Here is a 56,224-nt window from a genome sequence, read left to right on the forward strand (position 1 = left end):
TCTCGACCCTTCGCGGTCAGGCGCGCATTCTTGTGCATGGTTGTTCCCCTCGCGGATGGGAGCTGGGTGTTTGGCGACATCAGCTTCGCCCTCCGGTCAGAGGGGAACAACCTCTTGAAACATCACAGCTAGCCAGCGGCGGAATCCGTCGCATCGCAGCGTGTCTCTTCGACGATTCTCGATTCCCCATTCCCGATTCCCGGCGACTCAGTTCGCCTTGTGGATCGCGCGCTTGTCCACCGCCATCGCGGCGTCGTGGATCGCTTCCGACATGGTCGGATGGGCGTGGCAGATGCGGGCGAGGTCGTCGGCGGCGCCCTTGAACTCCATCGTGATCACGCCTTCGTGCACCAGCTCGGAGACGTTGGCGCCGCACAGGTGCAGGCCGAGCACGCGGTCGGTCTCGGCATGCGCGATCACCTTCACCAGGCCGGCCGGCTCGTTCATCGCCACCGCGCGGCCGACCGCCGCGAACGGGAACGTGCCCACCTTGTACGGGATGCCCTCGGCCTTGCACTGCTGCTCGGTCTTGCCGACCCAGGCGATCTCCGGCTCGGTGTAGATCACCCACGGGATGGTCTCGAAGTTGACGTGGCCCGGCAGGCCGGCGATCAGCTCGGCCACCGCGATGCCTTCCTCGAAGCCCTTGTGCGCCAGCATCGGGCCGCGCACGCAGTCGCCGACCGCCCACACGCCGTCCACGCCGGTGTGGCAGTGGTCGTCGACCACGATGCGGCCGCGCTCGTCGAGCTGCACGCCGGTGCCTTCGGCCAGCAGGCCCTTCGTCGCCGCCTTGCGGCCGACGGCGACCAGCAGCTTGTCGACCACCAGCGTGTCCTCCTTGCCGGCGGCGTCGGCATAGGTGATGTGCACCTCGCCCTTCTTCACCTCGGTCTTCGACACCTTGGCGCCGAGGCGGATGTCGAGGCCCTGCTTCTTGAACTCCTTCAGCGCGGCCTTGGCGATGTCGGCATCGGCGGCGGCGAGGAACTCCGGCATCGCCTCGAGGATGACCACCTCCGCGCCCAGGCGCTTCCACACGCTGCCGAGTTCCAGGCCGATCACGCCGGCGCCGATCACGCCCAGGCGCTTGGGCACCTCGGTGAAATCGAGCGCGCCGACGTTGTCGACGATGTGCGTGCCGTCGAACTTCGCGAACGGCAGCTCGATCGAATCCGAGCCGGCGGCGATGATCACGTTGGTGCCGCGCAGCTCGACCTCGCTGCCGTCGTGCTGCTTCACCTTGACCACGCGGTCCGGGTGCAGGGTCGCGAAGCCGTAGTACGCGCTCACCTTGTTCGCCTTGAACAACTGGGCGATGCCGCCGGTGAACTGCTTCACGATCTTGTCCTTGCGCCCGACCATCGCCGCGACGTCGATCTTCGGCTTCTCGACCGAAATGCCGTGGTCGGCGAAGTGGTGGGTCAGGTTGTAGAACTGGCGCGAGCTGTCCAGCAGCGCCTTGGACGGGATGCAGCCCACGCGCAGGCAGGTGCCGCCGAGGGCGGGCTTGCCGTCCTTGCCGAGCGCGGCGTCGATGCACGCGGTCTTCAGGCCCAGCTGGGCGGCGCGGATCGCGGCGTGATAGCCGGCGGGACCTGCACCGATGACGACGACGTCGAACTGTTCGCTCATTTCATTCGCTCACGGGAATGGGGAATGGGGAATAGGGAATCGCAGAAGCGGGGGAAGCGAGCGTCGGGAATGCTGATTCCATTCCCGATTCTCGATTCCCGATTCCCGCGCCTTACATGCCCAGCAGCATCCGATGCGGATTCTCGAGCTGGTTCTTGATGTCGACCAGGAACAGCACCGCGTCCTTGCCGTCGATGATGCGATGGTCGTAGGAGAGCGCGATGTACATCATCGGCGCGATCACCACCTGGCCGTTCTCGGCGACCGGGCGCTCCTTGATGGCGTGCATGCCGAGGATCGCGCTCTGCGGCGGGTTGACGATCGGCGTGGACATCAGCGAACCGAACGTGCCGCCGTTGGTGATGGTGAAGGTGCCGCCCTGCAGGTCCTCCAGCGTCAGCTTGCCGTCGCGCGCCTTCCTGGCGTAGTCGGCGATGCCGCGCTCGATGTCGGCGAAGCCCATGCGCTCGACGTTGCGCAGCACCGGTGTGACCAGGCCCTTGTCGGTCGCCACCGCGATCGAGATGTCGGCATAGCCGTGGTAGATGATGTCGTTGCCGTCCACCGAGGCGTTGATGATCGGATGGCGCAGCAGCGCGTTCGCCGCGGCCTTGGCGAAGAAGCTCATGAAGCCGAGCTTGATGCCGTGGCTCTTCTCGAACTGCTCGGCGAGCTCCTTGCGCATCGCCACGACCTTCGACAGGTTGACCTCGTTGAACGAGGTCAGCATCGCGATCGAGTTCTTCGACTGCATCAGGCGCTCGGCGATGCGCGCGCGCATGCGCGTCATCGGCACGCGCTCCTCGGGGCGCGCGCTGCCGGCCACGCCGCCGGCGCGGGCGAAGTTGACGATGTCCTCCTTGGTCACCGCGCCGCGGCGGCCGGTGCCTTCGACCTGGGCCGGATCGATGCCTTCCTTCGCGGCGGCGAAGCGCGCGCCCGGCGGCAGATCCTCGGCCGCGGCGGCGGCCTTCGGCGCCTGCGCCTTGGGCTGCACCGGCTGCGCCTCGATCGTGGTGGCGACCTCGTTCTTGTTGTCCATCGCCTTCGCTGCCGGCGTCTCCGCCTTCGGCGCCGCTGCGGCGGCCGCGCCTTCGACGACGATGCCGATCACCTGCTGGCTGGTGACGGTGGCGCCGACTTCGAACTTGATCTCCTTCAGCACGCCGTCGACCGGCGAGGGGACCTCGAGCACCACCTTGTCGGTCTCCAGGTCCACCAGGTTCTCGTCGCGCTTGACCGCATCGCCCGGCTTCTTGTGCCACGCGGCGATGGTCGCGTCGGAAACCGACTCGGGCAGGACGGGGACTTTGATCTCGGTGCTCATGCGAAGGGCATCCTGGCTGGCGTAGAGGGGGAGGCGGGGGACGTCACTCGGCGTCCCGCTCGCCGTTGAGCGGATTGACCAGCGCGTCGGCGACGAGCTGGGTCTGTTCGGCGACGTGGTCGGACAGATGCCCGACCGCCGGCGCCGGCGAACTGGCGCGGCCGGCGTAGTGCAGGGTCTGCTTCGGTGCCAGGCACGCCCTGAGGTGGTGGCGGATCTGGTACCAGGCGCCCTGGTTCATGGGCTCCTCCTGGCACCACACCACGTCGCGCACGTGCCCGAAGCGGGCGAGTTCGGCGCTCAGCTCGGGGCGCGGGAACGGGTAGAGCTGCTCGACGCGAACCAGCGCCACGTCCTCGGCGCCGCGCTTCTGCAGGTCTTCCAGCAGGTCGTAGTACACCTTGCCGGCGCAGACCACGACGCGCTTCACCTTCTTCGGGTTGGCGTGCGCGTCCGGGATCAGGGTCTGGAACGACCCGCCGGCGAGCTCGTCCAGCGTGGACACCGCGAGCTTGTGGCGTAGCAGCGACTTCGGCGTCATCACCACCAGCGGCTTGCGCGTGCTCATGTGCATCTGGCGGCGGATCATGTGGTAGGCCTGCGCCGGCGTGGTCGGCACGCAGACCAGCATGTTCTGCAGCGCGCAGAGCTGCAGGAAGCGCTCCAGGCGCGCCGAGCTGTGTTCGGGACCCTGGCCCTCGTAGCCGTGCGGAAGGAACAGCGCCAGACCGCACAGGCGGCCCCACTTGGCCTCGCCGGACGACAGGAACTGGTCGATCACCACCTGCGCACCGTTGGCGAAATCGCCGAACTGCGCCTCCCAGATGTCGAGCGTCATCGGGTCGGCGGTGGCGTAGCCGTACTCGAACGCCATCACCGCCTCCTCGCTGAGCAGCGAGTCGATGATGGTGACGTCGTGCGGGTTCTTCACCAGTTGGCGCAGCGGCAGCAGGTACTCGTCGGTGCCCTGTTCGTGGAGGATGGCGTGGCGGTGGAAGAAGGTGCCGCGGCCGCTGTCCTGGCCCACCAGGCGCAGCTTGTAGCCTTCGGTCAGCAGCGTGGCGTAGGCGAGGTTCTCGGCGAAGCCCCAGTCGCCCGGCAGCTCGCCGGCCGCCATCTTGCGGCGGTCCTCGTAGATCTTGGCCACGCGCGGGTGCAGCCTGAAGCCGTCGGGGATCGTGTTGATCAGGGCCGCCAGTTCGTCCAGCCGGCGGCGGTCGAAGCGGGTGTCGACCGGGTCGGCCAGGCGCCCCTGCAGGAACTTCGACCAGTTGGAGGTGAACTCGTCCGGCGAGACCGCGACCACCTCGGCGGTGACTTCGTTGGCGTCGAGCTTGTCGCGGTAGGCGTCGACCAGCGCCCGAGCCTCGTCGGCACCGAGCACGCCCTCGCCGGCGAGCTTCTCGGCGTACAGCTCGCGCGGGGTCTTGTGCTTGCGGATGACCTGGTACATCACCGGCTGCGTCGCGGCCGGCTCGTCGGCCTCGTTGTGGCCGTGGCGGCGGTAGCACACCAGATCGATCACCACGTCCTTGCCGAAGGTGTTGCGGAAGTCGAGCGCGAGCTCGGCGCAGAACGCCACCGCTTCCGGATCGTCGCCGTTCACGTGCAGCACCGGCGCGCCGACCATCTTGGCGACGTCGGTGCAGTACAGCGTGGAGCGGGCGTCCTGGCGCTCGCTGGTGGTGAAGCCGACCTGGTTGTTGATGACGATGTGCACCGTGCCGCCGACCGCGAAACCGCGCGCCTGCGACATCTGGAACAGCTCCATCACCACGCCCTGGCCGGCGAACGCGGCGTCGCCGTGCATCAGCACCGGCAGCACCTGCGCGCGGCCGTTCTCGCCGCGGCGGATCTGGCGCGAACGCACGCTGCCGGCTACCACCGGATCGACGATCTCCAGATGCGACGGGTTGAACGCCAGCGCCAGGTGCACCGGGCCGCCCGGAGTGGCCACGTCGGCCGAGAAGCCCATGTGGTACTTCACGTCGCCGGTGTGCGCGCGGTCGTGCGGGTGCTCGAACTTGCCTTCGAACTCGTCGAACAGCTTGCGCGGCGGCTTGCCGAGCGTGTTGACCAGCACGTTGAGGCGACCACGGTGGGCCATGCCCATCACGACTTCCTTCACGCCCTGCTCGCCGGCGCGGCGGATCAGCACGTCGAGCATCGGGATCAGCGCGTCGCCGCCTTCCAGCGAGAAGCGCTTCTGGCCGACGTACTTGGTGCCGAGGTAGCGCTCCAGGCCCTCGGCCGCGGTCAGACGCTCGAGGATGCGCTTCTTCTGTTCGGGCGTGCGGCCGAAGCGGCCGCCCGCGGCCTCCAGCCGGGTGTACATCCAGCGACGCTGTTCGGCATCGGCGATGTGCATGAACTCGGCGCCGATCGGCCCGGTGTAGGTGGCCTTCAGCAGCGCGAGCAGATCGCCGAGCTTCATGCGGTCGCGGCCGGCCACGCCGCCGGTCGAGAATTCGGCGGACAGGTCGCGCTCGGACAGGCCGTGGAAACCGAGCTCGAGGTCGGGCGCGGCCGGCTTCTCGGTCAGGCCGAGCGGGTCGATGTCGGCCGCCAGGTGGCCGCGCGAGCGGTAGGCGATGATCAGCTTGCCGACCGCGCGCTCGCGCTCGTCGGACACGCCGGTGGCCAGCAGTCCGCGCTGGGCGGCCTGGCCGGCGACCGCGATCGCGTGCTGTACGGCGGAGTGCGGCACGTCGCCGCCGTCGCGGCCCTTGATGCCGTCGAAGTACGCCTTCCATTTCGGCCCGACGCTGTCGGGGGACACCAGGTACTGCTCGTAAAGCTCCTCGATGTAGGCCGCATTGGCACCGAGTTGCGAGGACTGGGCGAACTGCTTGAGAAGACTGTCCACGATGGCGTCGAAGGAGGGAGGCGAGGGATTGCGGCGCGTTTCGCGGGATTTGCCCGCAGATGCGGCGACAAGACTCGGAATTATAGACCCAGCGGCGCGGCCGATGGCGCCCGCGTGAAGGGCCGGTTCACAGGCCGAGGGCGCGGAACTCGGTGCAGGGGCGCGCCCGCTCCCAGACCGGCTCGAACGCCAGGCGGAGCTGGCGCGCCCGGACCTCGTCGTCCAGCCGCAGTTCGCCCTCGTGGCGATGGCCCAGCGGGCGGAAGAACCAGCCGCCGCGGTCGCTGGCGACGTAGGCCGAGGGGTAGCCGCGGTCGGTCGGGTCCTCGACCGCGCGGAACTCGAACGCGCTGGGGCGTCGCTGCGCCAGTCCGATCAGCGGCGCCAGCGCGTTCTGGGCGGCGGCCGGATCCTGCAGGAGGATGCGGGCATGGCCGCCGCGCATGGCGAACCGGCGCAGCGCGGTCAGGACCGGCGGCTGGTCGAGCTGGCCGGGGTCGAGATCGCGGCTGTAGACCGCCAGTTCGCGGCGCGCGCTCGCGAGCACCGCCAGCCACGCGGCGAGGGCGCCGTCGCGGGTCTCGACCGACATCGCCGTGTCCAGCGTGAGGCGCATCGTCCGATGCTCGATGCCCGCCTCCATGAAGCGCGGGCCCTCGGGCAGGAAGCCGTGGCGGGCGTAGAAGTCGATCACCGGCGCCTGCGCATGCAGCATCAGACGGCGCCAGCCCCGCGCACGGGCTTCGCCGACCAGCGCGCGCAGCAGCGCATCGCCGACGCCGCGCCCGCGCCACGGCCGCAGCACCGCCATGCGGCCGATCCGCGCCTCCGCGCGATCCGGATCGGCGAGGAACGGCGGCACCAGCCGGCCGGTGCCGACCGGGTGTCCGTCGGGGTCGAGCGCGAGCGCATGGCGGCAGAGCGGATCGAGCGCGTCGCGTTCGAGCTCGCCGGGCACGCCCTGTTCGCGCAGGAAGACCGCATCGCGCACGGCGTGCAGCGACGCCGCCGCGTCGGCGTAGTCGACGATGGCGACGTGCAGGTCGCAGGTCACGGCGTCTCGTCCTCGGCCAGACGCCAATGGCCGCCCGCCAGCAGCGCGTGCACGCAGGCGCGACCGGCGTCGGACAGGCGGGCGAACGCGGCGCCGTCCAGCCGTTCGGCATTGGCGAGCAGGCGGGCGTCGGCCACCGGCAGCGAGAACGCCTCGCCGGCGGCGTACAGCCGGGCGCCGCGCGCGGCCCGTCGCCAGGCGGTGCGCGACCACGGATGGCGGTGCAGTTCGCCGCCGCGGCCGAGCGCTTCGCGCAGCGTCGCGGCGGAGGGCGTTGGGCCCGCCGGCGCGGGCGAGGCCGCGCTGCGGTAGGTGGTGATGAAGCTGCCGAACCAGTCGCCGAGGCGGTCGGGATCGTTCATCCGCAGCGCGTTCAGCGCGGCGACCACGCGCGCCATCGCGGCGGCGTCGATCTCGGCCGGATCGCGCGCCGGTGCGAGGTCGGGGTCGGCGTAGCGGATGGCGTCGTCGGCGTCGGCGGTGAGCGCATCGACGAAGTCGGTCAGCAGTTCCGCCGCCGAGGGCGCGCGCATGCCGACGGAGAAGGTCAGGCAGGCGTCCTCGGCGATGCCGTGATGCGGCACGCCGGGCGGCAGGTAGAGCATGTCGCCGGGCGCGAGCACCCATTCGTGGGTCGGATGGAATTCGCGAAGGAGCTTGAGCTCGGCGTCGTCGCGGACATCGGTGGGCGGATTCGGGGAGGCGTCGATCAGCCAGCGCCGGTGGCCCTTGGCCTGCAGCAGGAACACGTCGTACTGGTCGACATGCGCGCCGACCGAGCCGCCGGGGGCGGCGAACGACACCATGATGTCGTCGATGCGCCAGCGCGGCAGGAAAGCGAACGCCGGCAGCAGCGCGGCGACGTCGGCGTCCCACTTGTCGACGTCCTGCACCAGCAGCGTCCAGTCGCGCTTCGGCAGGCGGGGGAAGAACGCCTCGTCGAACGGGCCGTGCTGCAGCGTCCAGCGGTCGCGCCTGCGGTCGTGGCGCACCACGCGCGAGAGGGCGAACTCCTCGCACGCAAGGCCCGCGAGGTCCTCCGGCTCCAATGGCGAGACGAACCCCGGGAACGCATTGCGGATCAGCAGCGGCCGCTTCTGCCAGTAGTCGCGCAGGAAGACCGCGGCCGCCATGCCGAGCGGCGGGTGCGGCGCGGCATCGATTTCGATGGGGTGTGCGCGGCGGGCGGGGCGACGTGGCGTCATGCGGTCGGGCGTCCTGGCGGGGCTTCGTGCGCCAGGACGCGCGCGCAGCCGGGCGCGGCAGTTTACCGGCTGGGCGCGCGCCGCCGCGTCTTCGCCGTCTTCTTCAACTTGGCGCCCACCTCGACCAGCGCGCGGATCGCCGGCAGCAGCTCGTGGCCCAGCGGCGTCAGCGCGTACTCCACCGACGGCGGCGACGTCGCCAGCACCTGGCGGTCGATCACGCCCCTGGCCTCGAGTTCGCGCAGGCGGGCGCTCAGCACCCGCGCCGAAATCGCCGGGATGTCGTGGCGCAGCTCACCGAACCGGCGCGGTCCGGCACCGAGGTACCAGATCACGTTGGGCGCCCACGCGCCCTTGAGCAGCGACATGCACTCGGTCAGCGGGCAGGTCGGCGGCGGGGAAGCGACTTTGTTCTTGCGCAGGGGAAGGCCCATGGCGGCACCGCTGTGTTGCAGGAATTCCGGTTACCGGCTGGATACCACATTTTGATGCTAACGGGCGGTTATCTGGTATCCAGTGGTTACCAGGGTGGCTAGGATGTTCCCACGCAACGGACGAGGCCCCTTCGATGTCAGCAACGACGCGCAACGCCGCCACCCGCCTGCTCGGGATCGAGCATCCGATCGTGCAGGGGCCGTTCGGCGGCGGCCTGTCGAGCGTGGAGCTGGCCGGCACCGTTTCCGACCTCGGCGGGCTCGGTTCGTTCGGCGCGCACATGCTGCCGCCGGAGAGGATCGGGCCGCTGGTCGAGGCGCTGCGCGCCCGCACCCGCCGCCCGTTCGCGGTCAACCTGTGGGTGTCCGACCACGACGCGGGCGGGCTGGATCTGGACGAGGCCACGTTCGAACGCCACTGGCCGCTGTTCGAGCCGTACTTCCGCGAGCTGGGCGTGCCGAAGCCGGAGCGCATGGAACGCGGGCATCCGCCGTTCGCGGCGCAGGTCGAAGCGCTCCTGGAGGCGCGGCCGCCGGTGTTCAGTTTCGTTTTCGGCATTCCCGAGGCCGGCGTGCTGCGCGAGTGCCGGCGGCGCGGCATCGTGACCGTCGGTGCGGCCACGACGGTGGCGGAGGCGCAGGCGCTCGACGAGGCCGGCGTCGATGCCATCGTCGCCACCGGCGCCGAGGCGGGCGGGCACCGGCCCTCGTTCCTCGCGCCCGCCGAGGAGTCGCTGACCGGTACGTTCGCGCTGGTGCCGCTGGTGGTCGAGCGCGTGCGCGTGCCGGTGATCGCCGCCGGCGGCATTGCCGACGGCCGCGGCGTGCGCGCGGCATTGGCGCTGGGCGCGCAGGCGGTCCAGATCGGCACCGCATTCCTGGCCTGCCGTCAGTCCGGCACCAGCGATCTTCATCGTGAAGTGCTGTTCTCGCCGCAGGCATGCGAGACCACGCTGACGCGCGCGTTCACCGGGCGGCTGGCGCGCGGTGTGCGCAACCGGTGGACCGAGCAGATGGCCGCATGCCGCGATCGGCTGCCGCCGTTTCCGATCACCGGCTGGTTCGTCTCGCGGCTGAAGCCCGCCGCGCTCGCTGCGGGCCGCAGCGATCTGCTCTCGCTCTGGAGCGGGCAGATCGCCCCGAATCTGCGTCATCGCGATGCGGTCGCGCTGATGCAGTCGCTCCTGGCCGAGCTCTACGGCCATTCCCCCACCCACGAGGAGAAACTTGCATGAAGCTCTACTACCTGCCCGGCGCCTGTTCGCTCTCGCCGCATATCGTCGCCCGCGAAGCGGGGTTGCCGCTGTCGCTCGAGAAGGTCGACGCCAAGTCCAAGCGCACCGAGAGCGGGCGCGATTTCCTGACGATCAATCCGAAGGGCTACGTGCCCGCGCTGGAGCTGGACGACGGCGAAGTGCTGACCGAAGGCCCGGCGATCGTGCAGTACCTCGCCGACCTCGCGCCCGCGAGCGGACTCGCACCGGCCGCGGGGACGCTGGCGCGCGTTCGGCTGCAGGAGTGGCTCTCCTACATCACCTCCGAGCTGCACAAGAGCTACAGCCCGCTGTTCGCGCCGCACACGCCGGCGGAGGTGCGCGAGGAGCGGCAGGCCTACCTCGAGCGCCGCTATGGCCTGATCGAGGACGTGCTGGCGCGGCAGCCGTTCCTGCTCGGCGAACGGTTCACCGTCGCCGACGCCTATCTGTTCGTGGTGACCAACTGGTCGAAGGCGGTGGGACTGGATCTGTCGGCGTTTCCGGCGCTGCTCGATTTCCAGAAACGCGTCGCCGCGCGACCGGCCGTACGCGAGGCGATGGCCGCGGAAGGGCTGCTCAAGGCCGCGGCGGCCTGAGCGTTTGCGTGCCGGGTGCGGGTGAGCCGTGTCGCCCCACGCCATGCACCGTTACCCCGGCCCCTCGTCCCGCCCGTCGCTGCGCGGCGGGAGAGGGGCCAGGGACGTCCATGGATTCCCGCTTGCGCGGGAATGACGAGACGGTGTGCGGACTGCGCGGCAACGACGAAGACGCGGCAAAGTGTCGACGGCATGGTGCCCGGCCCGCGGATCGCGCCCTCCCCTCAAGGGAGGGTGGGGTGGGGAGGGGATGGCGTCGGGGCTCGCGAAACCTCGGATTCCGCTCGCCTCCTCCGGCCTCCCCCTGCTCACTGCGTGAACGAAGGCGATCAGACGACGCGCCCCGATGCCCGATCAGACCTCGCGCGCGAGCCGCTCGGCGAGGCCGGTGTAGTCGCCCGGCGCCATCGCCAGCAGGCGGCGCTTCGCGTCCTCGGGCAGGTCGAGGCCGGCGATGAACGCGCGCAGCGAATCGGCGGTGATGCCCTGGCCGCGGGTGAGGGCCTTGAGCTGCTCGTACGGCTCCGGCAGGCCGTAGCGGCGCATCACCGTCTGCACCGCTTCGGCCAGCACTTCCCAGGAGGCGTCGAGATCGGCCGCCAGCCGCTCGGGATTGGCGCTCAGCTTGCCGAGGCCGCGCAGCAGCGCGTCGAACGCCACCAGCGCGTGACCGAACGCGGTGCCGAGCGCGCGCAGCACGGTGGAGTCGGTGAGGTCGCGCTGCCAGCGGCTGATCGGCAGTTTGGCGGCGAAGTGCTCGAACAGCGCGTTGGCGATGCCGAAGTTGCCCTCGGCGTTCTCGAAGTCGATCGGGTTGACCTTGTGCGGCATGGTCGAACTGCCGACTTCGCCGGCCTTCAGCGCCTGCTTGAAATAGCCGAGCGAGATGTAGCCCCAGATGTCGCGGCACAGGTCGATGGCGATGGTGCCGATGCGCTTGCCGGCGTCGCACAGCTCGGCGATGCCGTCGTGCGGCTCGATCTGGGTGGTGTAGGGCTGCCACTGCAGGCCGAGCGATTCGACGAAGCGGCGCGAGAACGCCGGCCAGTCGATCTCCGGGTAGGCGGCCACGTGCGCGTTGTAGTTGCCGACCGCGCCGTTGATCTTGCCCGGCATCGGCAGCGCGACCAGCACGTCGCGCTGGCGCGCCAGGCGCGCGACCACGTTGGCGATCTCCTTGCCGACGGTGGTCGGCGAGGCCGACTGACCGTGCGTGCGCGAGAGCATCGGCAGCGCGGCGTGTTCGTGCGCCATCGCGCGCAGCTTCGCCAGCGCTTCGTCGAGACGCGCCAGCAGCACGTCGCGGCCGGCCCGCAGCATCAGCGCGTAGCTGAGGTTGTTGATGTCCTCGCTGGTGCAGGCGAAATGCACGAACTCCAGCGCCGGCGCCAGTTCGGCATCGCCCTTGAGGCGCTCCTTGATGAAGTACTCGACCGCCTTGACGTCGTGGTTGGTGGTGCGCTCGATCTGCTTGACCCGCGCCGCGTCATCGACCGAGAAGCCCTCGGCCAGCGCGCGCAGGCGCGCGGCCGCGGCGTCGGAGAACGGCGCCAGTTCGACGATCGCAGGTTCCACGGCGAGCGCCAGCAGCCATTCGATCTCGACCTTCACCCGCGCCTTGATCAGCCCGTACTCGGAGAAGATCGGGCGCAGCGCATCGGCCTTGGCGGCGTAGCGGCCGTCGAGCGGCGAGAGGGCGAGCAGCGCGGATTCGGCGGACATGGGCGGGCGCAGGGGCGGGAAGGGAGCCGCACATTGTACCGGCCCGTCCGCCCCCGCTCGCGTGCGCCTGCCGGCACGCCTTTGCCGCCCCGACGCGGCGCCCGACGTATGCTCGGCGCATCCGCACGCATGGAGCCGCCATGGCGACCCGACGCAGATCCTCCCCGCGATTCCGCATCGAGCACGACAGCATGGGCGAGCTGCAGGTGCCTGCCGACGCCTTGTGGGGCGCGCAGACGCAGCGCGCGGTGCAGAACTTCCCCATCTCGGGCCAGCGTATGCCGCGCGAGTTCATCCGCGCGCTCGGGCTGGTGAAGGCGGCGGCGGCGGAGGTCAACGGCGGCTTCGGCCTGCTGCCGCGCAAGCTGGCGCAGGCGATCCGCGCGGCCGCGCTGGAAGTGGCCGAGGGCCTGCACGACGCGCACTTCCCGGTCGACGTCTACCAGACCGGGTCGGGCACCTCGAGCAACATGAACGCCAACGAGGTGATCGCCGCGCTGGCGGGCGCGCGTGCGCAGCGTGCGGTGCACCCGAACGACCACGTCAACCTCGGGCAGAGCTCGAACGACGTCGTCCCCTCCGCTCTGCGCGTCGCCGCGGTGCTGAGCGCGAGCGAGACCCTGCTGCCGGCGCTGCGCCATCTGCGCAAGACCATCGAGCGCCGCGCCCGCGAGCTGCGGCGCGTCGCCAAGACCGGCCGCACGCACCTGATGGATGCGATGCCGCTGACGTTCGGCCAGGAGTTCGGCGCCTGGGCCTCGCAACTGCTGTCGGCGCAGGCGCGCATCGAGGACAGCCTGCGGCGCGTGCGCCGGCTGCCGCTCGGCGGCACGGCGGTCGGCACCGGCATCAATGCCGATCCGCGCTTCGGGCACGCCGCCGCCAAGGCGCTGACCGCGATGACCGGCGTCCGCTTCGAGTCGGCCAGCGACAAGTTCGAGGGCCTGGCGGCGCAGGACGATGCGGTGGAGCTCTCCGGCCAACTCAACGCGCTGGCGGTGGCGCTGATGAAGATCGCCAACGACCTGCGCTGGATGAACTCGGGACCGCTGGCGGGCCTGGGCGAGATCGAACTGCCGGCGCTGCAGCCCGGCAGTTCGATCATGCCGGGCAAGGTCAATCCGGTGATTCCGGAGGCGGTGGCGATGGTGTGCGCGCAGGTGATGGGCCACCACACCGCGATCACCGTGGCCGGCCAGAGCGGCAACTTCCAGCTCAACGTGATGCTGCCGCTGATCGCCTGCGACCTGCTGGAATCGCAACGCCTGCTGGCGGCGGCGATGCGGGCGCTGGCCGATTCGGCGATCGCGGAGCTGCGCGTGCGCGAGGACCGGGTGCGCGCGGCGCTCGATCGCAACCCGATCCTCGTCACCGCGCTCAACCCGATCGTCGGCTACGAGAAGGCCGCCGCGATCGCCAAGCAGGCCTACCGCGAAGGGCGGCCCATCCTCGAGGTCGCGCGTGAGGCGAGCGGGCTGCCGGAAGCGGAACTGCGCCGACTGCTGGACCCGATGTCGCTCACGCGCGGCGGCATCCACGGCGCGTCCGGCGGCGGCTGACCGCCGCCGGATCAGCCTTCGCGCGCGGTGTCGCGGCGACAGTCGTCGATGTCGTCCTGCGACATCGTCGCGTAGGGGCGGAACGCGGGGATCGCCGCGGCCGCCTTCTGCTGCGCCGCCATCATCGCCGGCAACCGGTCGCACAGGCGTGCGGCGGACCGTTTGATCTTCGCCGCCTCGGCCTCGACCGTGCGCTCGATCTCCTCGCCCGACTTGCCGGCGAACACGCCCTTCAACGCTTCGCCCACCGCGGTGGCGGCCACGTCGGCGCCCTGCGTGCCGATCTCCATGCCCATCTCGGCGACCGCGGCGATGTGGCCGCGATACTCCAGCAGCAGGGCGCGCTGTTCCGGCGTCAGCGCCACCGCGCGCCCGTCGATCAGCAGATCGCCCTTGGACGTGATCTCGGCCTTCGGATGGCCGTCGTGCGAGATGGTGATGTTTTCCCGTGCGATCCCGCGGCGGGCCTCGCGGACCGCTTCGCGGATGCCGTCCTGGATGGGCCCGTGGACGTCCTCGCGCACCTGCGGACCGGGATCGCGGTCGGGAGCGCAGGCGCCGAGCAGAGGCAGGGCGACGACCAGCAGGAGGGAGGGAAGGGCGGCTCGCGGGAACATGGTCGTACTCCGGAAGGGCTGCATGAGGCGTTCGATGACGGACGCATCCGTGCCGGGTGCCGCCGCCCGGGCGTCCTGCCCGGGCGTGGGGCGATGCCGGTCAGCCTTCGTCGCGCCAGCGGCGCAGGCGGATCGCGGCGTAGATCAGGGCCGCGCCGACGATCGCGCCGATCCAGAGGTCGAGCGTCGCGAAGGCCTGCCAGCCGGAGCTGAGGTTCAGCGCTTCCATCAACTGGCCGGGATGCTCGATCGATTCGATCTCGTGGCCCACCGACGGGTGGAAGAACCAGGTGCCGGGCACGATGCTCAGCAGACCGCGGAAGACCAGCGTGTACCACACCTTGTCGTGCGGGATCTCGATGCCGGGCAGGGTGTCCAGCCAACTGATCAGCACCGCGCCCAGCACCGGGACCAGCACCGACCACAGGAAGGGCACGCGGCGCGCCCAGGCCGAGCAGAACATCAGCCAGCCCACGGTCGGCAGCGCCCACAGCGCGTACACCGGCAGCAGCGAGACGGTTTCGGCGACCACACGGAACGGATGCGACTCGGTCAGCAGCGCCTGGATGCCCGGCAGGCCGGTGAGCGCCAGCGACAGGATCGACAGCAGCCACATGCCCAGGCCGATCAGCAGGCCGATGCCGACCGCGAGCGCCGGCGCCAGCAGCAGCGCCCACAGCGCCTTCGACAGCACCGTCTGCGCATCCGACACCGGCAGCGACTTCCAGAACAGCACGCTGCGGTCGCGGCGCTCGTCGTACAGCGAGCCGAGCGAGTAGAAGAACACCACGAACACCAGCACCGCGCAGGCGATCCCGACGCCGGTGAGCAGGGTGATGTCGCCGGCCGCGCCGAACACGTGCTGGTGGCCGTCGATCTCGACCTTCACGTCCTCGATCGGCAGGTGGCCCTGCGACTTGGCGCGGTGGAACAGGATCGTGCTGGTGATGGTGCCGAGCAGGCCGATCAGCAGCACGATCAGCCCGGTCACCACCGGCGCCCACAGGAAGCCGCCGCGGTTCTCCCAGAACTCGCGCCGCAACAGCATGCGGAAGGTGTGGGTGGGGTGGATCGCGGCCGCCGCGCGCGGGACGGCCATCGCTTCGGTGTCGAGGGCGTTCATGCGTAGGTCCCCTTCATGGTGGCGACGAACAGGTCGGCGAGGCCAGGCGTGCGGGTTTCGCCGAACGCGGCCAGCCGCGCGGGATCGGCGCCGTCGAACAGCATCACGGTCTTGCCGAACGGCAGGGCGCGTTCGTCGAGCGGTTTGAGCGCGCGCGCCGCCTCGGTGCGGTCGGCGTTGACGAGCACTTCGGTGAAACGCTCGCCGAGCGTGTCCATCGCCTGCTCCAGCACGATCTTGCCGTCGCGGATGAACATCACGTCGGTGAGGATGTGCTCGATCTCCTCGACCTGGTGGGTGGTGACGATGATCGTCTTCTGCTCGTCGAAGTAGTCCTCCAGCAGGCGCTGGTAGAACTGCTTGCGGTAGAGGATGTCGAGCCCGAGCGTCGGCTCGTCGAGCACCAGCAGGCGCGCGTCGATCGCCATCACCAGCGCCAGGTGCAACTGCACGATCATGCCCTTGGACATCTCGCGCACCCGCATGTCCGGCTTGAGCTGGGTGTTGGCCAGGAAGCGCTCGCACTTGGCGCGGTCGAACCGGGGGTGGACGCCGGCGACGAACTCGACCGCCTCGCGCACCCGGATCCAGCGCGGCAGCACGGCGACGTCGGCGATGAAGCAGACCTCGCGCATGAGCTCGTCGCGTTGCGTGCGCGGGTCGTAACCCAGCACCTTCAGCTCGCCCTCGAACGGGATCAGGCCGAGGATCGCCTTCAGCGCGGTGGTCTTGCCGGCGCCGTTGGGACCGATCAGGCCGACGATCCGGCCGGCCTCGATGCGGAAATCGGTGCCGTCGAGCGCCAGCTTGTTCTTGTAGGCCTTGCGCAGGCCGCGCGCGGTGACGATGGGAGCGGCGTTCATTGCTGGGTCTCCTTGCGGCGGTCGCGCAGCAGTTCCTCCAGACTCAGCCCCAGGCGCTGGATGCGCTCCAGCACCTGCGGCCATTCCTCGCGCAGGAAGCGCTCGCGCTCGCGCATCAAGAGTTTTTCGGTAGCGCCTTCGGTCACGTACATGCCGAGTCCCCTGCGTTTTTCGACCAGTGCCTCGTCCGCGAGCTCCTGATAGGCGCGCGAGACGGTGATGGGATTGAGCCGGTACTCGGCAGCCACCTGCCTCACGGAAGGCAGCGCGTCGCCCGGCTTGAGGACGCCGTCCAGAAGCATCGCGACGACGCGCTCCTTGAGCTGGCGATAGATCGGAGCGGCATCGCTCCATTCGATTGCGGTCATGGGTTCAGCCCCGCGGTGCGAGTGAGAAGTACGGCATGACCAGGGTCTGCCGGTGGGCGCGCGCGCGGCGCTTGGCCGGGCGCGCGGGGGACTCGTCCTTGGAGAGCGCCGCCCCCCGGTCCGCCGCGGGGGCGACCGGCAGGGCGGAGGCGAACGCACCGGCGGAGGCGAGGCGGGCGTGCGCCGCCGGTTCCAGGTCGCCCGCCGAGGCGTTCCGTACACCGGTCACCAGCGGTGCACCGGATGCGGCAGAAACCTGCGCGCCCGGATGCGCCACCACCAGGCCCAGGACCAGCAGCGAGGCCGAGGTGGCCAGGCCGGCGAGGGAATTGCGGAGCTTGCGGTTCATGGCGAACGTCCTGCTCATTGGTAGACCGGTGTTGTATGCAACTATAACACCAAAACAGCCCCCGTCAACGACCCGCCACCCAACTGAAGTCATACTCGCCGGGCGGGCGGGCCCGAGCCGGGAACCGGACCCCGCCATCCCGGTCCATGCTTGCGGCCGGCAGGATCCGGGCGCCTCGCCCCCGGCGCCGGCTCTCCGCCCCCGTCATCCCCGTCCAGGAGTACCGCCATGGCCATCCGCCGTTTCCTGCTCGCCCTCGCGCTGCTCTGCGCGGCCGGCATCGCCCCGGCCGGCGGGGGCCTGCTCGACCGCAGCTACCGCCCGCTGGCCGGCAGGACGCCGGTCCATCTGCAGAAGACCTACGGCGGCCAGGTGCTGCTGGTGGTCAACACCGCCAGCAAGTGCGGTTTCACGCCGCAGTTCGAGGCGCTCGAAGCGCTGCATGCCCGCTACCGCGGCCAAGGGTTCGCCGTGCTCGGATTTCCGTCCGGCGATTTCCGCGAGCAGGAATTCGAGGACGAGAAGCAGATCCGCGAGTTCTGCACGCTCACCTACGGCGTGAAGTTCCCCATGTTCGAGAAGGTGCACGTGGTGGGCGCCCGGGCCACGCCGCTCTACCGCGATCTGGCCGCCGCCGCGGGCGAGGCACCGAAGTGGAACTTCCACAAGTACCTGATCGGGCGGGACGGCAAGGTGCTGGCGAGCTTCGGCAGCCGGACCCGGCCCGACGATCCCGACGTGGTGGCCGCGATCGAACGCGCGCTGAAGGCGCCGCGCCCGGCTGCCGCACGCTGAGCGCGGTGGCGTTGCCGCCACCGTGCGCGGCCGCGACAATGGCCGGCCGCCGCCTACGCGCGCGGCCCATTTCCCGTTTCCTGGAGCGATACCCCCGATGAAGGTCTATCTGCGCGGCGCCGCCGTGCTTCTCCTCAGCGCCGTGGCGTGCGCCGGCGTCGTCCTCGCGCAGCAGAGCGCGGCACCGGCGAAGACCACGCTGGCCAGCGAGCGCGACCGCGTCAGCTACGCCATCGGCCTGGACGTGAGCAACTCGCTCAAGGCGATCGCTCCCGACCTCGACTACGCCGCGTTCGAACGCGGTTTGCGCAACGGCCTGGAAGGCAAGGATGCGCTGCTGAGCGCCTCGGAGATCCAGCAGGTCGGCCGCGATCTGGTGACGCGCATCCGCGCGCGCGCCGGTCAGCCGCCGCAGGACGGCAAGATGCCCGAGGTGGCCAAGGACAAGGTGGGCCTGATGGTCGGTGGCGACGTCGGCCGTTCGCTGGCGCAGTTGAAGGACGAGATCGACGTGCCGACCTTCATGCAGGCGCTGCGTACCGGCCTGGGCGGCGGCACGCCGCTGCTCGCCGAGGCGGAGATGCGCTCCGTGCTGGAAGGGTTCGCCTCGCGCGTGCGCGGTCGGCTCGAGGCCGAGCGCAAGGCGCAGGGCGAGAAGCACCGGGCGGAGGGCGAGGCGTTCCTGGCCCGCAACAAAGGCGTCAAGGGCGTGGTCACCACCGCGTCGGGCCTGCAGTACATGGTGTTGCGCCAGGGCAACGGCCCGCGCCCGAAGACCACCGACCGCGTGCGCGTCAACTACCGCGGCACGCTGCTCGACGGCAAGGTGTTCGACAGCAGCTACGACCGCGGCCAGCCGGCCGAATTTCCGCTCGACCGCGTGATCGCCGGCTGGACCGAAGGCGTGGCGCTGATGCCGGTGGGCAGCAAGTACCGGTTCTGGATCCCGGCCCGCCTGGCCTACGGCGAGGCCGGCACCCCGGACGGCTCGGTTCCGCCGAACGCCGTGCTCGTCTTCGACGTCGAGCTCATGTCCATTCTCTGATCCTGTAGCTCATCCGTGGGGCGACCGCCCCGCGGGCCACAACGGAGTGTTCCCGATGAAATCGCTGCGTTTGCTGCCGGTCGCGTCCGCGGTCGGCCTGATCCTCGCTCTGGCCGCGTGCCAGCCCAACGACGGCGGCAAGGATGCGGGTTCCAAGGCCGCGACCGCCAAGGGCGCCGCCTCGGGCGACGCCATCCCCGGCCTTCCGACCGAGAAGGACCAGGCCAGCTACATGGTCGGCATGGACATCGGCAAGTCGTTGCAGCCGATCAAGGACGAGATCGACGTGGAGGTGATGGTGCGTGCGCTGAAGGCCTCGCTCGCCGGCCAGAAGCTGCAGATGACCGACGAACAGGCGCAGAAGGTGCGCGAGGCGTTCGCGCAGCGCCTGCAGGCCAAGCAGATCGCCGACATGATGGCGAAGGCGAAGAAGAACGCGGAGGAAGGCGAACGTTTCCTCGCGCAGAACGCCAACAAGCCCAACGTGAAGGCGACCGCGTCCGGCCTGCAGTACGAAGTGCTGCGCCAGGGCAACGGTCCGACGCCGAAGGCGACCGACCTGGTCGTCGCCCACTACAGCGGCAAGCTGCTCGACGGCACCGAGTTCGACAGCAGCTACAAGCGCGGCGAACCGGCGACGTTCCGCCTCGACCAGGTGGTGCCCGGCTGGTCCGAAGGCGTGCAGATGATGCCGGTCGGCAGCAAGTACCGGTTCTGGATCCCGGCCAAGCTCGGCTACGGCGAACAGGGCACGCCGGGTGGCCCGATCCCGCCGAACGCCACCCTGGTGTTCGAGGTCGAGCTGCTCGAGATCAAGAAGTAATCCGCCAGGCCGCCGCAGAGCGGCCGGCGCTCCGCTTTTCGCGATTCCCACCCGCCCGTGATCAGGGCGTCGGCCCGCTGCGGCCGGCGCCTGCCATGACAGAAGGATTCCCCCATGCGCGTCACGATTTTCGGAACCGGCTATGTCGGTCTCGTCACCGGCACCTGTCTGGCCGAGGTGGGCCACGACGTGGTGTGCGTCGATATCGACCAGCAGAAGGTCGACGGCCTGAACCGCGGCGTCATCCCGATCTACGAGCCGGGACTGGAGCCGATGGTGAAGGCCAACCACGCCGCCGGACGCCTCAAGTTCACCACCGACGCCGCCTCGGCGATCGGCCACGGCGAGATCATCTTCATCGCGGTCGGCACGCCGCCCGACGAGGACGGCAGCGCCGACCTCAAGTACGTGCTGGCGGTCGCCCGCACCGTCGGCGAGCACATCGAACGGCCCGCCATCGTCGTCAACAAGTCGACCGTGCCGGTCGGCACCGCCGACAAGGTGCGCGCGGCCATCGCCGAGGCGCTTGCCCGCCGCGGCGCGCAGGTGCCGTTCGAGGTGGTCTCCAATCCGGAGTTCCTCAAGGAGGGCGACGCGGTCAACGACTGCATGCGTCCGGACCGCATCGTCATCGGCTCCGGCAGTCCGGAGGCGATCGAGAAGCTCAAGCGCCTGTACGCGCCGTTCAACCGCAACCACGAGCGCATCGTCGTGATGGACGTGCGTTCGGCGGAGCTGACCAAGTACGCCGCGAACGCGATGCTGGCGACCAAGATCTCCTTCATGAACGAGATCGCCAACATCGCCGAGTGCGTCGGCGCCGACATCGAGATGGTGCGGCAGGGCATCGGTTCCGACCCGCGCATCGGCTGGCACTTCATCTATCCCGGCGCCGGCTACGGCGGCTCGTGCTTCCCGAAGGACGTCCAGGCGCTCGCGCGCACCGCGCAGCAGTGCGGCTACAAGCCCGAGCTGCTGGAGGCGGTGGAGTCGGTCAACTATCGCCAGAAGGGTCACCTGTTCGAGTTGATCCAGCGCCACTACGGCGGCTCGGTCGCGGGCAAGACCTTCGCGGTGTGGGGCCTGGCGTTCAAGCCGAACACCGACGACATGCGCGAGGCGTCCAGCCGCCGACTGCTGGCGCAGTTGTGGGAGGCCGGCGCCAGGGTGCGCGCCTACGACCCGGAGGCCATGCACGAGGCGCGGCGGGTCTTCGGCGAGCGCGACGACCTGGTGCTGTGCGACTCCGCGCACGCGGCGATCGCCGATGCCGACGCGCTGTGCGTGGTCACCGAGTGGAAGCAGTTCCGCAGCCCGGACTTCCCGCGCCTGCGTTCGAGCCTGCGCGATGCGGTGATCTTCGACGGTCGCAACCTGTACCATCCCGACCAGGTCGAGGGCGCCGGCATCGCCTACTACGCGATCGGCCGCGGCCGCTCGGTCAACAAGCCGTAAACGGCGAGGGGCGCGGCCCGGCGTCGCGCCCCTCGTGGATCCCGCCATGCATGACCTGGAACAACGCCTGATCGATCTGGAAACGCGCGTCGCGTTCCAGGAGCATGCGATCGCCGAACTCAGCGACGCGCTCGCCGAGGCGCGCGAGGAGAACGCCCGCACGCTGCTGGCGCTGCGCCGCGTGCTCGAGGAACTGAAGCAGGTCCGCAGCACGCTGGCCGGCGACCTGTTCGGCAGCGACCCGGCCAGCGAGCCGCCACCGCCGCATTACTGATCCGATGAGCAACAGCCTCCGCGACCAGTTGATGGGCCTGGGCTTCAAGCCCCTGCCCAAGTCCGAGCGCAAGCCCGAGCAGAAGGGAGGCGGCGGCCGGCCGCAAGCCAGGTCGCGGCCGGGAGCGTCGCCGGCGCAGAAGCCGTCCGGGCCGCACCCGCCCAAACCGCCGCGCGAGCCGGGCGAGATCGATCTCGCCAAGGCCTACGCCCTGCGCGCGCAGCGCGAGCAGGAAGAGCGCCTGGCGGCGCAGAAGGCCAAGGAAGAGGAGGCGCGCCGTCGCCGCGAGGCCCGGGCGAAGCTCGCCGAGCTGCTGAAGGGCAGGACGTTGAACGACCCGGACGCCGAGATCGCCCGTCACTTCGAATACGGCGGGAAGATCAAGCGCATCTACGTCAATGCCGAACAACTGCGCGCGCTCAACGCCGGCGAGCTGGGCGTGGTGCAGCTCGACGGCCGCTACCTGCTGGTGACGGCGGCGACGCTCGCCGAGGCCGAGGCGGTGTTCCCGCCGTGCGTGGCGCTGAAGGTCGATCCGAACGCGCCCGCCGAGGACGATCCCTACGCCGACCCGAAGTACCAGGTGCCGGACGATCTGGTCTGGTGAAAGGCGGCATTGCAGGAGCGCATAGCCCGGGCAAGGGGGAGGTCCGCACCCGGGGTTCCCGGCGCGTGCGTCGACTTGATTCCATAGGTTGGGCTGAGCCGAAGGCGAAGCCCAACACCACCATCACCGCCACGCGCCGGCTCGCCGACCCGGCCGTTGGGCTTCGCTTAGCCCAACCTACGCGAGCAGCGCGTAGTCCGGGTTCGGGCGAGGTCCGCCCCCGGGAACAGCGCCGGCTCACGCCCCGGGCGCGCTCCGCTTGCCCGGGCTACATCTGATGGGTTCCGGGACCGAGGCAAGGAACGGGCGGCTCAATCGGGGTCGTAATCGAGGTTCGCCGCCAGCCAGCGCTCGGCCTGCGCCACGCTCACGCCCTTGCGGCGCGCATAGTCCTCGACCTGTTCCTTCGACACGCGGCCGACCACGAAGTACTGGCTCTTCGGGTGACTGAAGTAGTAGCCGCTCACCGACGCCGCCGGATACATCGCGAAGCTTTCGGTCAGCCGCACGCCCGCATTGCGTTCGGCATCCAGCAGGCGGAACAGCGTGGTCTTCTCGCTGTGGTCGGGGCAGGCGGGATAACCGGGGGCAGGGCGGATGCCGCGGTAGCGCTCGGCGATCAGCGCCTCGTTGTCGAGCGCCTCGTCGGGCGTATAGCCCCAGAACTCGGTGCGCACGCGCTGGTGCAGGCGTTCGGCGAACGCTTCCGCCAGGCGGTCGGCCAGCGCCTTCAGCAGGATCGCGTTGTAGTCGTCGTGGTCGGCCTCGAAGCGGGCGACGTGCTCCTCGATGCCGAGCCCGGCGGTGACCACGAACGCGCCGATCCAGTCCCGCTTGCCGCTGTCCTTCGGCGCGATGAAGTCGGCCAGGCAGAAGTCGGGACGGTCGGCGGGCTTGTCGACCTGCTGGCGCAGGAAGTGCAGGCGCACGTGCTTCAAGCCCTCCCCTTCAAGGGGAGGGTTTGGGAGGGGATGGTGTTGGGCTCGGGCGGGAAGACCATCCCCACCCCGGCCCTCCCCTTGAAGGGGAGGGAGGAAGACTTCGACGTCATCACCGACGCTGTTCGCCGGCCACAACCCGAACGCCGCCTTCGCGGTCAGCCATTTTTCGCGGACGACGCGGTCGAGCATCGCGCGCGCGTCGCGGTACAGCTCGCGCGCCTGCGGGCCGATCACCGGGTCGTCGAGCAGGGCGGGGAAGCGGCCGCCCAGCTCCCAGGTCGAGAAGAACGGCGTCCAGTCGATGCACTCGACCAGCTCGGCCAGCGGATAGTCGTCGAAGACGTGCAGGCCGGGCTGCTCCGGTGCGGGCGGATCGTAGGCGTCCCAGCCGCCGTCGAAGCGTTGTGCGCGCGCCTTGGCCAGCGGCACCAGCCGCTTGCCGTCGCCGCGGTGCCTGTGGCGCTCGCGGATCTCGGCGTAATCGGCGTCGTTGGCGGCGACGAAGCGTTCGCGCAGCTCCGGGCTGATCAGCGACTGCGCCACCCCGACCGCGCGCGAGGCGTCCTTCACCCACACGGTCGGCGCCTGGTAATGCGGATCGATCTTGAGTGCGGTGTGGGCGCGGGACGTGGTCGCCCCACCGATCAGCAGCGGGGTGCGGAAACCCTGCCGCTGCAGTTCGCGTGCGACGTGGCTCATCTCTTCCAGCGACGGCGTGATCAGGCCCGACAGACCGATCAGGTCGGCGTTCTCGGCGCGCGCGCGGTCGAGGATGGTCTGCGCCGGCACCATCACGCCCAGATCGATGACGTCGAAGTTGTTGCACGCCAGCACCACGCCGACGATGTTCTTGCCGATGTCGTGCACGTCGCCCTTGACCGTCGCTAGCACGATCCTGCCGTTGGAACGGCCGGCATCGCCGCTGCGGCGCTTCTCCTCTTCGATGTAGGGGATCAGGTAGGCGACCGCCTTCTTCATCACCCGCGCGGACTTGACCACCTGCGGCAGGAACATCTTGCCGGCGCCGAACAGGTCGCCGACCACGTTCATGCCGGCCATCAGCGGCCCTTCGATCACGTCGAGCGGGCGCGCGCTGCGCTGGCGCGCCTCTTCGGTGTCGGCCTCGATGTAGGCGTCGATGCCGTGCACCAGGGCGTGGGTCAGGCGCTGGTCGACCGGCAGCTCGCGCCAGGCGAGGTCCTCCTCCTTCTTCGCGCCCTTCCTGCCCTTGTAGCGCTCGGCGATCTCCAGCAGCCGCTCGGTGGCGTCGGCGCGCCGGTTGAGCACCACGTCCTCGACGCGTTCGCGCAGTTCGGGGTCGAGGTCGTCGTAGAGCGGCAGCGCGCCGGCGTTGACGATGCCCACGTCGAGCCCGGCGCGCACGGCGTGATACAGGAACACCGAGTGGATCGCCTGCCGCACCGCCTCGTTGCCGCGGAAGGAGAACGAGACGTTGGAGATACCGCCGGAGACGTGGCTGTGCGGGAAACGGCGCTTGAGCTCGCGCACGGCCTCGATGAACGCGACCGCGTAGTCGTCGTGCTCGGCGATGCCGGTGGCGATCGCGAACACGTTGGGATCGAAGACGATGTCCTCGGGCGGAAAGCCGACCTGTTCGGTCAGCAGCCGGTACGCGCGCGAGCAGATCTCCACCTTGCGCTCGACGGTTTCGGCCTGGCCGTTCTCGTCGAACGCCATCACCACCACCGCCGCGCCGTAGCGGCGCACCAGCCGCGCCTGCCGCAGGAATTCGGCCTCGCCTTCCTTGAGCGAGATCGAGTTGACGATGCCCTTGCCCTGCAGGCACTTCAGCCCGGCCTCGATCACCGACCACTTCGAACTGTCGATCATGATCGGCACCCGCGCGATGTCCGGCTCGGCGGCGATCAGGTTGAGGAAGGCGACCATGGCCTGCTCCGAATCGAGCAGCCCCTCGTCCATGTTGATATCGAGGATCTGCGCGCCGTTCTCGACCTGCTGGCGTGCGATCGCGACCGCCTCGTCGAAGCGGCCTTCCACGATCAGCTTGCGGAACTGCGCGCTGCCGGTGACGTTGGTGCGCTCGCCGATGTTGACGAAGTTCGTCTGCGGCGTGATCACCAGCGGCTCGAGGCCGGCGAGGCGGGTGTGGCGGGGGAGGACGGTCATGCGTTTTGCTCCTCCCCCTGCGCATGCAGGGAGAGGTTGGGAGGGGGCGGAGCGGGGTCGAGCGCGCGGTCGGGTTCGACTTCGCCCCTTCCCGACCCTCCGCTCCCTCCGGAGGGGAGGGGGGCGAGCGCAGGCACGACTCGCGGCCGCACGCCGCGCATGGCCTCGGCGATCGCGGCGATGTGCGCGGGGGTGGTGCCGCAGCAGCCGCCGACCAGATTGAGCAGGCCGGCGCGGCCGAATTCGCCCAGCACGCGGGCCATGTCCTCCGGCGTCTCGTCGTAGCCGCCGAACGCGTTCGGCAGGCCGGCGTTGGGGTGGCAGCTCACGTGGGTGTCGGCCACCTGCGCGAGGGCGTCCACGTGCACGCGCAGCTCGCGCGCGCCGAGCGCGCAGTTGAGCCCGATCGCGACCGGGCGCGCGTGCGCGACCGAGTACCAGAACGCTTCCGCGGTCTGCCCCGACAGCGTGCGTCCCGACGCATCGGTGATCGTGCCGGACACCATCACGGGCACACGCGCCCCGCGCGCGTCGAACGCTTCTTCGATCGCGAACAGCGCCGCCTTCGCGTTGAGCGTGTCGAACACGGTCTCGACCATCAGCACATCCGCGCCGCCGTCGAGCAGGCCCTCGGCGGCATCGCGGTAGGCGTCGCGCAGTTCGTCGAACGTCACCGCGCGGTGCCCCGGCCGGTTGACGTCCGGGCTGATCGAGGCGGTGCGGTTGGTCGGGCCCAGCACGCCGACCGCGAACCGCGGACGCGCCGGATCCTGCGCCTCGACCGCGTCGCAGACGCCGCGCGCCAGCCGCGCGCCCGCTTGGTTCAGCTCGCGGGCGAGGTGCGACAGGCCGTAATCGGCCAGCGCGATCGCGGTCGAGTTGAAGGTATTGGTCTCGACGAGATCGGCGCCGGCTTCGAGATAGGCGCGGTGGATGGCGGCGATGACGTCGGGGCGGGTCAGCGTCAGCAGGTCGTTGTTGCCCTTCTGGTCGTGACCGCAGCCGCAGCCCGGCCCGTGCGCGTGGCCGTGCGTCGCGTACAGAGCGTCGTAGCCGTGGGCGAATCGCTCGCCGCGGTAGTCGTCCTCCTGCAGGCCGTGCTGCTGGATCATCGTGCCCATCGCGCCATCGAGCACGAGGATGCGCTCGCGCAGCGCGTCCAGCAGCGCCCCGGCGCGCGCGGGATTCAGCCAGGGCAGCATCATCCCGGCTTCCTCACCGGCTTGTGCGCGATCAGCGCGATCACCTCGAAATGCGGCGGCCGCCGCTCGCGGGTGACGATGCCGGCGCTGGCGACTTCCACGCCCGCCTTCTGCGCGAAGCGCAGCAGCTCCTTTTCCGTGAACCCGAGATTCACGTGGCCGTAGGCGGCCACCACGTTGCGGTGCTCGTGCCGCGCCAGCACCGTGACCAGCAGCCGCCCGCCCGGACGCAGCACGCGGGCCGCTTCGGCGACCGCCTGCGCGGGATGTTCGGAGTAGGTCAGCGCGTGCATCAGCACCACCAGATCGAAGGTGTTGGCGGCGAACGGCAGCGCGTGCATGTCGCCTTCGCGCACCTCGACGTTGCGCAGGCGGCTGAGCCGTTCGGATGCGGCCATCACCACCTTGCTGCTGGCGTCCAGGCACACATAGCGGTGCGAATGCGGCGCCATCAGTTCGGCGAGCACGCCGTCGCCGGAGGCGATGTCGAGCACGTCGCCCGGCGCCAGCAGCGGCAAGGCCGAGCGCGCCAGCGCTTCCCAGGTGCGGCCGGGCGAGTAGTGGCGCTCCATGTCGCCGGCGACCGAGTCGGCCCAGTTCTGTTCGGCGGCGCGTGCGGCGAGCACGTCGGCGATGCGTTCGGCGTCCTGACGCAACAGGGGGTCGTCGCTGCCTTCGCGCAGCGTCCGCCACAGCGCGCGCTGCGCGGGGTCGAGCGCGTCCTCGTCGAAGCGGTAGTACGCCGACACCCCGGCGCGACGGTCGCGGACCAGGCCGGCTTCCTTGAGCTTCGCCAGGTGGGTGGACACGCGCGGCTGCGCCAGCCGCGTGATCGCCGACAGTTCGGCCACCGTCATCTCTTCCTGCTCCAGCAGCGCGAGCAGACGCACGCGGGTGGCGTCGGCGAACACCTTCAGACGGGTCGACCAGCCTTCCAGGTCCATTCGAAATATCGGCCTATCGCGATAGAGCGATAAGTGTCGGGCGCGGGCGCGGGCGCGTCAAGCGGAAGAGGGGCTTTGGCGCGCCGGCGCGGCTACAATTCGCCGCTCACGACCCATGCCGTCGAGGTGCAGCAGTGGATTTCAGCTTTACCGAAGAGCAGTTGATGATCCAGGACGTGGCGCGCCGCATCGCGCAGGAGAAGATCGCGCCCACCGCCGAGCACTTCGACCGCAGCGGGGAGTTTCCCAGCGAGAACATCCGCCTGATGGGCGAGAACGGCCTGATGGGGATCGAGGTGCCGGCCGAGTACGGCGGCGCCGGGCTCGACGCGGTGGGCTACGTGCTGGCGATGATCGAGATCGCCGCGGCCGACTGCGCCCACTCGACCATCATGTCGGTCAACAACACGCTCTACTGCAACGGCCTGCTCAAGCACGGCAGCGAGGAGCAGAAGCACCGGTACGTCACGCCGATCGCCAGCGGCCAGGCGATCGGCGCCTACGCGCTGACCGAGCCGCAGTCCGGCTCCGACGCCTCGGCGATGCGCTGCCGCGCGGTGCTGTCGGCGGACGGCACGCACTACGTCGTCAACGGCAAGAAGAGCTGGATCACCTCCGGCCCGGTGGCGAAGTACATCATGCTGTTCGCGATGACCGACCCGTCGAAGGGCGCCAAGGGCATCTCGGCGTTCATCGTCGACACCGAGCGCGAGGGCTTCTTCCGCGGCAAGACCGAGCCGAAGCTCGGCATCCGCGCCTCGGCCACCTGCGAGATCGAGTTCGTCGACTACAAGATCCCGGTCGAGGACCGCATCGGCCCGGAGGGCGAGGGCTTCAAGATCGCCATGAGCGTGCTGGACGCCGGCCGCATCGGCATCGCCGCGCAGGCGGTGGGCCTGGCGCGCGCGGCGTACGAGGCCTCGGTGGCTTACGCCAAGGAGCGCAAGAGCTTCGGCCAGCCGATCGGCACCTTCCAGATGATCCAGGCCAAGATCGCCGACATGAAGTGCCGCCTGGACGCCGCCACGCTGCTGACGCTGCGCGCCGCGTGGGCCAAGGACCAGTCGGCGAAGACCGGCGCGCGTTTCTCGACCGAGGCCTCGGTGGCCAAGCTGTTCGCGTCGGAAACCGCGATGTTCGTGACCCACCAGGCGGTGCAGATCCACGGCGGCATGGGCTACTCGAAGGAGATGCCGCTGGAGCGCTACTTCCGCGACGCCAAGATCACCGAGATCTACGAAGGCACCAGCGAGATCCAGCGCCTGGTGATCGCCCGCAACGAAACCGGCCTGCGCTGACCGAACCCACCGTGGCCCGCGCACCGGCGCGGGCTTTCTTCCGGATACGTCCCACATGACCACCGCCACTCCGAAAGCCGGCAGGAAATCGGCCGGCAAAGCCGCTGCCGCATCCGCCAAACCCAAACCGGCCGCCGCCGCGATCGACGGCGTCTCGCTCGAGCCGATCGTCGCCGCGATCCTCAAGCGCGTGCCCAAGGCCCGTCACGGCGAGGCCGAGGCGTTCGTGCGCGCGTTCTACCGCCGTATGAGCGGCGACGAGCTGCCGCAGCACAGCGTCGACGGCTGGGCCGCGCTGGCCGCCGACTTCCTCGAGTTCGCCCGCGCCCGCAAGCCGCGCACCGCGCTCGTGCGGCTGTTCAATCCGTCGATGAAGACGCACGGATGGGAATCGGCGCACACGGTCGTGCAGATCGTCAACGACGACATGCCGTTTCTGGTCGACTCGGTGACGATGGCGTTGGCCGAGATCGGCATCGGCGTGCACGTGCTCGGCCATCCGGTCGTGCGCTTCACGCGCGATCGCGCAGGCAAGCTGCTCGCGGTGGGCGAGGGCGCGCCCGAGTCTCTGATGCATCTGGAGATCGACCGCCAGGCGATCGATGCGATGCCGGCGATCGAGGAGCGTCTGCACGGCGTGCTCGCCGACGTGCGCGCCATCGTCGCCGACTGGCAGCCGATGCGGCAGAAGATGCTCGAGGTGGCCGAAGACCTCGGCCGCCGCGCGCTGCCGATCGGCGAGGCCGAGCGCGTCGAGGCGCAGGAGTTCCTGCGCTGGGCGGCGGACAACCACTTCACCTTCCTCGGCTACCGCGAGTACGAGGTGGCCCGCGAGGGCGGCAAGGAAGTGCTGCGCGCCAAGCCCGATTCGGGCCTCGGCCTGCTGCGCGGCAAGGAGGTCGGCAAGCCGCGCCTGCTCTCCACGCTGGCGGCGCAGCGGGTGAAGAGCTCCGGCATCGAGGAAGCGCTGATCCTCACCAAGACCAATTCGCGCTCGACCGTGCACCGGCCGGGCTACATGGATTACATCGGCGTGCTCGCCTTCGACAAGCACGGCAAGCCGATCGCCGAACAGCGCTTCATCGGCCTGTACACCTCCAGCGCCTACAACCGCCGGCCGTGGGACATCCCGGTGGTGCGCCAGCGCCACAACCACGTGATGGAGCAGTCGGGGCTGGCCCCCGACAGCCACAGCGGCAAGGCGCTGCGCCACATCCTGGAGACGCTGCCGCGCGACGAGCTGTTCCAGGCCAACGAACAGGAGCTGCTGGCCACGGCGATGGGCATCCTCGGCCTGCAGGAGCGCGTGCGCAGCCGGCTGTTCCTGCGGCGGGACCGCTACGGCCGGTTCTTCTCGGTGCTGGTCTACATCCCGCGCGAGCGCTTCAACACCGACATCCGGCTGCGCATCGAATCGATGCTCAAGCGCGTGCTCGACGGCGAGCACGTCGATTCCAACGTGGTGATGGGCGAGTCGCCGCTGGCGCAAGTGCATCTGCTGGTGCGGCCCCACGGCGGCGAGGCGGTGGAGGTCGATCCGGCGCTGATCGAGGCCGAGCTCGCCGAGATCGTCCGCAACCGCCAGGACGACCTGCGCGAGGAGCTGGTCCGCCGCCACGGCGAGGAGCAGGGCCTGCGCCTGGCGCGCGGCTACGGACGCGCGCTGTCGAACGAGTACCTGCGCGACATCGCCGCGGCCGACGCGGCCGACGACGTCGAGCATCTCGCCGCGCTGCGCGAGGCAGACGATCTCGGCCTGCGCCTGTACCGCAGCGACCGCAGCGAAGGCGGCCTGCGCTTCAAGCTCTACCGCCTGAACGACGACATCCCGCTGTCGGACGTGCTGCCGCTGATGGAGAACCTCGGTCTGCGGGTGATCGCCGAGCACCCGCACCGCATCGAGCAGGGCGGCCAGGTGGCCTACATCCAGGACTTCGAGGTGCAGCCGCTGAACGGCACGCTCGACGTCGAGGGGCTGGACGCCGCGTTCGAGGACGCCTTCGCGCACGTGTTCCGCGGACAGGCGGAGAACGACGGCTTCAACCGGCTGGTACTCGATGCCGGCCTGTCGTGGCGCCAGGTGGCGATGCTGCGCGGCTACTGCAAGTACCTGCTGCAGGTGGGCGTGCCGTTCTCGCAGGCGTACGTCGAGCAGACCTTCGCCCGCTATCCGCTGCTGGCGCGCCTGATGGTCGAGCTGTTCGAGGCCCGCTTCCACCCCAGCACCGGCAGCGAGAGCAAGGCCGAGATCAAGGCCGGGCAGGAGCGTTTCCGCGCGCAGATCACCGCGCTCGCCGGCGACGATGGCGCGGCGTTGGCCGCGATCGAACCGGTGATCGCCGCGCGCGCCGGCAAGCGCGCCGAGCAGGAAGCCGCCGCGCGCGAGGCGCTCACCGGTCTGCTCGACCGCGTCGCCAGCCTCGACGAGGACCGCATCCTGCGCAGCTTCATGGGCGTGATCGAGGCCACGCTGCGTACCAACTACTTCCAGCGCGGCGCCGACGGCCGGCCCAAGGGCTACATCAGCTTCAAGTTCGATTCGGCGCGCGTGCCGGATCTGCCCAAGCCCAAGCCGTACCGCGAGATCTTCGTCTACAGCCCGCGCGTGGAGGGCATCCATCTGCGCTTCGGCCCGGTCGCGCGCGGCGGCCTGCGCTGGTCGGACCGCCGCGAGGACTTCCGCACCGAGGTGCTGGGCCTGGTCAAGGCGCAGATGGTGAAGAACACCGTGATCGTGCCGGTCGGCTCGAAGGGCGGTTTCTTCGTCAAGCGTCCGCCGGCCGGCGACCGCGACGCGCTGCAGGCCGAGGGCATCGCCTGCTACCAGACCTTCATCCGCGGTCTGCTGGACGTCACCGACAACATCGTCGGCGGCCGCATCGTGCCGCCGGTGGACGTCGTGCGCCACGACGACGACGACCCGTATCTGGTGGTCGCCGCCGACAAGGGCACGGCGACGTTCTCCGACATCGCCAACGCGATCTCGCGCGAGTACGGCTTCTGGATGGACGACGCGTTCGCCTCGGGCGGCTCGGCCGGTTACGACCACAAGGGCATGGGCATCACCGCGCGCGGCGCGTGGGAGTCGGTCAAGCGCCACTTCCGCGCGATGGGGCGCGACTGCCAGAAGGAAGACTTCACCGTGGTCGGCATCGGCGACATGTCCGGCGACGTGTTCGGCAACGGCATGCTGCTGTCCAAGCACATCCGCCTGGTCGCCGCGTTCGACCATCGCCACATCTTCATCGACCCGAACCCCGATGCGGCGAGGAGCTACCGCGAGCGCGAGCGGATGTTCAAGCTGCCGCGCTCGTCGTGGGACGACTACGACAAGTCGCTCATCAGCAAGGGCGGCGGCGTGTGGCCGCGCAGCGCCAAGTCGATCCCGCTCTCGCCCGAAGCCAAGGCGGCGCTGGGCATCGATCCGGCGGTGCCGGCGATGAGCCCGAGCGAACTGCTGAGCGCGATCCTGCGCGCGCCGGTGGACCTGCTGTGGAACGGCGGCATCGGCACCTACGTCAAGGCCAGCAGCGAGAGCCACGCCGACGTCGGCGACCGCGCCAACAACGCCATCCGCATCAACGGCCGCGACCTGCGCTGCAAGGTGGTGGGCGAGGGCGGCAATCTCGGTCTGACCCAACTGGGCCGCATCGAGGCGGCGTTGCACGGCGTGCTGCTCAACACCGACTTCATCGACAACTCGGCCGGGGTGGACACCTCCGACCACGAGGTCAACATCAAGATCCTGCTCAACGCCGAGGTGCAGGCCAAGCGGCTCACGCTGCCGGCGCGCAACAAGCTGCTGGCGGCGATGACCGACGAAGTCGCGGAACTGGTGCTCAACGACAACTACCGCCAGAACCAGGCGATCAGCCTGATGGAGCGGATGAGCCACACCCGGCTCGGCTCCAAGCAGCACTTCATCCGCACGCTGGAACAGCAGGGCCTGCTCGACCGCCAGATCGAGTTCCTGCCGTCGGACGCCGAGATCGCCGAGCGCAAGGCGCGCGGCGTCGGCCTGACCCGGCCGGAGCTCGCCGTGCTGCTGTCCTACGCCAAGCTGGTGATCTACCCGCAACTGCTGGCATCCGACGTGCCGGAAGATCCGTACCTGTCCAAGGAGCTGGTGCGCTACTTCCCGCAGCCGCTGCAGGAGAAGTACGCCAAGGCGATGCAGGGCCACCGCCTGAAGCGCGAGATCATCGCCACCGCGGTGACCAACTCGCTGGTCAACCGCATGGGCGCCACCTTCACCATGCGCATGCAGGAGGACACCGGCCGCAGCGCGGCGGAGGTCGCGCGCGCCTACACCATCGTGCGCGAGGCGCTGGAGGCGCGCGATCTGTGGGCGCAGATCGACGCGCTCGACGGCAAGGTGCCGGAAGCCGCGCAGATCGACGCGCTGCAGACCATCTGGCATCTGATGCGCACGATGTCGCGCTGGCTGCTGTCGCGTCCGGGCAAGCTGCCGGAGATCACCCGGGCGATGGCGCAGCTCGGCGAGGGCCTGCGCGAAGTGCGCTCGGCGTTCCCGGACGTGCTGTCGGACGTGCGCCGCGACGCCTACATGGCCCGGCTGCAGGACTGGAAGGCGAAGGGCTTCCCCTCCGCGCTCGCGCAGCAGCTCGCGGCCTTGCCGCTGCTCGAATTCGGTTGCGACATCGTCGAGATCGCGCAGGCCCGCCGGCTGTCCGCGGTGGAAGTCGCGCGCGCCTACTTCGCGCTGGGCGCGGCGCTGCATCTGCCGTGGCTGTACGACCAGATCGATGCGCTGCCGGTGGACGGCCGCTGGCAGGCGCTGGCGCGCAATGCCCTGCGCGAGGAGCTGGCGACGCAGCAGCGCGCGATCGTGACCCAGCTTCTGTCCGACCGCGGCCGCAAGCCGATGGAGGCGCGCGTGCGGGCGTGGCTGGATCGCGACGATCCGACCCTGCGCTTCACCCAGGCGATGCTCGCGGACCTGCTCAACCAGAAGTCGCTGGACTATCCGACCCTGTCGGTGGCCGTGCGGCGCCTGGCGCAGGCGGCTTCGGCCGGCGCGGGCTGAAGCGGGAGAACGCGCGACGGAAACGCCCGGGTCCGCCCGGGCGTTTTCGTGTCGGGGTCGTGCGGCGGCGGCCGCGCCGGTCGACGAAGTGCGGCAAGGCCGCGCGTCAGGCCATCAGCAGGGCGAGCTTGTCGCGGTAGCTGCGCGAGAGTTTCAGCTCCTGGCCGCAGTCCAGCCGCAGGAAACTCTCGCCGTTGGTGTGCGGCCGCATCTCCACCACGCGCCGCAGGTTGACGATGGTGGAACGGTGGATGCGGGCGAAACGGCGCGGGTCGAGCTGGCGTTCGAGCTCGCTCATCGTCGCCCGCAGCACCAGCGTCTCGCCGTCGATGTGCAGGCACATGTAGTCGCCGGCGGCGTCGATCCAGCGCAGGGAATCGAGGTCCACGCGCACGATGCGGCCGCCCTCGCGCACCACCAGGCGGTTGTCGCGCCTGAGCTGCGCGGCATAGGCCGGGTCGAGCGCCTGCTCGAGCGTGAGCGGGCCGCGGCCGTCCAGTTCGCCCAGCAGCCGCAGGAGCTGCGCGCAATGGGTGCCGGAGGCGCGCTGCGCCAGCTCGTGCCGGACGCGGTCGAGGGCCTGGGACAGGCGCTCGTCGTCCACCGGCTTGAGCAGGTAGTCGATCGCCGCGGCCTCGAACGCGCGCAGCGCGAAGTGGTCGTAGGCGGTGACGAACACCACCAGCGGCATCGCCGAGGCCGGGATCGCGCGCAGGGTGTCGAAGCCGTCCGCGCCGGGCATCTGCACGTCGAGGAACATCACGTCCGGCTGCAGACGGTGCACGGCGGCGATCGCCGAAGCGCCGTCGCCGCACTGGCCGACGATCTCCACCCCCTCGGCCTGCGCCAGCCGAAGTTCCAGCCCGCGCCGCGCGAGCGGTTCGTCGTCCACGATCAGGGCGCGGATGCGCGCCTCGCCGGCATGCGCGGTCGGAGCGGGAACGGAAGGGTGCGCAGCCATGGTCGTCGCCTCACGGAATCGCGGAAGTGCCGGTCTCGAACGGCAGCCGCAGCGTCACCGTCAGTCCCGGCGAGCGGTTGCGCACGTCGAAGCCGGCCTGCTCGCCGTAGAGCACCTGCAGCCGCTCGCGCGTGTTGCGCAGGCCGACGCCGGTGCCGGGCGGCAGTTCGCCGCCCTCCAGCGCCCAGCAGCCCGGGCCGTCGTCGCTGACCTCAAGTTCGAGCCGCTCGCCCGCGCGGCGCGCTTCGATCCGCAGCAGGCCGCCCGCGACCTGGCGCGCCACCGCGTACTTGATCGCGTTCTCCACCAGCGGCTGCAGCAGCAGGCTCGGCACGTGCGCGTGCCAGCAGCCCGGTTGCACGTCGATCTCCACGCGCAGGCGGTCGCCGAAGCGCACCTTCTCGATGTCGAGGTAGAGGTTCAGCGCGTCGATCTCCTGGCGGAGGTTGACGCGCTGCATCGGATCGCTGTCGAGCGAGTGCCGCAGGAACGCCGACAACCCCAGCACCATGCGGTTGGCGGTGCCGTTCTCGCGGTCCAGGATCAGCGTCGAGATCGCATTGAGGGTGTTGAACAGGAAATGCGGGTTGAGCTGGTAACGCAGCATCTTCAACTGCGCCTGGTGCGCCATCGTGCGCGCCGACAGCGCGCGCCGCATCTCGGCCTGCAACTGGCCGTAGTACTTGATGCCGAGGTACAGCCCGACCCACGCCAGCACCACGTAGATGTTGCTCAACGCATAGGCGACGTAGGCCGCGCGCGAGGCCGGCGCGCAGCTCGCGCAGAAGTCCACCAGCACCCGCCGCAGGGCGAAGTCCATGCCCGCCGAGCACAGCAGCACCGGCACCACCATCAGCGCCAGCAGCCGGGCAGGGGGCAGGGCGCTGGCGGCGCGCAGCAGGTACCGCAAGCCGAGCGTCAGCAGCGCGCCAGTGACCGCGCCGGTGAACGGCACGACCCAGTAGCCGGACGGTTTGCCGTGCGCGACGCCGGACAGCGTGCCCAGCGCGAAGTACGCGGACCAGCCGCTCAGGTGCAGCAGCCAGAACGCGCGCTCGCGGCTCAGCGCGAAGCGGGGGACGGAGGCGGCGACGGCCATGGCGGTTCCGGCGGGTGGACGTGCGCCGATCCTATCCCGCTTCGGCGCGGGCGCCGCACGGTTCGTCGCGCGCATGGCACGGATCGTCGCGGGCGGCGGTTCAGGCCCGCCGCGGCCGGCGCGGCCGGCGCTGCGCCCCCGGGCGCTAGAATTGACGCTTCCTCCACGCCAGCTCCCCGCCCGCCGTGACCGTCATCAAGCAGGACGACTTCATCCAGTCGATCGCCGACGCGCTGCAGTACATCAGCTACTACCACCCGGTCGACTACATCAGGAATCTCGCCGCCGCCTACGAGCGCGAGCAGTCGCCGGCCGCGAAGGACGCGATGGCGCAGATCCTGATCAACTCGCGCATGTGCGCCGAGGGCCATCGCCCGATCTGTCAGGACACCGGCATCGTCACCGTGTTCCTGCGGATCGGCATGAACGTGCGCTGGGACGCCACGATGTCGGTGGAGGACATGGTCAACGAGGGCGTGCGCCGCGCCTACAACCACCCGGACAACAAGCTGCGCGCCTCGGTGCTGGCCGATCCGGCAGGACGGCGGCTCAACACCCGCGACAACACGCCGGCGGTGATCAACATGACGGTGGTGCCGGGCGACACGGTCGACGTGATCGTGGCGGCCAAGGGCGGCGGCTCGGAGGCCAAGAGCAAGTTCGTCATGCTCAACCCGTCGGATTCGATCGTCGACTGGGTGCTGAAGACCGTGCCGACCATGGGCGCCGGCTGGTGTCCGCCGGGCATGCTCGGCATCGGCATCGGCGGCACCGCCGAGAAGGCGATGCTGCTGGCCAAGGAGGCGCTGATGGAGCCGATCGACATCCAGGAGCTGATCGCGCGCGGCCCGTCCAACCGGATCGAAGAGCTGCGCCTGGAGCTGTACGAGAAGGTCAACGCGCTCGGCATCGGCGCGCAGGGCCTCGGCGGCCTCACCACCGTGCTCGACGTCAAGATCAAGGATTACCCGACCCACGCCGCGAACCTGCCGGTGGCGATGATCCCGAACTGCGCCGCCACCCGCCACGCGCATTTCGTGCTCGACGGCAGCGGCCCGGTGGCGCTCGAGCCGCCGTCGCTCGAGGACTGGCCGCAGCTCACCTACGATGCCTCCAAGGGCCGGCGCGTGGACCTCGACACAGTGACGCGCGAGGAGGTGGCGAGCTGGAAGCCGGGCGAGGTGCTGCTGCTCAACGGCAGGCTGCTGACCGGTCGCGACGCCGCGCACAAGCGCATGGTCGACATGCTCGACCGCGGCGAGCCGCTGCCGGTCGATTTCAACGGCCGCTTCATCTACTACGTCGGCCCGGTCGATCCGGTGCGCGACGAGGTGGTGGGCCCGGCCGGCCCGACCACCGCCACGCGCATGGACAAGTTCACCGAGCAGGTGCTGGCGCAGACCGGCCTGCTCGGCATGGTCGGCAAGGCCGAGCGCGGCCCGGCGGCGATCGAGGCCATCCGCAGGCACCGCTCGGTGTACCTGATGGCGGTCGGCGGCGCGGCCTACCTGGTCTCCAAGGCGATCCGCGCCGCGCGCGTGGTCGCGTTCGAGGACCTCGGCATGGAGGCGATCTACGAATTCGAGGTGCGCGACATGCCGGTGACGGTCGCCGTCGATTCCAGCGGCGAATCGGTGCACACCACCGGCCCGCGCGAATGGCAGGCGCGGATCGGCAAGATTCCGGTGGTGGTGGCGTAAGCGGCCTGCACGCCGGAGCCACCGCGCCCCGGCTATACCGGCTCCGCGCCCACGTGCACGGAGGATCCGGTGCCCCGCAGGCCCGTCGCTGCCGCATTGCTCATCGTCGCCCTGGGCTGTGATGCCCGCACCGACGACGTCGCCCCTTCACCGCCCGCCGCGCCGCCGTCCGCGCTGGCATCGCGCATCGCCGCGATCGCGCTGGCCGAACACGCGCTCTGGCACCGGCCGTTCATCGACGAGAACGGCCGGCTGGCCAGCATGACGGTCGCGGAGGCGGAGGGCGCCCGGCTTGCCGACGGGCGCACCGAGGCCTGGCGGCGTGTCGCCGCCTACTGGCGCGAGAGCGGCCTGCTGTGGCGGATGCGCGCCATGCCGGGGGCCGCCGAATGCGCCTATTCGCCCGACGACGCGGCCGCGATCGCGCTCTGTCGCACCTTCCTGATCGACCACCCGTGGTCGGCCGCGTTCGTGTCGTGGGTGATGACGAAGGCGGGGGTTCCCGGCTTCGTCGCCTCGCCCAGCCACGTCGAGTTCGTGGCGCACGCCTACCGGGCGCCGGGCGGTCGGCCGTACCGGCTGACCGATCCGGCGCTGGAAGCGCCGGCGGCAGGCGATCTGCTGTGTTTCGTGCGCAGCGCGGGCGAGCCGCTCGGACACGCCGGGCTGCGCGCGTTCCTCGACTCGCACGGCGATGCGGCGTTGCCGATGCACTGCGAGATCGTCGCGGCCGTGGGGCAGGGGCGCGCGCACCTGGTCGGCGGCAACGTGCTGCAGGGCGTGACCTTGCGCGTGCTGCACGTGAACCGGCTCGGGCGTCTGTGGGGACTGCCGCAGCGCACCGGCCTGGACCCCGGTTGCGCGCCCGAGCGGCCGCAGGCGTGCAGCTTCAACCGGCAGGACTGGGCCGCGCTGCTGAAGCTCGATCCGTCGCTGCAGGCCGCGGCGCCGCCACCGCTTCCGTCGCCGCCGGCGCGCTGAGTCCGGCGGGCGCGTGGCCGCCTCCGCGCGTTGGGCGATAATGCGCGGCCCGCTCCGCAGCCGACCGCCCATGCCCGCCCGCATCCTCGACGGCAAACGCATCGCCGACGATCTGCTCGATTCGCTCAAGGCGCAGGTCGACGCGCGCGTGGCCGCCGGCAAGTCGCGGCCGGGGCTCGCGGTGGTGCTGGTCGGCAACGATCCGGCGTCCGCCGTCTACGTGCGCAACAAGCGGCGCGCCGCGGAGAAAGTCGGGATCCGCGCGATCGACTTCGACCTGCCGGCCTCGACCACCGACGCCGAACTGCTGGCGCTGGTGGACCGGCTCAACGCCGATCCGGCCGTGCACGGCATCCTCGTCCAGTTGCCGCTGCCCGACCGGCGCGACGCCACCGCGCTGATCCACCGCATCGATCCGCGCAAGGACGTGGACGGCTTCCATCCGCAGAACGTCGGCCATCTCGCCCTGCGCCAGTTCGGCCTGCGTCCGTGCACGCCGCGCGGCATCACCACCTTGCTGGCCTATACCGACCGCCCGGTGCGCGGGGCGAGCGCAACCGTGGTGGGCGTGTCCAACCACGTCGGCCGGCCGATGGCGCTGGAGCTGCTGATCGCTGGCTGCACCGTCACCAGTTGCCACAAGTTCACGCCGCCGGACGTGCTGGAAGCGGCGGTGCGCGGCGCCGACATCCTGGTGGTCGCGGTCGGCCGGCCGCGCCTGATTCCGGGCGAATGGGTCAAGCCGGGCGCGGTGGTGATCGACGTCGGCATCAACCGCCTCGACGACGGCCGCCTGGTCGGCGATGTCGGTTTCGAGGCCGCCGCCGAACGCGCGAGCTGGATCACGCCGGTGCCCGGCGGCGTCGGGCCGATGACCGTCGCCACGCTGATGCAGAACACCCTCGAAGCCGCGCAGGCGCTGGATCCCTAGCACGACGTCGGCCGCCGATCGACGCGGATGCACGCGATCGAAAGAGCGATCCGGCTGGTCGGGCGGGCGCGAAAGACGCGCCGCCGCCGCTGGACCCGCATCCGGCTTCGCCCCGATCCGCGTTCATCCGCGTAAATCCGTGGCGGAAAAGGGAAACCCGGCAGCCCGCCCCGGCGACAGGCTATAATGGCGCGCTTCATCCTTCCGGGCCCGCCCATGCTCCGCATCCAGGTTGAAGCGCTCACCTACGACGACGTTTCCCTCGTCCCCGCGCACTCCACCGTCCTGCCCAAGGACGTCTCGCTGGCGACGCGCCTGACCCGCGACCTGCGCCTCAACCTGCCGATCGTGTCGGCGGCGATGGATACCGTGACCGAGGCGCGCCTCGCGATCGCCATGGCCCAGCTCGGCGGCATCGGCATCGTGCACAAGAACCTGTCGCTGGAGCAGCAGGCCGCCGAGGTCGCGCAGGTCAAGAAGTTCGAGGCCGGCGTGATCAAGGAGCCGTTCACCGTCGGGCCGGATACCACCATCGCCGAGGTGCTGCGGCTGACGCGCGCGCGCAACATCTCCGGCGTGCCGGTGGTCGACGAGCGCGGGCAACTGGTCGGCATCGTCACCAGCCGCGACATGCGCTTCGAAAAGAAGCTCGACGATCCGGTCCGCAACATCATGACCAAGAAGGACCGGCTGGTGACGGTCCGCGAAGGCGCCTCCGACGACGAAGTGCTGCAGCTCCTGCACAAGCACCGGATCGAGAAGGTGCTGGTGGTCAACGACGATTTCCAGTTGCGCGGTCTGATCACCGTCAAGGACATCCAGAAGAAGCAGGACAACCCCAACGCCGCCTACGACAGCAGCGAACGCCTGCTGGTGGGTGCCGCGGTCGGCGTCGGCGGCGACACCGAGCAGCGCGTCGAGGCGCTGGTCGCGGCGGGCGTGGACGTCATCGTGGTCGATACCGCGCACGGTCACGCGCAGGGCGTGCTGGACCGCGTGCGCTGGGTGAAGAAGCATTTCCCGCAGGTGCAGGTGATCGGCGGCAACATCGTCACGGGCGATGCGGCGCTCGCGCTCGAGGATGCGGGCGCCGATGCGGTCAAGGTCGGCGTCGGCCCCGGTTCGATCTGCACCACGCGCATCGTCGCCGGCGTCGGTGTGCCGCAGGTGACCGCGGTGTCGATGGTCGCCGAGGCGCTGCAGGACCGCATCCCGCTGATCGCCGACGGTGGCATCCGCTACTCCGGCGACATCGGCAAGGCGATCGCCGCCGGCGCGTCCACGGTGATGATCGGCGGCCTGTTCGCCGGCACCGAGGAAGCGCCGGGCGAGGTCGAACTGTTCCAGGGCCGCAGCTACAAGAGCTACCGCGGCATGGGCAGCCTGGGCGCGATGGAGAAGGGCAGCAAGGACCGCTACTTCCAGGACGCCAGCGATGCCGACAAGCTGGTGCCGGAAGGCATCGAAGGCCGCGTGCCGTACCGCGGCCCGCTGCGCAACGTGGTGCATCAGCTCGCCGGCGGCCTGCGCGCGACGATGGGCTACGTCGGCTGCGCCACCATCGAGGAGATGCGCAAGAAGCCGATGTTCGTGCGCGTCACCAACGCGGGCGCGCGCGAGAGCCACGTGCACGACGTGCAGATCACCAAGGAACCGCCGAATTACCGGATGAGCTGATCGCAGCGGGAATCGGGAATGGGGAATCGGGAATCGTCGAAAGCGATCCGTCGTTCTTCCGATCCCGGTCCCGGCTTCGCGACAGCACAATGCGCGTCCGCACGCGGTCCCGTCCGACTTCCGATTCCCCATTCCCGATTCCCGGCCGCCCCATGACCGACATCCACGGCGACAAGATCCTCATCCTCGACTTCGGCGCGCAGTACACGCAGCTCATCGCGCGCCGCATCCGCGAAATCGGGGTGTATTGCGAGATCTGGGCCTGGGACCACGATCCCGCCGAGATCGCCGCGTTCGGAGCGAAGGGCATCATCCTCTCGGGCGGGCCCGAATCGACCACCCAGCCGGACTCGCCGCGCGCGCCGCAGGTGGTGTTCGACAGCGGCGTGCCGGTGCTCGGCATCTGCTACGGCATGCAGACGATGGCCGTGCAGCTCGGCGGCGCCACCGAAGCCGGCGACCAGCGCGAGTTCGGCCATGCCGAGGTCGCGGTGGTTGCCGCCGACCGCCTGCTCGATGGCCTGAAGGACACGCCCGGCGCGCCGCCGCGGCTGCACGTGTGGATGAGCCACGGCGACCACGTCAGCCAGGAGCCGCCGGGCTTCGTGGTCACCGCGCGCACCGACCGCATCCCGGTCGCCGCGTTCGCCAACGACGAGCGCCGCTGGTACGGCGTGCAGTTCCATCCCGAGGTCACCCACACCCGCAGCGGCGAGGCGATGCTGCGCCGTTTCGTGGTCGACATCTGCGGCTGCCAGACGCTGTGGACGCCGGCCAACATCATCGAGGACCAGATCGAGCGCGTGCGCGCGCAGGTCGGTTCCGACGAGGTGGTGCTGGGCCTGTCCGGCGGCGTCGACTCCTCGGTGGTCGCCGCGCTGCTGCACCGCGCGATCGGCGACCAGCTCACCTGCGTGTTCGTCGATACCGGCCTGCTGCGCTGGCAGGAAGGCGACCAGGTGATGGCGATGTTCGCCGAGCACATGGGCGTCAAGGTGATCCGGGTCAACGCCGCCGACCGCTTCTTCCATGCGCTGCAGGGCGTCGCCGATCCCGAGGCCAAGCGCAAGATCATCGGCAACCTGTTCGTCGAGATCTTCGACGAGGAAGCGCACAAGCTCACCAACGCCAGGTGGCTGGCGCAGGGCACCATCTATCCCGATGTGATCGAGTCGGCCGGCAGCAAGACCGGCAAGGCGCACGTCATCAAGAGCCATCACAACGTCGGCGGCCTGCCGGAAAAGATGAAGCTCGGCCTGGTCGAGCCGCTACGCGAGCTGTTCAAAGACGAGGTGCGCCGGCTCGGCCTCGAACTCGGCCTGCCGCGCGAGATGGTCTACCGGCATCCGTTCCCCGGCCCGGGCCTGGGCGTGCGCATCCTGGGCGAAGTCCGGCGCGAATACGCCGAACTGCTGGCGAAGGCCGACCACATCTTCATCGACGAACTGCGCCGCGCCGGCCTGTACGACAGGGTGAGCCAGGCGTTCGCGGTGTTCCTGCCGGTGAAGTCGGTCGGCGTGGTCGGCGATGCCCGCGCCTACGAGTGGGTGATCGCGCTGCGCGCGGTCGAGACCATCGACTTCATGACCGCGCACTGGGCGCACCTGCCGTACGACTTCCTCGACTTGGTGTCGCGCCGCATCATCAACGAACTGCGCGGCGTCTCGCGCGTGGTCTACGACATCAGCGGCAAGCCGCCGGCGACGATCGAGTGGGAGTAGGGCGCCGCCCGGTACCTTCCCGCTCCCCCTGAGCCAGTCGAAGGGCGAACGCGTGCCGGCAAGCCCGCCCGTGGTCCGACAGGCTCACCACGAGGGGTGGGTGCGTGAGCCGCGTGTGCCCGGCCGGTCGGGCACGCCAATGCCGTTCCCCGCTCGCCCCGAGCTTGTCGAAGGGCGTCCTTCATGCTGCGATGGACGCCCGTTCACCGCCGCCCGATCACGTGCCCACCTTCTGGGTCTACATCATCCAGTGCGCCGATGGTTCGTACTACACGGGGCACACGGACGACCTCGACCTGCGCCTCGCGCAGCACCAGCAAGGCGCGTTCGCCGATTGCCACACGTTCAGTCGACGGCCGGTGCGCCTGGTCTACTCGCAGGCGTTCGACAACCGCGACGCGGCGGTCCGCGCCGAACGGCGGATCAAGGGCTGGCGGCGCGAAAAGAAGGAGGCGTTGATCGCGGGACGCTTCGATTTGCTGCGGGCGCTGACGCGGTCGCGCGCGGGCGGTCCGGGCGCTTCCGGCGAGGTGCCTGCGGGCGGCAGGCTCGCGGACGAGCAGTGGATGCGGCGTGCCTTGGCGCTGGCCGAGCGTGCCGAGCGCGAGGGCCATGAAGTGCCCGTGGGCGCCGTCGTCGTCGCGCCCGATGGCACGCCGGTCGGCGAAGGCTGGAACCGCAACATCGCCGAGCACGATCCCAGCGCGCATGCGGAGATCGTCGCGATGCGGGAGGCCGGCCGCAGGCTGGGCAACCACCGGCTGGTCGGCTGCACGCTGTACGTCACCCTGGAGCCGTGCGCGATGTGCGCGATGGCGATGATCCACGCGCGCATCGCCCGTGTCGTGTTCGGCGCGTTCGATGCGAAGACCGGCGCCGCCGGCAGCGTGTTCGACCTGCTCGCCGATCCGCGCCACAACCATCGGGTCGAGATCCGGGGCGGCGTGCTGGCCGAGGAGGCCGGCCGCTGCCTGACCAACTACTTCCGGCGCAAGCGCGGCAAGCCGCTACTGTGAGCCGCGCTCCGTGCCGGCGTCCTCGCGCCGGCGCATGCGCGCGACCATGTAGCGGTGATCCATCTCCTCGTTGATGGCCTGGATCGCCAGCATCGATTCGCGCGCGAGGAACAGGCTCGCGGCGAACAGCGCCAGTACGCCGAGCGCTGCCAGCACGGTCGGCATCACCGTCAGCCGGTAACCGAACACCGCGTCGGCCGCGACCGCAAGGCTGGTGCCGACGAAGAAGCTGATCGCCAGGTACAGCAACTGGCTGCCGCGCAGCACCAGCACGCTGCGCCTGCGCTGCATCGCGATGCGCCCTTCCAGGACCGCGCGGTACTGCGGATCGGTCGCGTCCTCCAGCTCCTTCAGCACCATGCGCAGGCGGTCGATCACGCGCGCGAGCCGGTTGTTCGCCGACATCAGCAGCGAGCCGGTGGCGGTCAGGAAGAACGCCGGCGCCAGCATGGCGGTGAGGATGGCGTAGTGGGCGTAGGCGGCGTTCTGCGGCATGACGCGGTGCTCCCGGGCGTCGGCTATGATGCCGCCACTTCCATCGCCCCGCGAGCCATGAGCGACGACACGAGCCTGCGCCTGATCTGGATCGATCTCGAAATGACCGGGCTGGATACCGACCGCGACTCGATCCTCGAAATCGCCACCGTGGTCACCGATGCGCAGCTCAACATCCTCGCCGAGGGGCCGGAGCTCGCCATCGCCACGCCGCTGGAGCGGCTGGAGGCGATGGACGAATGGAACCGCAACCAGCACCGCAAGTCCGGCCTGTGGCAGCGCGCGCTCGAACAGGGCGTCCCGCTCGCCGAGGCCGAGCAGCGCACGCTGGAGTTCCTCGCCAGGTGGGTGCCCGAACGCGCCTCGCCGATGTGCGGCAATTCGATCTGCCAGGACCGCCGCTTCCTGTATCGCGAGATGCCCAAGCTGGAACGCTACTTCCACTACCGCAATCTGGACGTCAGCACGATCAAGGAGCTGGCACGGCGCTGGGCGCCGGACGTGCTGGCGGAACTGCGGAAGGAGTCGGCGCACACGGCGCTGAGCGACATCCGCGACTCGATCGCCGAGCTGAAGCACTACCGCGCCGCGATGGGGCGCCTGGCCGGCCTGACCTGATCGCGCCCGGGGAACCTTCAGCGCGTCCGATCGGCCGCGCCGACGACCGGCGGATTGGCGCGCAGCGGATCATCGCCCTCGCCATCGTCGGCCACGCGGGCCAGCAGGTCCACGAGCGGGCGGCCGTCGGCGTCGTGGTGGTAGACGTGCAGGTCGCGCTGCGGATAGGGAATGTGCAGCCCGTGTTCGATCAGGCGGATGCGCACCGCTTCCACCAGTTCGCTGCGCACGTCGATGAAGTCGGCGGTCGGCACCCAAACGCGCAGCTCGAGGTTCACGCTGCTTTCGGCCAGCGTGGTCACCAGCACCTTCGGCTCGGGCTCGCGCAGCACGCGCGGGTGGTCGTGGGCGATGCGCAGCAGCACCTCGCGCGCCTGGCGCAGGTCGTCGTCGTAGCCCACCCCGACCGCGATGTCGGCGCGCCGCGCCGGGTTGGCGGTGAAGTTGGTGATCGGCGCGGCGGTGATCATGCTGTTGGGCAGGATCACCGCGCGGTTGTCCGGCGTGCGCAGGTGGGTCTGGAACACGCGCACCTGTTCGACCGTGCCCTCGACGCCCGCGGCCTGCACGTAGTCGCCGGCGCGGAACGGGCGCAGCACGATCAGCATCACGCCGGAGGCGATGTTCGACAGCGAATCCTTGAGCGCCAGGCCGACCGCGAGGCCGGCCGCGCCGAGCACCGCCAGCACCGAGGTGGTCGGCACGCCGGCGGCGGTCAGTGCGGCGATCACCACCACGATCAGCAGCGCAGGGTGGGCGACGTTGCGCAGGAACCCGCGCAGCGTCGGTTCGACGTTGGCGCGGGCGAGGCCGGCGTCGAGCGCGCGCAGCAGGCGCCGCGTCAGCCACAGCCCGACGACCAGGATCAGCAGCGCGCCGAGCAGGTCGAGCGCGCGCCCCTGCATCCAGGCGAGCAGCTTGGACGCCTGCGCCGGATCGAGCAGGTCGCGGACGTCCATGCGCCGGTCAGCCCTGCGCCGCCGCCTTCACCTTGGCCAGCCGCAGCCAGGTGTCGACCACGGTGTCGGGGTTGAGCGACACCGACTCGATGCCCTGCTGCATCAGCCACTCGGCGAGGTCCGGATGGTCGCTCGGGCCCTGGCCGCAGATGCCGACGTACTTGCCCTTGCGACGCGCGGCCTGGATCGCCATCGACAGCATCTTCTTGACCGCCGGATCGCGCTCGTCGAACAACTGGGCGACGATGCCGGAGTCGCGGTCCAGGCCCAGCGTGAGCTGGGTGAGATCGTTGGAGCCGATCGAGAAGCCGTCGAAGATGTCGAGGAACTCGTCGGCCAGCAGCGCGTTCGACGGCACCTCGCACATCATGATGATCTTCAGGCCCTCCTTGCCCTGTTCGAGGCCGTTGTTGCGCAGCACCTCGACCACGCGGCGGCCTTCGTCCAGCGTGCGCACGAACGGGATCATCACCCAGCAGTTGGTGAGGCCCATCGTTTCGCGCACCTTGCGCACCGCGCGGCACTCCAGCGCGAACGCGTCGGCGAAGCTCGGATCGACATAACGGCTGGCGCCGCGGAAGCCGATCATCGGGTTCTCTTCGTGCGGCTCGTAGCGCGAACCGCCGATCAGGTTGGCGTACTCGTTCGACTTGAAGTCGGACAGGCGCACGATCACCGGATGCGGCGCGAACGCGGCGGCGATGGTGGCGATGCCCTCGGCCAGACGATCGATGTAGAAATCGACCGGGCTGCCGTAGCCGGCGATGCGCTCGTCGATCTTCTTCTTCGTCGCGGCGTCCTGGCGGTCGTACTCGAGCAGCGCCTTCGGATGCACGCCGATGTGGCTGGCGATGATCATCTCCAGCCGCGCCAGGCCGACGCCGGCATGCGGCAGCATCGCGAAGTCGAACGCGCGCTCCGGGTTGGCGACGTTCATCATCACCTTCAGCGGCGCCGGCGGCATGTTCTCGAGGTCGGTGACGATCCGCTCGAACGGCAGGATGCCCTCGTAGATGTAGCCGGTGTCGCCCTCGGCGCAGCTCACCGTCACCTCGTGGCCGTCCTCGATCACGTCGAGCGCGTTGCCGGTGCCGACCACGGCGGGCACGCCCAGCTCGCGGGCGATGATCGCGGCGTGGCAGGTGCGGCCGCCGCGGTTGGTGACGATCGCGGCGGAGCGCTTCATCACCGGCTCCCAGTCGGGGTCGGTCATGTCGGCGACCAGCACGTCGCCCGGCTGCACCTTGTGCATGTCGTCCAGCGAACGCACCACGCGCGCCACGCCGGTGCCGATCTTCTGGCCGATCGCGCGGCCCTCGCAGACCACCTTGCCGCGGCTGGCGAGGTGGAAACGCTCCATCCGGGTGGCGTGCGCGCGCGATTTCACCGTCTCCGGACGCGCCTGCACGATGAAAAGCTTGCCGGTCACGCCATCCTTCGCCCACTCGATGTCCATCGGGCGGCCGTAGTGCTGCTCGATGGTCAGCGCCTGGCGCGCCAGCTCGTGCACGTCCTCGTCGCTGATCGAGAAACGGTTGCGCAGCTCGGCCGGCGTGTCCTCGTTGCGCACGCGCTCGCCGGGCCGGTCGGAGTAGACCATGCGGATCTGCTTGGCGCCGAGCGCGCGCCGCAGGATGGCGGGGCGGCCCTGGGCGAGGGTCGGCTTGTAGACGTAGAACTCGTCCGGATTGACCGCGCCCTGCACGACGTTCTCGCCAAGGCCGTAGCTGGCGGTGACGAACACCACGTCGCGGAAACCCGACTCGGTGTCGAGCGTGAACATCACGCCCGAGGCGCCGACGTCGGAGCGCACCATCAACTGCACGCCGGCGGACAGGAACACGTCCTCGTGCTTGAAGCCGTGGTGCACGCGATAGGCGATCGCGCGGTCGTTGTAGAGGCTCGCGAACACCTCCTTGACCTTGCGCACCACCTCGTCCTCGCCGCTGACGTTGAGGAAGGTCTCCTGCTGGCCGGCGAAGGAGGCATCGGGCAGGTCCTCGGCGGTGGCCGAGGAGCGCACGGCGACGGCGACTTCGCCGCCGCCGTTGTCCTCGCACAGTTTGCGGTAGGCGCTGCGGATGTCGGCATCCAGATCCGGCTGCAGCGGCGCGTCGATCACCCAGCCGCGGATCTCCCTGCCCGCCGCGGTCAGCGCCTGCACGTCCTCGACGTCGAGCGCGGCCAGGCGGTCGTAGATGCGCTGGTGCAGATCGTTGTGCGCGATGAAGGCCTTGAAGGCCTCCGCGGTGGTCGCAAAGCCGCCCGGCACCGAGACCCCGAGCCCGGCCAGATGCCCGATCATCTCGCCCAGCGAGGCATTCTTGCCGCCCACGCGGGCCAGGTCGTCCAGGCGCAACGCATGCAGCCAGAGGATGTTCTCGTTCAAGGGGCGTTCTCCGGTAGCGGCCGGGACAGAGGGCCGGCGCGAGGTGAGCGCGTTATGATCGCGCGCCGCGTCGGTTTCGTACAAGCTTGATTCCATGGGTTTTTTCGTATTGAGAGGATGAAATGGCAGGCACGCGCCCGGTGTTCTACATCTCCGACGGCACCGGCATTACCGCCGAAACCATCGGCCACAGCCTGTTGACGCAGTTCACCGAAACGCGCTTCGTCAGCGAGCGGATTCCGTTCGTCGACACGGTCGAGCGGGCGCGCGAAGTCATCGAAACCATCCGCGCCGCGGGCGAGCGCCACGGCACCCGCGCGATCGTGATCAATTCGTGCGTCAACGCCGAAGTCAGCGCCGCGCTCGGCGAGAGCGGGGCGCTGATGCTCGACGTGTTCGCGCCGTTCATCGAGCCGCTCGAACGCGAGCTGGGCGAGGCGCGCAAACGCTGGATCGGCCGCGCCCACGGCATGGTGGACTTCGAGACCTACCATCGTCGTATCAACGCCATCAATTTCGCGTTGAGCCACGACGACGGCGCCAGCACCGACTATTCGGAGGCGGACCTGATCCTGGTCGCGGTGTCGCGCGCGGGGAAGACGCCGACCTGCCTGTACCTCGCGCTGCACTACGGCATCTGCGCGGCGAACTATCCGCTGACGGCCGAGGACCTCGAGCACGACCGCCTGCCGCCGCGCCTGCGGCCGTACCGCAACAAGCTGTTCGGATTGACGATCGATCCGATGCGGCTGCAGCAGATCCGGCAGGAGCGCCGGCCCAACTCGCGCTATGCGCAACTGGAGACGTGCCGACGGGAAGTGGCGGCGGCCGAGAAGATGTTCCGCGCCGAGGGGATTCCGACGCTCAGCACCACGCACACCTCGATCGAGGAGATCGCCAGCAAGGTGCTCACCACCCTCGGCATCCACCGCGAGATGTTCTGAGCGGCGATCTACATGAACGCATGACCGCGTGCGGTCGCGCAAGCGGGCAGGGTGCGGGTAGCATCGGCCCATGTCGCATCTCGCCGCCCGTCCGCTGCGCGTTCCCCGTCTCAGCCGCTTCGGCTGGCTGATGGCGCTGTATGCCGAGAATCATGCCCGGCTGGTGCGCCTGTTCGATCCGGCGCGGCTCGCGGCCGGCACGTACGTGTCCTCGGTCGGCGACGGGCTCGATCTGCGCGTCGAGGTGATCGAGCAGCATCCGTACACGAGCGAACTGCGGCTGACGTACGACCTGCGCGACCCGGTCACCGGCGAGCCCGATCCGTCCGCATACGTGCGGCTGTACACCGATGCGCGGCAAGCGGAAGCGACGCATTGCTACGTCGGCCGGCGCTGGCAGGACGTGCTCGGTCTGAATCCGCCGCCGGCCCGTGTGCTCGGGCACCGGCTGCGGATGAACACGTTCCTCGGCAAGTGGCTCGAGTACCTGGCCGAGCGCGGCCACGGCGTGGCGACGCTGCGGCGGGTCGATGCCGACGTGGCTGCAGTCGATCGCGTGATCGGAGAGTGTTGACGAGTTCGTGAAGCGACTCTAAGATGGCGTTCTTTCCAGCGCGTGGGGCCATAGCTCAGCTGGGAGAGCGCTACAATGGCATTGTAGAGGTCGCCGGTTCGATCCCGGCTGGCTCCACCAGGTTCCAGCACCCCGGCAAGGTGGCCGGGGTAGCGAAAGGAAAACGTCCCCATCGTCTAGAGGCCTAGGACACAACCCTTTCACGGTTGCGACCGGGGTTCGAATCCCCGTGGGGACGCCAACAACGCGGAACGGCCGCCCGAAAGGGCGGCCGTTTCTGCTTGGGGAGTTCCCAGCCTTCCCGGACCCGGATGGCGCGTGGCCCCCGGATGGACGATTGCCGGTTCGTCATCCGGCGGATGCCGGGATCCGATTCGACAATGCCGGCGTTCCTTCTCGATGGGCCCCGGCGTGCGCCGGGGCGACGGATGCGGGCAGCGTCGCGAGCCGGTTCACTCGCTTGCTCGTCATCGGTCGCGGCTGAAGACGCTCCTGCAGTCGCCGGGGCGCCGGTCGCGGGCGTCAGCGTCGCCGTGCGGTGTTCCGCGGCGCGGGTGGCGCGGCGTCGGGGGCGGCGAGGTCGTCGAGGATCGGGCAGTCGGGCCGGTGGTCGCCGTGGCAGCGCTCGGCGAGATTCTCCAGCGTGCGCTGCATCGCCTGCATCTCGCGGATCTTCACCGCGAGCGCGTCGGCGTGGGCGCGCGCCAGCTTCTTGACCTCGGCGCTCGCGCGGCCGCGGTCGTCCCACAGGCCGAGCAGCGTCTCGATCTGCTTGACCGGAAAGCCGAGGCTGCGCGCGCGCTTGATGAAGCGGATGCGGTGCAGGTCGTTGTCGCCGTAGATGCGGTAGCCGGCGAAGGTGCGGCCGGCGGCCGGCAGCAGGCCGATCTGCTCGTAGTGGCGGATCATCTTGGCGCTGACGCCGGTCAACTGCGCGGCCTCGCCGATGTTGTGGAAGCCCTGTTCCTTCGCTTCGGCCAGTTCGGGACGCGTGACGTGCTTCATGGCGTTCTCTCCCTCAGGCGCGCGGCGACCAGCGGCGCAGCAGCAGGGTATTGGACACCACGCTGACCGACGAGAAGGCCATCGCCGCGCCGGCGATCACCGGATCGAGCAGGCCCAGCATCGCCAGCGGAATGCCGACCACGTTGTAGCCGAAGGCCCAGAACAGGTTCTGGTGGATCTTGCGGGTGGTGCGGCGCGAGATGTCGAGCGCCGCGGCCACCAGGTCGAGGTTCGGACGCATCAGGGTGATGGCGGCGGCGTGCATGGCGACGTCGGTGCCGCTGCCCATCGCCACGCCGACGTCGGCGGCGGCGAGCGCCGGCGCGTCGTTGATGCCGTCGCCGACCATCGCCACCGCGCCGCCCTCGCGGAGCGCGCGCACCGCATCGGCCTTGCGGTCGGGGGTGACGTTGGCGCGCACGCTGTCGATGCCGAGCTGGCGGGCGACTGCGGTGGCGGCGCCCAGGTTGTCGCCGGAGATCATGACCGTGCGGATGCCCAGCCGATGCAGCCGGGCGACCGCCTCTGCGGCACCCGCGCGCGGCTGGTCGCGGAAAGCGAGCAGACCGAGGAGACGGAGCTCGGCGCCGTCCTCGCCGAGCCAGGACACGGTGTGGCCGCTGGCGCCGAACGCCTCGGCGCGGGCGGAGAGCAGGGCGGTGTCGATGCCGGCCTCGCGCATCATCGCCTCGTTGCCGAGCAGCAGCGCGCGGCGATCGACCGTGCCGCGCACGCCGCGGCCGGGCACGGCGCGCACGTCCGCCGCGGCCGCCGGCTGCGCACCGCCGAACGCGGCGATCACCGCCTTGGCCAGGGGATGCTCGCTGTGCGCCTGCAGCGCGGCGGCGAGCGCGAGCAGGCGCGCGTGGTCGCCGTCGAGCGCGACGTGCTCGCTCAGCACCGGCTTGCCTTCGGTCAGGGTGCCGGTCTTGTCGAACGCCACCGTGCGCACCTTGTGCGCGATCTCCAGCGCCTCGGCGTCCTTGATCAGGATGCCGGCGCGCGCGGCCACGCCGGTACCGGCCATGATCGCGGTGGGAGTGGCCAGGCCGAGCGCGCACGGACAGGCGATCACCAGCACGGCCACGGCGTTGAGGATGGCGGCGCTCCAGTCGCCGCTGTACAGGCCCCAGCCGAGCAGGGTCAGCGCCGCGATCGCCATCACCACCGGCACGAACACCGCGCTGACGCGGTCGACCGTCTGCTGGATCGGCGGCTTCTTCGCCTGTGCGTCCTCGACCAGCCGGATGATCCGCGCCAGCGCCGTCTCCGCGCCGACCGCGGCGGTGCGCACCACGACCAGCCCTTCGCCGTTGACCGCGCCACCGGTGACGCGGTCGCCCTCGTTCTTGGCGACCGGCAGCGATTCGCCGGTGATCAGCGCCTCGTCGGCGTGGGTGCGGCCCTCGATCACCGTGCCGTCGACCGGGATGCGTTCGCCGGGCTTGACCACGACCTCGTCGCCGACCGCCACCTCGCCGATCGGCACCTCGACGGCCGTGCCGCCGCGGCGCACGCGCGCGGTGGCCGGGCGCAGCGCCTGCAGGGCGCGGATCGCCTCGGTGGTCTGGCGCTTGGCGCGCGCCTCCAGCCACTTGCCGAGCAGGATCAGCGTCAGCACCACCGCCGAGGCCTCGAAGTACAGCGGCAACTGGCCGTGGTGCGCGGCGCCGGCGAGCAGGTGGTAGACGCTCAGGCCGTAGCCGGCGCTGGTGCCGATCGCGACCAGCAGGTCCATGTTGCCGGTGCCGGCGCGCAGCGCGTGCCAGCCGGCGCGGTAGAAGCGCGCGCCGAGCCAGAACTGCACCGGCGTGGCCAGCACGAGCTGCAGCCAGCCCGGCAGCATCCAGTGCTGGCCGAACGGCAGGGCGAGCATCGGCAGCACCAGCGGCAGCGACAGCGCGATGGCGAGGATCAGGTGGCGCGTTTCCTTCGCCGCGAGCGGGTGCGGCCTGGTCTCGGGCGTCTGCGCCGCGGTCTCGGTGGCCAGCGGCCGCGCACCGTAGCCGGCATCGGCGACGGCGGCGACCAGGCGGGACGTCGGCACCTCGCCCAGCACCTGCACGCGGGCGCGCTCGGTGGCGAGGTTGACGCTCGCCTGCAGCACGCCGGGCACCTTCTTCAGCGCGCGCTCGACGCGGGCCACGCACGAGGCGCAGGTCATGCCCTCGATGATGAGTTCGACCGTGGAGGTGGCGACCGCGTAGCCGGCCTTCTCGACCGCGGCGACCAGCGTGGGCGCGGGCACGGTGCCGTCGAACGCGACTTCGGCCGCCTCGGTGGCGAGGTTGACGCTGGCCTGCGCCACGCCCGGCACCGCCTTCAGGCTGCGCTCGACTCGGGTGACGCAGGATGCGCAGGTCATGCCGACGATGCCGAAGCGCATCGGCTGCGCGAGCGGTGCGGTGGTGGATGCGGATGCGTTCATGGCGCTGCCTCGCGTGGGAGTCGGACGCATGCTCCGGGTTCCCATCATGGGAAGGTCAAGCGCCGCGTGGCGGATGTTCCGCGTCTTGACCTTGCCCTTGCGGGAAGGTCGATGCTGCTCCACGTCGGCGCTTCGGCCGGCTTACGCACCACGGGAGACATTCTCATGAAACTCATTGTCGAAGGCATGACCTGCGGGCACTGCGTCCGCGCGATCACCCAGGCGATCGGCAGGATCGCGCCGGCGGCGAAGGTCGCCGTCGATCTGGACGCGCGCAGCGTGACCATCGAGGGCGCGGTCGACGCGGGCGCGGCGAGTGCGGCGATCGAGGAGGAAGGCTACACCGTCACCGCGATCGAGGCGGGCGGCGGCGCGGTCGAGGCGAAGGCGGCGAACTGCTGCGGCGGCTGCGGGCACGCCTGAACGGCGCGGTTGGATCATGCGCGCTGCGTTACGCTGCCCGCATTCCCGATGCGGACGGAGTACGACGGATGAGCATCACCCGCACCTTGCTGTTGGGGACGGCGCTGGCGGCCGCGGGCGCCAGCGTCGCCTGCGCGCGCACGCCCACGCCCGCGCCCGCGCCGGAGCGCGCGACCGCCACGGTGCGGCCCGCCCCGGCGCAGACGCCGGCGGCCACCGCTCGCCCCCGCGCCGGCACCCCGCAGGCGGCGCTGCCGCCCGTGGTGGTGCACAAGAGCCCGACCTGCGGCTGCTGCACGCTGTGGGTCGAGCACATGCGCGCGGCCGGATTCGCCGTGGAGGTGCGCGAGACCGATGCGCTGGAGCCGGTCAAGCAGAAGCTCGGCGTGCCCTACGGCAAGGGCTCGTGCCACACCGCCGAGATCGCCGGCTACTTCGTCGAAGGCCATGTGCCCGCCGACGACATCAAGCGTTTCCTGCGCGCGAAGCCGAAGGCGAAGGGGCTGGTGCTGCCGGGCATGCCGCTCGGTTCGCCCGGCATGGAGACGCCGGACGGCCGCGTCCAGCCGTACACGGTGGAGCAGGTGCAGGCCGACGGCAGCACGGTGCCGTTCGCGCGGCACGGCCAGGAGGACTGAAGGCCCGCAAACGGAAACGGGCCGGCATCGCTGCCGGCCCGTGGAATTGGTGGGCGGTGTAGGGTTCGAACCTACGACCCCTGCCGTGTGAAAGCAGTGCTCTACCGCTGAGCTAACCGCCCGATGGGAGGCGCGCAGTGTACGGATGCGTCGCGCCCAAGGCAAGCCTTCCGGTTCATTCCTCCAGTTGCGAGCGCGCGTAGGCGGCGTCGAGCGCCTCCATCGCGTCGCGCGGCTTGCAGCGGGCGGCCGTCTCGTAGGCGGCGGCGGCGTCGTCCTCGCGCTTGTCCCCGTACAGCAGCAGGAGCACGTTGCCGTGCTCGATGTGGGCGATCGGCGAGTCGGGCGTGAGCTTGAGCGCGGTGGCCACGTGCTTCTCGGCCTCGGCCGCCTTCGCGCCGTAGGTGAGGCCGCCGATCATCGCCCCGACCTTGTCGATCACCTCGGCGTGGTAGACCGCCATCGCCAGATGCGCCTCGGCGTGCTTCGGCGCCAGCTCGAGCGCGGCGTCCAGCGCCTTGCGCACCTTGCCGGCGATGCCGTCCTTCAGCGCTTTCACGATGCTCAGCCCCTGGCTGTAGCGGCCGAGCGCGAACGCGTAGCGGTAATGGCTGTTGGCCTCCTCGGGCAGGACCTCGATGGCGGCCTCCGCCAGGCCGGCGGCGCGCTGGAAACGCTTCAGTCTCTCCGCCTCGTCCTCCACCAGATGCGTGGCGTGGATGCCGAGCGCCTTGACCGCGACCGAGGCGCCGAGCGGACCCAGCTTCTCGCCGAGCTCGAATGCGGTGCGGAAGTCGCCGCGGTGGAACGCGCGCCAGGCGTCCTGCAGCGACTGCGCCACGGTGTCGGCGTCCGCGCCCTTCGGCGCCGCCTTGCCGGCCTGTTTCAGCAGCGCGGCGGCGCGTCTGGCGTCGGGGAAGGGTTCGGCGTCGCCCGCGTGCAGTTTCGGCCAGGCCTTGCGCAGCGCCTCGCCCGGGTAATCGAACGCGGCCGCGTCGTGCGGAAAGGGAGCCCAGGCGGTCTTGGCCATGCGGACGGTCCTTGCGGGTCGAGGCATGCAGCATCCTGCGCGCACGTGCCGCGCGCAAGCGCGTCGTAGTGTGTTTGCTCGGCGCGATCGGAGGACAGTGGCATCGACCGCTCCTCCGCGCGCACTGGAGTCCGCTCATGGCGACCGCACGTCCTTCCGCGATCCATCCCGTTTCGCTCCGCCACGTCTGGCTGGCGGGCCTGGGCCTGGTGTCCGTCGCGCATCGCGAGGCGTTGGCCGGACGCGAGCGGCTGACGGCCGCGCTGGCGCGCACGCGCCGCTGCGCGGCGACGGCGGTCGCCGAGATGCCGGCCGCGTTGCGCGGCACGCTCGGCCGGATCGAGCCGCTGGCGATGAAGCTCGGCGGCGAGGTGCATACGCGCCTGGGGCCGGTGCTGGCGCGCATGGGCGCGGGCGCGAAGCCGGCGCGCCGGGCGACGCGGACTGCGCCGCGTGGGGCGCGCAGGGCGTCGAAGCGCGGCGCGAAGTGAGCTGCTGGCGCTGATCGCGGGGTTCGCTGGCGGTCCCGGCCCTCACCCTAACCCCTCTCCCGCACGCGGGAGAGGGGCTTTGAAGCTGGGCTTGGGGCGTCAGCTTGCGACGAGGCTGCGGCAGCCGAGGGCGTCGAGCGCGCCGTGCAGGGCGGGGGCGTGCGCAAGCCACGGAGCGGCCAGGGTCAGCACGCCGGCCGCCAGCACCGTACCGCCGGCGACGGCGCGCCAGCGGCCGTGCTGCAGGGCGGTGAGGCGGCTGCCGGCCCAGGTGAGCGGGATCATCAGCGGCAACGTGCCGAGGCCGAACGCGGTCATCGTCAGCGCCCCGTGCAGCGGATCGGCCTGCAGCCAGGCGGCGGCGAGCAGGGTGGTGCTGAGGCCGCACGGCATCCAGCCCCACAGCATGCCGAGCGCGAGCCGCTTCGGCAGCGTGTTGGCCGGCAGCAGCCGCTTCTGCAGCGGGCGCAGCCACTGCCACACGCGCTGCCCGGGCGCGCCGAACACGCCCAGCCGGCCGTGGCGGTCGAGCAGGCGCAGCGCGGCGACGATCAGCACCGCCCCCACCGCGGCACGCAGCGCGAGCGCGAA

Annotated in this window: 47 protein-coding genes, 3 tRNA genes and 1 pseudogene (1 of these 51 cut by a window edge); 26 read left to right on the forward strand and 25 right to left on the reverse strand. The window is 70.3% G+C overall.

Going from position 1 to position 56,224, the window contains the following annotated elements:
- Positions 1 to 207: 207 nt before the first annotated feature.
- The 6 genes from lpdA to FQY64_RS02685 all read right to left on the reverse strand — a co-directional run bounded on the left by lpdA (position 208) and on the right by FQY64_RS02685 (position 8,521).
- Positions 208 to 1,635, reverse strand: coding sequence for a dihydrolipoyl dehydrogenase (gene lpdA, locus FQY64_RS02660; protein ID WP_146472164.1), 1,428 nt, complete (start codon positions 1,633 to 1,635; stop codon positions 208 to 210).
- 112 nt (positions 1,636 to 1,747) lie between these two features.
- Positions 1,748 to 2,962 (reverse strand): dihydrolipoyllysine-residue succinyltransferase, encoded by a 1,215-nt coding sequence (gene sucB, locus FQY64_RS02665; protein WP_146472165.1) that lies wholly within the window; start codon positions 2,960 to 2,962, stop codon positions 1,748 to 1,750.
- A 43-nt stretch (positions 2,963 to 3,005) separates the two neighbouring features.
- On the reverse strand, positions 3,006 to 5,828 hold the full coding sequence (locus tag FQY64_RS02670) for a 2-oxoglutarate dehydrogenase E1 component (RefSeq protein WP_146472166.1): 2,823 nt from the start codon (positions 5,826 to 5,828) through the stop codon (positions 3,006 to 3,008).
- Between the two features lie 127 nt (positions 5,829 to 5,955).
- The gene (locus FQY64_RS02675) at positions 5,956 to 6,882 is read right to left on the reverse strand and encodes a GNAT family N-acetyltransferase (protein ID WP_229814910.1); all 927 of its coding nucleotides are present in this window, start codon (positions 6,880 to 6,882) and stop codon (positions 5,956 to 5,958) included.
- Entirely contained in the window at positions 6,879 to 8,087 is a 1,209-nt protein-coding gene (locus FQY64_RS02680) for a ribosomal protein uL16 3-hydroxylase (RefSeq protein WP_146472167.1), read from the reverse strand. The genes FQY64_RS02675 and FQY64_RS02680 overlap by 4 nt, the downstream gene beginning before the upstream one ends.
- A gap of 62 nt (positions 8,088 to 8,149) precedes the next feature.
- Positions 8,150 to 8,521 carry a winged helix-turn-helix transcriptional regulator gene (locus FQY64_RS02685; RefSeq protein WP_146472168.1) on the reverse strand — a complete coding sequence of 124 codons (372 nt, stop codon included), beginning with the start codon at positions 8,519 to 8,521 and terminating at the stop codon, positions 8,150 to 8,152.
- A gap of 134 nt (positions 8,522 to 8,655) precedes the next feature.
- Here FQY64_RS02685 and FQY64_RS02690 point away from each other — a divergent pair, with 134 nt between their 5' ends.
- Both FQY64_RS02690 and gstA read left to right on the forward strand, forming a co-directional pair.
- Complete coding sequence (locus FQY64_RS02690; RefSeq protein WP_146472169.1) at positions 8,656 to 9,756, forward strand: NAD(P)H-dependent flavin oxidoreductase; 1,101 nt, start codon at positions 8,656 to 8,658, stop codon at positions 9,754 to 9,756.
- Positions 9,753 to 10,373: a glutathione transferase GstA gene (gene gstA, locus FQY64_RS02695; RefSeq protein WP_146472170.1), complete on the forward strand. Its 621-nt coding sequence runs from the start codon at positions 9,753 to 9,755 to the stop codon at positions 10,371 to 10,373. Before FQY64_RS02690 ends, gstA begins: the two co-directional genes overlap by 4 nt.
- A 354-nt stretch (positions 10,374 to 10,727) precedes the next feature.
- On the opposite strand, the gene purB is transcribed toward gstA, so the two are convergent.
- Entirely contained in the window at positions 10,728 to 12,095 is a 1,368-nt protein-coding gene (purB, locus tag FQY64_RS02700; RefSeq protein WP_146472171.1) for an adenylosuccinate lyase, read from the reverse strand.
- 140 nt (positions 12,096 to 12,235) lie between these two features.
- Here purB and FQY64_RS02705 point away from each other — a divergent pair, with 140 nt between their 5' ends.
- Positions 12,236 to 13,654, forward strand: coding sequence for a class II fumarate hydratase (locus FQY64_RS02705; protein ID WP_146472172.1), 1,419 nt, complete (start codon positions 12,236 to 12,238; stop codon positions 13,652 to 13,654).
- An 11-nt stretch (positions 13,655 to 13,665) separates the two neighbouring features.
- Here the strand turns inward: FQY64_RS02705 and FQY64_RS02710 are convergent, their stop codons facing one another.
- The 5 genes from FQY64_RS02710 to FQY64_RS02730 form a co-directional block, all read right to left on the reverse strand.
- Positions 13,666 to 14,271: a DUF2884 family protein gene (locus tag FQY64_RS02710; RefSeq protein ID WP_146472173.1), complete on the reverse strand. Its 606-nt coding sequence runs from the start codon at positions 14,269 to 14,271 to the stop codon at positions 13,666 to 13,668.
- Between the two features lie 100 nt (positions 14,272 to 14,371).
- Positions 14,372 to 15,394 (reverse strand): ABC transporter permease, encoded by a 1,023-nt coding sequence (locus tag FQY64_RS02715; protein ID WP_386112574.1) that lies wholly within the window; start codon positions 15,392 to 15,394, stop codon positions 14,372 to 14,374.
- The gene (locus FQY64_RS02720) at positions 15,391 to 16,257 is read right to left on the reverse strand and encodes an ABC transporter ATP-binding protein (protein ID WP_146472174.1); all 867 of its coding nucleotides are present in this window, start codon (positions 16,255 to 16,257) and stop codon (positions 15,391 to 15,393) included. The genes FQY64_RS02715 and FQY64_RS02720 overlap by 4 nt, the downstream gene beginning before the upstream one ends.
- Positions 16,254 to 16,625: a GntR family transcriptional regulator gene (locus FQY64_RS02725; protein ID WP_146472175.1), complete on the reverse strand. Its 372-nt coding sequence runs from the start codon at positions 16,623 to 16,625 to the stop codon at positions 16,254 to 16,256. The genes FQY64_RS02720 and FQY64_RS02725 overlap by 4 nt, the downstream gene beginning before the upstream one ends.
- A 4-nt stretch (positions 16,626 to 16,629) precedes the next feature.
- Entirely contained in the window at positions 16,630 to 16,974 is a 345-nt protein-coding gene (locus FQY64_RS02730; RefSeq protein WP_146472176.1) for a hypothetical protein, read from the reverse strand.
- A 228-nt stretch (positions 16,975 to 17,202) separates the two neighbouring features.
- On the opposite strand from FQY64_RS02730, the gene FQY64_RS02735 reads away from it, so the two are divergent.
- From FQY64_RS02735 to FQY64_RS02760, 6 genes are all read left to right on the forward strand, one after another.
- Positions 17,203 to 17,769 carry a glutathione peroxidase gene (locus tag FQY64_RS02735; RefSeq protein ID WP_146472177.1) on the forward strand — a complete coding sequence of 189 codons (567 nt, stop codon included), beginning with the start codon at positions 17,203 to 17,205 and terminating at the stop codon, positions 17,767 to 17,769.
- A 97-nt stretch (positions 17,770 to 17,866) separates the two neighbouring features.
- Positions 17,867 to 18,814, forward strand: a complete 948-nt coding sequence (locus FQY64_RS02740) for an FKBP-type peptidyl-prolyl cis-trans isomerase N-terminal domain-containing protein (protein WP_146472178.1) — start codon at positions 17,867 to 17,869, stop codon at positions 18,812 to 18,814.
- A gap of 55 nt (positions 18,815 to 18,869) precedes the next feature.
- Entirely contained in the window at positions 18,870 to 19,637 is a 768-nt protein-coding gene (locus FQY64_RS02745; protein WP_146472179.1) for an FKBP-type peptidyl-prolyl cis-trans isomerase, read from the forward strand.
- A 114-nt stretch (positions 19,638 to 19,751) separates the two neighbouring features.
- On the forward strand, positions 19,752 to 21,092 hold the full coding sequence (locus tag FQY64_RS02750) for a UDP-glucose dehydrogenase family protein (RefSeq protein ID WP_146472180.1): 1,341 nt from the start codon (positions 19,752 to 19,754) through the stop codon (positions 21,090 to 21,092).
- Positions 21,093 to 21,138: 46 nt separating this feature from the next.
- Positions 21,139 to 21,366: a SlyX family protein gene (locus tag FQY64_RS02755; RefSeq protein ID WP_146472181.1), complete on the forward strand. Its 228-nt coding sequence runs from the start codon at positions 21,139 to 21,141 to the stop codon at positions 21,364 to 21,366.
- A gap of 4 nt (positions 21,367 to 21,370) precedes the next feature.
- Positions 21,371 to 21,973 carry a DUF2058 domain-containing protein gene (locus FQY64_RS02760; protein WP_146472182.1) on the forward strand — a complete coding sequence of 201 codons (603 nt, stop codon included), beginning with the start codon at positions 21,371 to 21,373 and terminating at the stop codon, positions 21,971 to 21,973.
- Positions 21,974 to 22,284: 311 nt separating this feature from the next.
- On the opposite strand, the gene metH is transcribed toward FQY64_RS02760, so the two are convergent.
- From metH to FQY64_RS02775, 3 genes are read right to left on the reverse strand one after another with little or no spacing between them, the layout of a single operon-like run.
- Positions 22,285 to 25,062, reverse strand: coding sequence for a methionine synthase (gene metH / locus FQY64_RS02765; RefSeq protein WP_146472183.1), 2,778 nt, complete (start codon positions 25,060 to 25,062; stop codon positions 22,285 to 22,287).
- A complete protein-coding gene (locus FQY64_RS02770) occupies positions 25,059 to 26,264 on the reverse strand; it encodes a homocysteine S-methyltransferase family protein (protein ID WP_146472184.1) in 1,206 nt (401 codons plus the stop codon). Before FQY64_RS02770 ends, metH begins: the two co-directional genes overlap by 4 nt.
- Positions 26,264 to 27,208: an ArsR/SmtB family transcription factor gene (locus tag FQY64_RS02775; protein ID WP_146472185.1), complete on the reverse strand. Its 945-nt coding sequence runs from the start codon at positions 27,206 to 27,208 to the stop codon at positions 26,264 to 26,266. Before FQY64_RS02775 ends, FQY64_RS02770 begins: the two co-directional genes overlap by 1 nt.
- 134 nt (positions 27,209 to 27,342) lie before the next feature.
- Between FQY64_RS02775 and FQY64_RS02780 the strand changes: the two genes are divergently transcribed.
- Positions 27,343 to 28,506 carry an acyl-CoA dehydrogenase family protein gene (locus tag FQY64_RS02780; protein WP_146472186.1) on the forward strand — a complete coding sequence of 388 codons (1,164 nt, stop codon included), beginning with the start codon at positions 27,343 to 27,345 and terminating at the stop codon, positions 28,504 to 28,506.
- A gap of 55 nt (positions 28,507 to 28,561) precedes the next feature.
- A complete protein-coding gene (locus tag FQY64_RS02785; RefSeq protein WP_146472187.1) occupies positions 28,562 to 33,553 on the forward strand; it encodes an NAD-glutamate dehydrogenase in 4,992 nt (1,663 codons plus the stop codon).
- 106 nt (positions 33,554 to 33,659) lie between these two features.
- On the opposite strand, the gene FQY64_RS02790 is transcribed toward FQY64_RS02785, so the two are convergent.
- Both FQY64_RS02790 and FQY64_RS02795 read right to left on the reverse strand, forming a co-directional pair.
- On the reverse strand, positions 33,660 to 34,514 hold the full coding sequence (locus FQY64_RS02790) for a LytR/AlgR family response regulator transcription factor (RefSeq protein WP_146472188.1): 855 nt from the start codon (positions 34,512 to 34,514) through the stop codon (positions 33,660 to 33,662).
- A gap of 10 nt (positions 34,515 to 34,524) precedes the next feature.
- Positions 34,525 to 35,613: a sensor histidine kinase gene (locus FQY64_RS02795; RefSeq protein ID WP_186760833.1), complete on the reverse strand. Its 1,089-nt coding sequence runs from the start codon at positions 35,611 to 35,613 to the stop codon at positions 34,525 to 34,527.
- A gap of 185 nt (positions 35,614 to 35,798) precedes the next feature.
- Between FQY64_RS02795 and FQY64_RS02800 the strand changes: the two genes are divergently transcribed.
- From FQY64_RS02800 to tadA, 7 genes and pseudogenes are all read left to right on the forward strand, one after another.
- Positions 35,799 to 37,313 (forward strand): fumarate hydratase, encoded by a 1,515-nt coding sequence (locus FQY64_RS02800; protein WP_146472190.1) that lies wholly within the window; start codon positions 35,799 to 35,801, stop codon positions 37,311 to 37,313.
- 69 nt (positions 37,314 to 37,382) lie between these two features.
- On the forward strand, positions 37,383 to 38,294 hold the full coding sequence (locus FQY64_RS02805; RefSeq protein WP_146472191.1) for a DUF2272 domain-containing protein: 912 nt from the start codon (positions 37,383 to 37,385) through the stop codon (positions 38,292 to 38,294).
- Between the two features lie 70 nt (positions 38,295 to 38,364).
- Positions 38,365 to 39,225: a bifunctional methylenetetrahydrofolate dehydrogenase/methenyltetrahydrofolate cyclohydrolase FolD gene (gene folD, locus FQY64_RS02810; RefSeq protein WP_146472192.1), complete on the forward strand. Its 861-nt coding sequence runs from the start codon at positions 38,365 to 38,367 to the stop codon at positions 39,223 to 39,225.
- A gap of 216 nt (positions 39,226 to 39,441) precedes the next feature.
- Entirely contained in the window at positions 39,442 to 40,902 is a 1,461-nt protein-coding gene (gene guaB / locus FQY64_RS02815; protein ID WP_146472193.1) for an IMP dehydrogenase, read from the forward strand.
- A gap of 152 nt (positions 40,903 to 41,054) precedes the next feature.
- Positions 41,055 to 42,623 (forward strand): glutamine-hydrolyzing GMP synthase, encoded by a 1,569-nt coding sequence (gene guaA / locus FQY64_RS02820; RefSeq protein ID WP_146472194.1) that lies wholly within the window; start codon positions 41,055 to 41,057, stop codon positions 42,621 to 42,623.
- Positions 42,624 to 42,814: 191 nt separating this feature from the next.
- Positions 42,815 to 43,060: pseudogene (locus tag FQY64_RS15000) on the forward strand (GIY-YIG nuclease family protein); the annotation flags it as partial.
- A gap of 93 nt (positions 43,061 to 43,153) precedes the next feature.
- Positions 43,154 to 43,639, forward strand: coding sequence for a tRNA adenosine(34) deaminase TadA (tadA, locus tag FQY64_RS15005; protein WP_268245304.1), 486 nt, complete (start codon positions 43,154 to 43,156; stop codon positions 43,637 to 43,639).
- On the opposite strand, the gene FQY64_RS02830 is transcribed toward tadA, so the two are convergent.
- A complete protein-coding gene (locus tag FQY64_RS02830; RefSeq protein ID WP_146472196.1) occupies positions 43,631 to 44,134 on the reverse strand; it encodes a DUF2721 domain-containing protein in 504 nt (167 codons plus the stop codon). The genes tadA and FQY64_RS02830 overlap by 9 nt on opposite strands.
- Before the next feature lie 57 nt (positions 44,135 to 44,191).
- On the opposite strand from FQY64_RS02830, the gene orn reads away from it, so the two are divergent.
- Entirely contained in the window at positions 44,192 to 44,752 is a 561-nt protein-coding gene (gene orn, locus FQY64_RS02835) for an oligoribonuclease (RefSeq protein WP_146472197.1), read from the forward strand.
- A 17-nt stretch (positions 44,753 to 44,769) separates the two neighbouring features.
- Here the strand turns inward: orn and FQY64_RS02840 are convergent, their stop codons facing one another.
- Both FQY64_RS02840 and ppsA read right to left on the reverse strand, forming a co-directional pair.
- On the reverse strand, positions 44,770 to 45,711 hold the full coding sequence (locus FQY64_RS02840) for a mechanosensitive ion channel family protein (RefSeq protein ID WP_146472198.1): 942 nt from the start codon (positions 45,709 to 45,711) through the stop codon (positions 44,770 to 44,772).
- Between the two features lie 7 nt (positions 45,712 to 45,718).
- Positions 45,719 to 48,100, reverse strand: coding sequence for a phosphoenolpyruvate synthase (gene ppsA / locus FQY64_RS02845; RefSeq protein WP_146472199.1), 2,382 nt, complete (start codon positions 48,098 to 48,100; stop codon positions 45,719 to 45,721).
- Between the two features lie 122 nt (positions 48,101 to 48,222).
- Between ppsA and ppsR the strand changes: the two genes are divergently transcribed.
- From ppsR to FQY64_RS02865, 4 genes are all read left to right on the forward strand, one after another.
- The gene (ppsR, locus tag FQY64_RS02850) at positions 48,223 to 49,044 is read left to right on the forward strand and encodes a posphoenolpyruvate synthetase regulatory kinase/phosphorylase PpsR (protein ID WP_146472200.1); all 822 of its coding nucleotides are present in this window, start codon (positions 48,223 to 48,225) and stop codon (positions 49,042 to 49,044) included.
- A gap of 70 nt (positions 49,045 to 49,114) precedes the next feature.
- On the forward strand, positions 49,115 to 49,618 hold the full coding sequence (locus FQY64_RS02855) for a DUF1249 domain-containing protein (protein ID WP_146472201.1): 504 nt from the start codon (positions 49,115 to 49,117) through the stop codon (positions 49,616 to 49,618).
- A gap of 44 nt (positions 49,619 to 49,662) precedes the next feature.
- Positions 49,663 to 49,738, forward strand: a tRNA-Ala gene (locus FQY64_RS02860).
- A gap of 45 nt (positions 49,739 to 49,783) precedes the next feature.
- Positions 49,784 to 49,859: transfer RNA gene (locus FQY64_RS02865), tRNA-Glu, on the forward strand.
- A 281-nt stretch (positions 49,860 to 50,140) separates the two neighbouring features.
- Here the strand turns inward: FQY64_RS02865 and cueR are convergent.
- Both cueR and FQY64_RS02875 read right to left on the reverse strand, forming a co-directional pair.
- A complete protein-coding gene (cueR, locus tag FQY64_RS02870) occupies positions 50,141 to 50,623 on the reverse strand; it encodes a Cu(I)-responsive transcriptional regulator (protein ID WP_146472202.1) in 483 nt (160 codons plus the stop codon).
- A gap of 13 nt (positions 50,624 to 50,636) precedes the next feature.
- Positions 50,637 to 53,051, reverse strand: a complete 2,415-nt coding sequence (locus tag FQY64_RS02875; RefSeq protein WP_146472203.1) for a heavy metal translocating P-type ATPase — start codon at positions 53,049 to 53,051, stop codon at positions 50,637 to 50,639.
- A 165-nt stretch (positions 53,052 to 53,216) separates the two neighbouring features.
- Here FQY64_RS02875 and FQY64_RS02880 point away from each other — a divergent pair, with 165 nt between their 5' ends.
- Both FQY64_RS02880 and FQY64_RS15010 read left to right on the forward strand, forming a co-directional pair.
- Entirely contained in the window at positions 53,217 to 53,474 is a 258-nt protein-coding gene (locus tag FQY64_RS02880) for a heavy-metal-associated domain-containing protein (RefSeq protein ID WP_146472204.1), read from the forward strand.
- 68 nt (positions 53,475 to 53,542) lie between these two features.
- Positions 53,543 to 54,112, forward strand: coding sequence for a DUF411 domain-containing protein (locus tag FQY64_RS15010; RefSeq protein ID WP_229814909.1), 570 nt, complete (start codon positions 53,543 to 53,545; stop codon positions 54,110 to 54,112).
- A 47-nt stretch (positions 54,113 to 54,159) separates the two neighbouring features.
- Here FQY64_RS15010 and FQY64_RS02890 read toward each other — a convergent pair.
- Both FQY64_RS02890 and FQY64_RS02895 read right to left on the reverse strand, forming a co-directional pair.
- Positions 54,160 to 54,234: transfer RNA gene (locus tag FQY64_RS02890), tRNA-Val, on the reverse strand.
- 53 nt (positions 54,235 to 54,287) lie between these two features.
- Positions 54,288 to 55,142 (reverse strand): tetratricopeptide repeat protein, encoded by an 855-nt coding sequence (locus FQY64_RS02895; RefSeq protein ID WP_146472205.1) that lies wholly within the window; start codon positions 55,140 to 55,142, stop codon positions 54,288 to 54,290.
- A gap of 137 nt (positions 55,143 to 55,279) precedes the next feature.
- Here FQY64_RS02895 and FQY64_RS02900 point away from each other — a divergent pair, with 137 nt between their 5' ends.
- Positions 55,280 to 55,633: a hypothetical protein gene (locus FQY64_RS02900; protein ID WP_146472206.1), complete on the forward strand. Its 354-nt coding sequence runs from the start codon at positions 55,280 to 55,282 to the stop codon at positions 55,631 to 55,633.
- 99 nt (positions 55,634 to 55,732) lie between these two features.
- Here the strand turns inward: FQY64_RS02900 and FQY64_RS02905 are convergent, their stop codons facing one another.
- Positions 55,733 to 56,224, reverse strand: the 3' portion of a protein-coding gene (locus FQY64_RS02905; RefSeq protein ID WP_146472207.1) for a sulfite exporter TauE/SafE family protein. It continues 228 nt past the right edge of the window; the window shows 492 of its 720 coding nt (coding positions 229–720); the start codon falls outside the window, past its right edge — the gene reads right to left on this strand; its stop codon occupies positions 55,733 to 55,735.

It is taken from the genome of Vulcaniibacterium thermophilum, from assembly GCF_007923255.1.
Lineage (GTDB): Bacteria > Pseudomonadota > Gammaproteobacteria > Xanthomonadales > Xanthomonadaceae > Lysobacter_F > Lysobacter_F thermophilum.

Excerpts from the sequence above, each read along its gene's own strand:
- FQY64_RS02795 (WP_186760833.1), bottom strand. The coding sequence starts at position 35,613 with ATGGCCGTCGCCGCCTCCGTCCCCCGCTTCGCGCTGAGCCGCGAGCGC.
- folD (WP_146472192.1), top strand. The coding sequence starts at position 38,365 with ATGCCCGCCCGCATCCTCGACGGCAAACGCATCGCCGACGATCTGCTC.
- FQY64_RS02685 (WP_146472168.1), bottom strand. The coding sequence starts at position 8,521 with ATGGGCCTTCCCCTGCGCAAGAACAAAGTCGCTTCCCCGCCGCCGACC.
- FQY64_RS02720 (WP_146472174.1), bottom strand. The coding sequence starts at position 16,257 with ATGAACGCCGCTCCCATCGTCACCGCGCGCGGCCTGCGCAAGGCCTAC.
- guaB (WP_146472193.1), top strand. The coding sequence starts at position 39,442 with ATGCTCCGCATCCAGGTTGAAGCGCTCACCTACGACGACGTTTCCCTC.
- FQY64_RS15010 (WP_229814909.1), top strand. The coding sequence starts at position 53,543 with ATGAGCATCACCCGCACCTTGCTGTTGGGGACGGCGCTGGCGGCCGCG.
- orn (WP_146472197.1), top strand. The coding sequence starts at position 44,192 with ATGAGCGACGACACGAGCCTGCGCCTGATCTGGATCGATCTCGAAATG.
- guaA (WP_146472194.1), top strand. The coding sequence starts at position 41,055 with ATGACCGACATCCACGGCGACAAGATCCTCATCCTCGACTTCGGCGCG.
- lpdA (WP_146472164.1), bottom strand. The coding sequence starts at position 1,635 with ATGAGCGAACAGTTCGACGTCGTCGTCATCGGTGCAGGTCCCGCCGGC.
- metH (WP_146472183.1), bottom strand. The coding sequence starts at position 25,062 with ATGACCGTCCTCCCCCGCCACACCCGCCTCGCCGGCCTCGAGCCGCTG.
- FQY64_RS02755 (WP_146472181.1), top strand. The coding sequence starts at position 21,139 with ATGCATGACCTGGAACAACGCCTGATCGATCTGGAAACGCGCGTCGCG.
- FQY64_RS02735 (WP_146472177.1), top strand. The coding sequence starts at position 17,203 with ATGGCCATCCGCCGTTTCCTGCTCGCCCTCGCGCTGCTCTGCGCGGCC.
- FQY64_RS02745 (WP_146472179.1), top strand. The coding sequence starts at position 18,870 with ATGAAATCGCTGCGTTTGCTGCCGGTCGCGTCCGCGGTCGGCCTGATC.
- FQY64_RS02900 (WP_146472206.1), top strand. The coding sequence starts at position 55,280 with ATGGCGACCGCACGTCCTTCCGCGATCCATCCCGTTTCGCTCCGCCAC.
- FQY64_RS02840 (WP_146472198.1), bottom strand. The coding sequence starts at position 45,711 with ATGGACGTCCGCGACCTGCTCGATCCGGCGCAGGCGTCCAAGCTGCTC.
- FQY64_RS02775 (WP_146472185.1), bottom strand. The coding sequence starts at position 27,208 with ATGGACCTGGAAGGCTGGTCGACCCGTCTGAAGGTGTTCGCCGACGCC.
- FQY64_RS02710 (WP_146472173.1), bottom strand. The coding sequence starts at position 14,271 with ATGTTCCCGCGAGCCGCCCTTCCCTCCCTCCTGCTGGTCGTCGCCCTG.
- FQY64_RS02680 (WP_146472167.1), bottom strand. The coding sequence starts at position 8,087 with ATGACGCCACGTCGCCCCGCCCGCCGCGCACACCCCATCGAAATCGAT.
- gstA (WP_146472170.1), top strand. The coding sequence starts at position 9,753 with ATGAAGCTCTACTACCTGCCCGGCGCCTGTTCGCTCTCGCCGCATATC.
- FQY64_RS02880 (WP_146472204.1), top strand. The coding sequence starts at position 53,217 with ATGAAACTCATTGTCGAAGGCATGACCTGCGGGCACTGCGTCCGCGCG.
- FQY64_RS02715 (WP_386112574.1), bottom strand. The coding sequence starts at position 15,394 with ATGAACGCCCTCGACACCGAAGCGATGGCCGTCCCGCGCGCGGCGGCC.
- ppsR (WP_146472200.1), top strand. The coding sequence starts at position 48,223 with ATGGCAGGCACGCGCCCGGTGTTCTACATCTCCGACGGCACCGGCATT.
- FQY64_RS02785 (WP_146472187.1), top strand. The coding sequence starts at position 28,562 with ATGACCACCGCCACTCCGAAAGCCGGCAGGAAATCGGCCGGCAAAGCC.
- FQY64_RS02790 (WP_146472188.1), bottom strand. The coding sequence starts at position 34,514 with ATGGCTGCGCACCCTTCCGTTCCCGCTCCGACCGCGCATGCCGGCGAG.
- sucB (WP_146472165.1), bottom strand. The coding sequence starts at position 2,962 with ATGAGCACCGAGATCAAAGTCCCCGTCCTGCCCGAGTCGGTTTCCGAC.
- FQY64_RS02875 (WP_146472203.1), bottom strand. The coding sequence starts at position 53,051 with ATGAACGCATCCGCATCCACCACCGCACCGCTCGCGCAGCCGATGCGC.
- FQY64_RS02690 (WP_146472169.1), top strand. The coding sequence starts at position 8,656 with ATGTCAGCAACGACGCGCAACGCCGCCACCCGCCTGCTCGGGATCGAG.
- FQY64_RS02770 (WP_146472184.1), bottom strand. The coding sequence starts at position 26,264 with ATGCTGCCCTGGCTGAATCCCGCGCGCGCCGGGGCGCTGCTGGACGCG.
- cueR (WP_146472202.1), bottom strand. The coding sequence starts at position 50,623 with ATGAAGCACGTCACGCGTCCCGAACTGGCCGAAGCGAAGGAACAGGGC.
- FQY64_RS02705 (WP_146472172.1), top strand. The coding sequence starts at position 12,236 with ATGGCGACCCGACGCAGATCCTCCCCGCGATTCCGCATCGAGCACGAC.
- FQY64_RS02895 (WP_146472205.1), bottom strand. The coding sequence starts at position 55,142 with ATGGCCAAGACCGCCTGGGCTCCCTTTCCGCACGACGCGGCCGCGTTC.
- purB (WP_146472171.1), bottom strand. The coding sequence starts at position 12,095 with ATGTCCGCCGAATCCGCGCTGCTCGCCCTCTCGCCGCTCGACGGCCGC.
- FQY64_RS02740 (WP_146472178.1), top strand. The coding sequence starts at position 17,867 with ATGAAGGTCTATCTGCGCGGCGCCGCCGTGCTTCTCCTCAGCGCCGTG.
- FQY64_RS02725 (WP_146472175.1), bottom strand. The coding sequence starts at position 16,625 with ATGACCGCAATCGAATGGAGCGATGCCGCTCCGATCTATCGCCAGCTC.
- FQY64_RS02730 (WP_146472176.1), bottom strand. The coding sequence starts at position 16,974 with ATGAACCGCAAGCTCCGCAATTCCCTCGCCGGCCTGGCCACCTCGGCC.
- FQY64_RS02830 (WP_146472196.1), bottom strand. The coding sequence starts at position 44,134 with ATGCCGCAGAACGCCGCCTACGCCCACTACGCCATCCTCACCGCCATG.
- FQY64_RS02760 (WP_146472182.1), top strand. The coding sequence starts at position 21,371 with ATGAGCAACAGCCTCCGCGACCAGTTGATGGGCCTGGGCTTCAAGCCC.
- FQY64_RS02750 (WP_146472180.1), top strand. The coding sequence starts at position 19,752 with ATGCGCGTCACGATTTTCGGAACCGGCTATGTCGGTCTCGTCACCGGC.
- FQY64_RS02855 (WP_146472201.1), top strand. The coding sequence starts at position 49,115 with ATGTCGCATCTCGCCGCCCGTCCGCTGCGCGTTCCCCGTCTCAGCCGC.